Source organism: Robiginitalea aestuariiviva, from assembly GCF_029537735.1.
Classification (GTDB): domain Bacteria; phylum Bacteroidota; class Bacteroidia; order Flavobacteriales; family Flavobacteriaceae; genus Robiginitalea; species Robiginitalea aestuariiviva.
The window spans coordinates 15389-73059 of sequence record NZ_JARPUQ010000002.1; the positions used below are offsets into that span (position 1 = coordinate 15389).

Genomic DNA, 57671 nt, shown 5'->3' on the forward strand with positions numbered 1-57671 from the left:
AGGCCAGCGCACCATCTGGCTCCTCACTGCCAAAGGTCCACCGGACCTTTGGGCGGTCGTTCGGTCCCTATTTGCAGAAGTGGTTTCCCGGTTTGGATCACAGGTGAAGCCTGTAATCCTTTCCCTGGATCACATGCACAGCGCGTAATCCTGCACAAGAAGGCCAGCGCACCATCTGGCTCCTCACTGCCAAAGGTCCACCGGACCTTTGGGCGGTCGTTCGGTCCCTATTTGCAGGCGTGGTATCCCGGTTTGGATCACACGCGCAGCGTGTAATCCGTCTTACTCGAGCTTTCGGATGAAACTTAGAACCCATTGCATATCCCCCCTGCTGTTAGTCACCCGTTTTCGCCTCCCAGATCGCCTGTAAGAGACTGCCATCCATACGGTCGTCCGTAAGCTGCCAGAACATGATTCCCCCCAGGTTAAATTCGAGGGCGTAGCGCGTTTTTTCAGCAAGGGATTGGGCATCGTCGAAGGTGGCAAACTCACGCCGGCTGGCACTATAGGCATAAGGGGCCCTGGAAATGGAATCCCTATAGTATACAAAACCATTTTCGGAAGTAAGCACCGCATCAAAACGGTGGTGTGGGATAAACGACTTAAAAGCCCCCGTTTGGTATAAGCCATTTTGATCCGGGGCCACCTTCTCCCAACTCCTGGCGTAAAAGGCAGCCCCCAGCACAATCTTCCGGGCCGGGACGCCTAAATTCAATAAATACCGTACCCCAAAATTCGCCGAACCTTCTTGCTGGTCATTGGAATAGAGCGGGGTGTGATGGCCGGTAACGGTACTGTACCCGCCCACCAGGTCGTAACTCATCAGGTTCACAAAATCGATATACGGCAAAACGGCCACCCAGTCTACGGAATGGTCAAAGTAGTCCTGAAACCCTCCGGCTGCAAAGCTGACCACGGCTTCAGGCCCCAGCACCTGTCTTAATTCCTGCACCAGGCGTGTAAAATGCGCCCGGTCTGTTGGGGCAAACAGGTGGCCCGGGTAACCCGCAATGGCCGGGTATTCCCAGTCCAGGTCTAAACCATCTGTGCCATACTGGTCGGTAAGCCGTTTCACGGAACGCGCAAACTGCGCGATCCCGCTGGCCCGGGAGAATACCTCAGAACAGGTTTCGCAACCGCCCCAACCCCCCAGCGACAACAATACTTTCAGGTGGGGAAATGTTTCTTTCAGGTGCACCAGGTTGCGGATAGCCGTGCTGTCGCGGGCGTTGTCTACCGCCAGTTCATCCCCTTTAAGGTGACAAAAGCTGAAAATCACATGGGTGATCTGCTCCCAGCGGTACCGGTCAAGGTCTTGCCCGTCTCCTGCATAATAGGCAATGACCGCCAAATCCGTTTGGGCCTGGGCCGGGAGCTCAGCAGCCAAAGCCAGGGATATCAGGGGCAGGATCAGGACTTTGCTTCGCAGTTGCCTGAAAAGGCGGGAACAGATTGGTCGCATCAGTTGGATTTATTTCCTAAAAGTACGGGAAATAATGGGTGTTAAGGGGTATAGCGTAGTGCAGCTGCTGTGGTGATCGGTGTAACGCCCTCCGGCAGGAAGAAGCAGCAACTTTTACGGGGGTTGGGCTAGAATTACTTGTAAAGGATAATCCAGCTCCGTTTAAGGGCCAGGCAGATCCAGCCTTTTCTCCCTGGTTTTGGTAACCTGTATTCACGTTTTTTAAGGCAGTCGTCGGATGCTTTGGGGTAATGTCAAAACGTTTTCGGCAAGACGTGACATTCAACGGTTTCGAGGTATATTCTGACAGAAACTTTTGGCGAATATTTCGTTTTGGCGTATGTTAACGACAAGAACATACCGCATGATAAAAAATTACGGGCTTGCCTTACTGTGCATTCTTCCCACCCTACTGAGCGCCCAGAACCCCTTTGTTTCCACTTGGAAAACCGATAATCCAGGGGCTTCGGCAGACAACCAAATTACCATTCCCACCTTTCCGGATGAAACCTATAACTACGATATCGACTGGGGCGATGGCTCGAGCGATAGCGGGGTTACCGGTTCTATAACCCATACCTATGCCACCCCAGGAACCTACCAGGTGTCAATATCGGGAGCTTTTCCCCGGATATACTTCAACTATGACGGGATAGAAGCCAATATTGGGGATAAGGATAAAATCCTGTCTGTGGATCAATGGGGGGACATCGCATGGACCTCCATGGAAAGCGCTTTTAACGGGTGTTCCAATCTGGATGTGCTTGCTGCGGATTCCCCCGATTTATCTCAGGTAACATCGCTGTTCGGCATGTTTTACCTCTGTTCTTCCCTGCAGGGTACAACGGCCTTTGCGTCCTGGGACGTCAGTAATGTATCCCGATTTGAGGCGATGTTTCGAGGGGCTACCCTTTTTAATCAAAATATAGGTAGTTGGAACATGTCCGGGGCGCAAAACCTGGTTTGTATGTTCTGCGATGCCATCAATTTCAATCAGCCTATCGGGAGCTGGGATGTTTCCGGGGTAACCAATATGAATAGCCTTTTCCAGGGAGCTACTAATTTCAACCAGCCGATTGGCGGGTGGAATACTGCCCAGGTGACCCGAATGAGCAATGTGTTTGCAAGGGCCACCTTTTTTAACCAGCCCATCGGGGGCTGGGATGTAAGTCAGGTTACCGATATGCAGGGGATGTTCCTAGGAGCCATCAGCTTTGATCAGCCTCTTGGCACGTGGAATACGGGCCAGGTGACCAATATGGCCGAGATGTTCTTCGATGCGCTCATCTTTAATCAGGATATCGGGAACTGGGACGTGTCCCAGGTTACCCAGATGTTCTCCATGTTTGAAGGGGCAATGGATTTTGATCAGAGCCTTGGCAACTGGGATATTTCCCAGGTAACCACCATGGAGCGGATGTTTTTTAACAATGCGATTTCGGGTGCAGAATACGATCAAACCTTAATCGGCTGGTATCAGCTCCCGAACGCACCACAGGGGATTGTTTTTGACGGGGGCTTTAGTCAGTATTGTGCAAGTTATCTGGAACGGGCCAAACTGAAATACGAAAAGGGATGGACGATTACGGACGAGGGGCCTACAGCAGGCCCATGCCCGGAACGGCCCTTTGTGACCAATTGGAAGACCGATAACATCGGAGGCTCAGCCGATAATCAGATTACCATCCCAACTGCTGCTGGGGAAACCTATAATTATACCGTGGATTGGGGCGATGGTAGCAGTGATACTAACGTAACGGGGAATATCACCCACACCTATGCTACCCCTGGCACCTATAAGGTAGAAATTACCGGCCAGTTCCCCAGAATATCTTTCCTGGGGTCCAGTTATGCGGACGACACTACCATGGATAACAAAAAGCTCCTGAGTGTGGAGCAGTGGGGCTCGCAACAGTGGACTTCTATGGATTTTGCCTTCGCCAACTGCACCGAAATGCAGGTGACTGCCCTGGACGTTCCCATACTCAATAATGCTACCAGTCTGGAGTCTATGTTCAACAGTTGCTATGCCATGCAGGGGACACCTTCCTTTGGGGCCTGGGAACTACAGCACATCAACTCTATTGTCGGCATTTTTGCGGATTGCCAACAGTTTAACCAGGATCTGTCTGCCTGGGATGTCCGGAATGTAACGGATATGTCCTTTGCTTTTTCAGGCGCGTCCCAGTTCAACGGTGATATTAGTGGGTGGGATGTCTCCTCCGCCACCGATATGCGCGTCATGTTTCAGGATGCCAGAGCCTTCAATCAGGACATCAGCGGTTGGGACGTAAGCCAGGTAACCAATATGATGAATATGTTCTTTGGCACCGAGGCATTTAACCAGGATATCGGAGGTTGGGATGTAAGCCTCGTAAACAATATGAACGGCATGTTCGCCGAAACTACCGCCTTTAACCAGGATCTCAGTAACTGGGACGTCTCCCTGGTAACGGATATGGCGTATATGTTTTACAATACTTCAAGCTTTGACCAGGATTTGGGCAATTGGAACATCGGGGTAGTCTTGGACCTCACCGGAATGTTTCAGCTGGCAGCGCTTTCCACCGAGAATTACGATGCAACTTTAACGGGCTGGGCTGGTAAAACGGTTAATAACGGCCTTGTTTTTGACGCGGGCAACAGTACTTTTTGTGGGGCCTACAAGGCGCGGCAAACCCTTATAGATAACTTTGGCTGGACCATTAATGACGGCGGAGTTGCCCCGGGTTGTGCCTTTGTAACAACCTGGAAAACGGATAATCCCGGCGTATCCGGATCAGACCAGGTAGCCCTGCCTACGGCGCCGGGTGCCCTATACGATTACCGCGTAGACTGGGGAGATGGTACCATAAGCAATAGTGTGACAGGTAGTATTACCCATACTTATGCCAGCCCCGGCACCTACCAGATTTCCATTATCGGAGATTTTCCCAGGACTGTTTTTGAGGCAAATATTGTATCCGACGGAGCTTCTGAAACCATTACCCCTTTAGGAGATAACCTGAAACTTTTAAGCATTGATCAATGGGGTTTGGGGAACTGGACATCCATGGCAGATGCCTTCCTGGGGTGTGCCAATGTAGATATTCTGGCTGCGGACCTGCCGGACTTATCCAATGTTACCGATATGAGTAATATGTTCGGGTGGTGCACTTCGTTTACCGGCAATGCCACAATGGCGGACTGGGACGTAAGCGGGGTGACCGCTATGAGCGGGATGTTCGCGCATGCCGAAGTGTTTGACCAGGCTATAGGTAATTGGGATGTTTCTGCTGTAGTGTCCATGGCGGAGATGTTTCGTGAAGCCATTCTATTTAATCAGAATGTGGGTAACTGGAATACTTCCCTGGTTACGGATACCCGAAATATGTTCCGTGGTGCTACCGCCTTTAACCAGAATCTTTCGGGGTGGAACACGGGTAGCATTCAGGATATGAGTGGGATGTTTCAGGAGGCGGCCTCTTTTAACCAACCCATCGGTGGCTGGAATGTGAGCAGTGTATCTTCCATGGAGCAGATGTTTCGTGGGGCAATAGCATTTAACCAGGACGTCGGCGGTTGGAACGTCGGCAGTGTAACGTCCATGCAAGGCATGTTTCAGGGGGCCTCAGCATTTAACCAGGACCTGAGTACCTGGGATGTCACCCAGGTCAGTACTATGAACAGTATGTTCCGGGAGGCTGTCTCCTTTGCCGGGGCCATTGAAGGGTGGGATGTTTCCGGCGTAACCGATATGGGATATATGTTTGAACAGGCAACTTCCTTTAACGGCTCTATCGGCAGTTGGAATGTTGACGCTGTTACCGGAATGCCTTTTATGTTTGCAGGTGCCGTTGGTTTTGATCAGGACCTTGGGGATTGGAACATCGGGCAGGTCGCCGACATGTCTTCCATGTTTTCCGGTGCCGGCCTTTCTCGAGAAAACTACGACTGGACCCTATTGGGATGGTCGCAATTACCTGTCTTGCAATCGGCCGTGGTATTTGATGCCGGCAGTTCCCAATATTGTGAGGGACGGGATGCCCGACAGGCCCTGATAGACACCTATGGTTGGGTCATTACGGACGGCGGAGAGATTCCACTTTGCCGCACCGACGACGATGCAGATGGCGTTTTTGACTACAAGGATGTCTGTTTGACGACCGCTCCCGGGCAGGTGGTCAACGCCAACGGTTGTGACCTGATTGCCGCGGACGCGTTTTCTGTTTATGCCCTTACCCCAAGTTGTGTGGGCAGTTCCGACGGGTCTATTGAAGTTAGCAGCAACCTGACCGGCTACTTGCTGGATATCCGCATGGAAGGCACTGGGGCCCCTCAGGAAGTACTGGACCGTCCATCCGAATCTGGCCATCGATTTGAAAATCTGCCCACCGGCCTGTACCAGCTAACCGTTACCATCCCGGAAATTCTTTTTGAACGGTCCTTCGGAGTTACCATCAGTGAAATCGGAACCCTTTCCGGGAAGCGGACGGATTTGGATCCCGGTAAAGGAACGGCCACGTATTCCGTTTCGGGTAGTACCGCTTACCGGGTTGAGGTCAATGGACAAACCCGTGAATTTACCTTCGGGGATAATGGCCCACAGACCTTAACCGTGGATAATCTTTTTGGCCCGACGGAGATCCGGATTCTGGGGATCAGTGATTGCCAGGGTCAGGTCGCAGATAACTTTTATATAGGCAATGGCCTGGAAGTCTTCCCGACGGTTGCTGAGTCCCAAGTCCAGGTTTATTCCATGGGAGGTGAAATTCTTATCCGGTTATATACCCCGAATGGACAAGCCATAAAGGAAATGCGAGTGAGCCATTTGGAGAATGAAGTAGACCTGTCCGGGTTATCGGCTGGCATGTATATCCTGCAGTTAGAACGGGAAGGGAAGTTGGAATCCGTTAAAATCATCAAGAAATGAAATTAGGTTATCAATTTACATCCGCCCTGATCCTATTGACAGCCCTTTTGCAGACAGCTTGCGGGGGTTCAGAATCCACCGGCGGAGAAGACCCGTTTATCGACGGACCGGTCCTTCCCGGAAAAGCTGTCGGTACGCTTCCGGCAAACGGGGAGCCTTGTGTGGATTATCAACCAGTTGCCGGTTCTGACACCAGGGTAGAAGTATCCTTCCAATGGAATAGCGCCCTGAACGCGGACAGCTACCTGCTGATTGTCCTGGATGGGCTTAGTGAGGTATTTCGCAGTAGCTATACGACGCGTCAGGCTTCCGTGGAATTGGATCGGGGCAAGACGTATAGCTGGTCTGTGGTTGCCGTGAATACAGATGGACAGACCCTGGGTGACACCTATTCGTTTACCACCCCGGGAATCCCGGAAGGAAACTTCGCACCCTATGCCGCAGAGATATCCATGGATTTCAACACTGTGGATGGAACTTTGTCGGTAACCTGGACTGGCTCCGATCCCGACGGGGACCCTATAACTTTTGATGTCCGTGTTCTGGAGGACGGATTGATCCTTGCTGAGGAATTTGACCTTTCCACTGGAGCCCTTACACCATTGCCCTTTAAGGGCAGGACAGCGTATACGGTTGAGGTGTATTCCAGGGACAACAAAGGAAGCTTTTCTGTATCCGTACGGGAAGAAACGGCTCCGGACCTCTAGCGCACCTTGTCGCATTTACAGGCCTTTATTATTCTATGATCATACCACATATGCCTTCAACCCACACCACCCCCATCAGCCCGGGAAAATGGCTGCAAACCCAACGCCTGGTCCACATGGGCCTGGTACTGGGTTTGGGCGCCAGTATTGTATTCCTGAATATGGACAACATTCCGGACGTAGACTTTCAAAGCCTGGACTACCTTTTTCCCTATGGCGTGCCTGTCCTGGCCGCAGCGGGGATCCTGCTGGGGGCTTTCCTGTTCCGCCGGCAAATGGTGCCCTTGCGGAAGGCCGGGGAGTTGGACAATAAGCTAAACGGTTATGGCACTGCCAGCTTAATCCGGTGGGGGTTGGTGGAAGGCCCTGCGTTTCTGGCCAATATTGCCGCCGGCAACGAAGGCAATGCCGCATACCTGATCCTGGCGGTGGTGTTGCTGCTGTATATAGTGACTCTGGCGCCCACCCGCCAGCGGGTACTCAATGACCTGCAGTTAAACCCGGAGCAGCAACGGGCTTTTGAGGCCGATTTCAAGAATTGAATGACTTCCTCGCTTAACCAAATACTTCCCTATCGCAAACGCCACCTTTGGGTAAACCTGACGGCAGGGGTGCTGTGGCTAACCTGGGGGATACTGCAAGTGGTATTCGGGGATCCCGTAAACTGGATTGACTATGGATGGTTTGTGATCTCGGCGGCTTACCTGCTCACCTTTGCCTATTACTGGAAGTACGGTTACCTTACCCTAAGCCCTACAACCCTGAAGATAAATGGGCCATTTGGTAAAACCATAGCCCTGAACGAGGTTACTCAGGTGCGGAAATTCGCCGGGGATTACACCTTACATGCCTCAGCCAGAAAACTGAAAATCAATACAGGGTTGCTGGAAGCAGAAGGCCGGGCTGCCCTGGATCGATTTCTAGACTCATGGGAACAATTAAATTAACCTAAGCCTGCAACTATATAAGGCCATACGGGCAAACAGGCCGGGCAGGTAATCAGGATTTTTCCAGGAATATGTTTACATCTCTTTTCTCATTTTCGGGCCGCATCCGCAGATTGGAATTTGGCCTGTCCTATATTCTGTACTGGTTCCTAACCATGACCCTGTCCGTGCTGATGGATTATCTGGAAATGGGCGCCGTCCTGGTCGTAGTGCCGCTCCTGCTGAATATCTATGTGTTGCTGGCACAGGGCAGCAAACGTTGCCATGACCTGGGGAATAGTGGATTTTACCAGTTGATACCCTTTTACATCTTTGTGATGTTGTTCCAGGAAGGTCAAAAAGGTAAAAATCGTTATGGCGCGGACCCTAAGGCGAATCAGGAGTCCATGACGGAGGCCGAAACCAACAACATTCCATACAAAAATGTGTTGTTCTATACCTTGCCGGCAGCGCTTCTAAGTGGTTTTTGCTTACTGCTACTGGGTTGGATGGGAGATGAGGACGACGGGCTTATGATGTTCTTCGGGATTGTGATATGCAATACGGTATGCGTATTCCTTATGTTACTTTTGAATGGCTTTCGAAGCGGTTCCTTCCGCGACCGGAAGATCATTATTGCCCAGTTCCTGGTCTCAGGGATTTTACTGGTCTTACTCATTGTTGTTTTTTCCTATTTCGTACGTGGGGTCAGTTATGGTTTGGATGATTTCTGGAGCCTGCTGGCACTGCAGATCGTTTTGCTGGGCTCTGCCCTGGTGGCCTATGTAACCTATGTGGTGATCTTTCAGGATCGCAGGCCGGGAGTACAACGGCCCAAATATCACCTTTTTGCCTCCGGGCTATTGTTATTTGGGATTTTGATCCTGGGGTTTGTGGAGGCAGGCGAACCTGCTGCCCTTAGTGAGGTCAAATGGTCCGAACGCCCTATCACCTGGGACGATTTTCAAACCCGGGAAGCCCTTTCAGAAGAATTCGTAGCCACCATTTACTCCGGGATTTCAACCCCGGATCAAATTTCGGATACGAGTGCTTGGGTTTATGCCTTTATGAGCCCTCAACTCAGTCAAAAATTGAAGGGGGAATACGACTCCTTTAATGTGCTCCAACACGAACAATTCCATTTCCATATCACGGAATACATGGCCAGGAATATGCGTAAAACTTTTTTAGGGTTAGGCCCTGGTAAGGTTACTCCTGACCGTATAGACTCCCTGGAGTTGCTGTTTCATGCCCGGTTAGACAGCCTTCAGGATGTGTATGACAGTATTACGGACCACAATGCGGATTATGAGCAACAACGTAAATGGGAATTGCGTATAGAGGACTGGCTGCGCCAGACCCATGCCTATCGGGCGGAAAAATTGACGGACTATATCGAATTTTCGCAGGATTCCTCCGGGTATTACAAGTACGTCCTTCTAACCCTGGACCACCGGTTGTTGTTTTCCCTGCCGGCTTCTGCTGCGGAAAGAGCACAAGGCAGCTCCTACCGGATTACCCATATCGATAGCAGTCTAACGGAGGTCGAACATTACCAGCAAGGCGTATTGGCCAACGGGGGATATTTCAAAACCGCTGTTGCACGCATCTTCAGGTCCCAAAAGAATATTATCGAGACGCATTATCGGGATGTTGACGGCTCCTACAACGACGGTTTGCAGGCCGCTATTCTACGAACCGAAATCAAATCTTCCGGGGATCTTAGAGAAACTTATATGGACAGCCTCCAACAGCCGGTAGGCCTGGATGGGATTTTTGAGCAATATTGGAAATATGAACCGGGCAAGGATTCTTTCCTGGCAACCTACCTGGATGCGGAGGGTAGGGCTATCCCGAATAATGATGGGGCATTTCACCAGCGGCGCTATCTGGATGCCCTGGGGAGGTCTACACAGATAGATCAATTAAGCCTTGAGGGGCAGTTGCAGAATGACCGGGACGGTATTGCCCGGTATTCGTATACCTATGGGGAAGATCACCTGAAAGGTTCGTATCGCCTTTTTGACCAGACCGGGAAACCCGCCTACCACAAGAATGATTATCACCTTTCCTATGACTACGACCGATTAGGACAGATTATCCGCGTGCGTTCCCTCGATATGGATGGCCAACCCATTTACGACAACAACGGGGCTTCCATTTACGAATATACCTATGACAGTTCGGGGCGGGAAACCAGTGAAAAACGATTCAATAAATTCCATGAGCCGGTTGTAGCCAATGATGATTACTTTTTAAGGGTTACCGAATACGATTCCTTAGGAAGGACATCTTTTCAGGCGTTTTACTACCCGGACTACGTGTTGAAATTCGATCAGAACCTCTGGGGGGCTACCAGGTATGAATACCCCAATGACACCACCCGCCTGGAATACAATATAGATGCCTACGGCGATGTCATTGAAAATGATAAGGGCATTTCTGTCATTGAAAGGACCTATGACCAAAAGGAGAACCTCAGGATGGAACGTTATCTGGATGCGGAAGGGAATTTAATCAATGCCGGAGATGGAGTGGCCAAATATGATTATGAATACAATGAGGAAGGCAACCTTGTTGTTCAGCAAGCCCGGGACTCCCTTGGGAATCTCATAGCCTTTAATGGCAGTGCCACGACCATAGTAAGGGCATACAATGGCCAGGGCCAGGTGGTGCGTGTCCAATACCTGGACGGTCAAAACCAACCGGCATCCGGGTTAGGGGGGTATTCAGAGGTCCGTTATTCCTACGAATCTCAAACCGGGTTGACTGAAACCACCTATTATGACGGGCAAGGCATCCCAATGGAAGTGGATGGGGTGTTTGCGGAGCAGACCTACCAGGACAGCCGGGGGAATACGACTTCAATACGCAGATTTGACACAGACCGCGAGCCTATAGGAGGTGTTTTTGAGACCCGTTATACGTACGACAGATTCGGGTATGAGACCCGGCGCAATTTCCTGAACCGGAATGCACGCCCCGTTGCCGATGAGAATGGGGCCTATGCCGTTGAAACACTATATGATCGGCGACACTATTTGGCAGGATATCGGTTTCTGGGTTCTAACGGCCGCCTGGCCACAAACCTGGAAGGCTATGCAGCCGAATACTATGTCCGGGACGAATTGGGCCACGCTATTTCCCACCGCTATGTGGATCACCGGGAGAGGCCCGTAGTCGGGCCTGGTGGGTATTATCTGCTGGAGTATGAGTGGGCCCCAATGGGAGAGATTCAGAAAAGCAGCACCTTTGGCACAGATGGCAAGCTTATGGAGGACGAACAGGGAACGGCTATGTACGAATATGATCTTGCGCCTTGCGGGTTGCGAACGGAAGTCCGCAGGTATAATGCTGCAGGGAAGCTTTCCAACAATGTAGACGGGATCGCCATTACGCGATATGCGCCGGATTTGAATGGCCTGTACTATCTCTTGGAGGAGGTGGATGCCTTGGGGAAAGTGCTTTCGGAAGAATGGGTAGCAGAGGAAAACCAGTAACCTTCAGTAAGGCGTAATATTCCTGAGTCGGATTTCTATTCTTTATGCATCTACCATCATAAAACGAATTTCAGGAATACCTCTCCGTAACAGGCCAACATGGCAGCCGGAACTCAAACCGGGTTGCCAGCCTGGCTACGCCTGGGGTCCGTAAGGGCCCAGAAAATGCTTTTTACATCCTTTACCCATCCCGGGTACATATAGATAAGCGCGATCTCTTCTGCGGTTTCGATGACCCCAAGGACAATGACGGTCCAGAACAGCCCGGTTACGGGTCCGAAAAACAAGGCCCACAAGACAAAAATGCCCTGTGCCAAAGCTGAGGTTTTGGCCAGGTAGGTGTGGAAGGCCGTGGTTTTTCCATATTTGATGAAGGCGATTACCATCTGAAGGAGATAAAGGGAGAGGGCCAGGCCAATGGGCCACAGGTGATCCAATACGAACCGGGTTTCATAAACGCCCAACCCAATCAGGCCGGCCCCCAGGGTAAGCTGGTCGCCTATGGAATCCAGCTGGGCGCCCCGGGCACTGCAGAGGTTTAACCTGCGGGCCAGCTGCCCGTCAATGGCATCGGTGGTGTAACTAATGAGCAATAACCAGGTAAAAAGCCCCTGGGTACCCCAAAGCAGTGCTGCGGCCAGCAGGGGGATGGCCAATATCCGGTATACGGAAAACCAGTCGGCAATATTGAATTCCTTGAACGAAATCATGGCATCGCGATCTGGGGGTAAGGTAAGCGCCCCGGCCCAGGACTCAAATGATGGAGGTCAGGGGAGGATTTCAGGGGGCATGGGGATCGTAGTGGCCGGTGGGGGTGGGATGAGCCAATAGGGACCCACCCGCCCACCCGTCAACAAGATAGGCGGCAACCCTGCAAACTCCCTTCAGGAAAATGGAAAGGGAACCCCGTCAATCCCCATTAAAAGTGATCATCACCCCAATTACAATTGCCACGATAATGATGGAAACCACAATATCCTTCCAGTTGTAGCTGTTTTTGTTGCGCTGTTTTTCTTCCGCAGTAATGGTCCCGTAGGTCAGGTTGCGTATCTGGGCCTCGGAAGGCGCAGGGGTTAGCAGGCTTACCGTGACCAGCAGGCCAATACAGAACAGGAAAAACCAGGAGGCAAAAATCAGGAAATTGGTAGCCCCCAGGGTATGCCACAGGCTGCCCGGGGCAAAGGAATCCTTGGCGAGTTCCAGGCCAATGCGCAGGGCAGCAATCACAAACCCCGTAATCAGAGTAATATAGGCTCCCTGGGCGTTAATACGCTTGTGGAAGATCCCCAGCAGGAACACAGCCGCAATGGGCGGCGCAATATAAGACTGCACGCTCTGCAGGTATTCGTAAAGCACCCCGGAGATATTCGACATGATCGGGATCCAGATAATCCCGATCACCACCACAATGGCCGTGGCCACCTGCCCGGTGCGTACCAGTTTTTTCTCCGGCGTATTGGGCTTTAGCTTCTTGTAAATGTCCACGGTAAACAGGGTAGAACAGGAGTTAAAAACCGAAGCCAGGGAGCTCATCAGGGCGGCCAGGAGGCCAGCGGCTACCAGGCCGCGCAGACCGGAAGGCAAGAGGTTGCTCATGAGCATCGGAAAAGCCTGGTCCGGCGAATCCCAGTGCAATTCGCCCCGCATTTTCAGGGTCAGGGCAATCACCCCGGGAATCAGGAAAAGGAATACCGGCATCAGTTTGAGCAGGGCCCCGAAAATGGTCCCGCGGCGGGCTTCTTTCAGGTTCTTGGCCGTTAGCGCCCGCTGCACGATATACTGGTCCGTACACCAGTACCATATCCCTACAATGGTGCTGGAAATCACCAGCCAGGGCCAGGGGAAATCGGGGTCTGAGGCGCTGCGCCACATGTTGAGGTATTCCGGGGTTACGGTCTCCTTCATGCTTTCCCAACCGCCCACGTGGTCCAGGCCAATAAAGGTAAGGGCAGCAGCCCCCAGCACCAGGACAATGGCCTGCAGGGTCTCGGTATAAACCACGGCACGCATCCCGCCCAGTACGGTATAAATCCCGGTCAGCACAACCGTGGCGATAGCGCCGGTCCAGAAGTCGATGCCCAGCAGGGCAGAGACTACCACCCCGCCCGCGTAAATGGTCACTGAAATTTTGGTGAGTACATAGGCCACAATCGAGAAGACAGACAGGATCCAGCGGGAACGCGCGTCAAAACGCTTCTCCAGGAACTCCGGCATGGTAAAGACACCGGCCCGGGAGTAGAAGGGCAGGAATACCCACCCCAGCAGGAGTACAATCCAGGCGTGAATTTCGTAGATGAGCATGGGCAGCTTGTTGCTGGCCCCGGTGCCCGCAAGACCCACCACGTGTTCGGACCCGATGTTGGAGGCAAAGATGGAAGCCCCTACCACAAACCAGCCCACGTTCCGGCCCGCCAGGAAATAGTCTTCGGTATTGTCCCGTTTCTTCCGGATCACCCAGACGGCAATACCCAGGAGGATCAGAAAATAAAGGGAGATGGTAATCCAGTCAAAAGTGTCCAGCATTTGCATAACGGTCGGGGTTAGCGGGTGGTGAATTTAAAGCGGGTTTGCGTGTGGTAGGTCTGTCCTGGGTCTAGCCGGGTGCTCGGGAATTCCGGACGGTTGGGGGAATCCGGTAAATGCTGGGTCTCCAGGCAAAGCCCTCCGCGGAAGGGGTAATACCCGCCGCCTTTGGCCGGTTGATCCCCATTGAGGAAATTGGAGGTGTACACCTGTATGCCGGGTTCTTCTGTAAAGACTTCCAGTTGCCTGCCGCTCCCCGGATGGTACGTTTTGGCAGCGGGGGTTTCGGAATCCCGCCCTTCGTCCAGTACCCAGCAGTGGTCATAACCGCCTGCCACCTGCAGCTGGGGATCCGGGGCGTCTATTTCGGCCCCGATGGCCTTAGGTTGGGTGAAGTCGAAAGGCGTCCCGGCCACAGGCTGGAAGTCTCCCGTGGGAATCAGGCCCTGGTCTACCGGCAGGTAGGCGGGGGCATCCAATTGCAGTTCGTGGTCGGTAATGGGCTGCTGGAAATTGCCTGAGAGGTTGAAATAGGTATGCTGGGTTAGGTTCACCACCGTAGGGGCATCCGTGCTGGCCTGGTAATCCACGATCAGTTCATTGTCAGGCGTCAGGGAGTAGGTCACTTCCACCTGGAGGTTCCCCGGATAGCCCTCCTCCCCATCCGGGCTCAGGTAGCCCAGGCTCAGGGAAAGGGTGTCCCCTTCGCTTTGGCCGGTAACTTCCCAGAGGACCCGGTCGAAACCGTATTCCCCCCCATGCAGGTGGTTTTCCCCGTTGTTTTTGGCCAGGGTATAGGTCTTGCCGTCCAGCTGGAAGCTCCCCTGGGCAATACGGTTGCCGTAGCGCCCGATCAGGGCTCCGAAATACGGGTGGCGCTCCAGATAGGGCGCCAGGCGGTCAAAGCCCAAAACCACATCCTGGTAGTTTCCATCCCGGTCCGGGGCCGTCCAGCGGGTGATGATTCCCCCGTAGTTCAGGATGTCCACTTCCATACCCCGGGCATTGCGGAGCGTATACCGGGTTACCTGGCCCCCGGCCGGGAAGGGGCCGAAAAAGTGGGATTCAATTCCGGGCTTCTGGGCTTGCTGGGTCATGGTATGTTGTTTTTGGTCCGCTTTGCCCTTGTCTTTACACCCGGTGGATAGCGCGCCAAGGAGGAGCAGGAGCAGGATCGTGGTTATGGAATTTCGGTGCTTCATGGTACTGCTTGTTGGTTCAGTGAGCGGGAATTACCTCCGGGCTTGCGCCCCTAATCGGGATTTGAAATCCCGCAGGCGGGTGTCCGCATCAATGAGCAGGAGTTCAATATCGAAAAATTCGGCAAAATCTTCCAAAAATTCAGGAGAAAGCGCCTGGGTAAATACCGTATGGTGGGATCCGCCGCCGGCCATCCAGCAGGCTGCAGAGGTTTTCAGGTCCGGGTGGGGCTCCCAGTATGCGCGGGCTGTAGGCAACTTGGGGAGGGTAGCCGGTGGGGGCAGGGTGTTGACGGTGTTCACCAGCAGGCGAAAATGGTCGCCCAGGTCTACCAGGCTGGCATTCAGGCCCGGGCCTGCTGCAGCGGTAAAGACCAGCCGAACCGGGTCTTCCCGGTTGCCGATCCCCAGGGGATGTACCTCGCACGTAGGCTGATCTGCGGCAATACTGGGGCAGATTTCCAGCATGTGGGAGCCCAGTACGTAACCCCGGTTGTTTTCAAAATGATAGGTATAGTCTTCCATAAAGGAGGTGCCTTGTGCCATGCCATTCCCCATCACTTTACAGGCCCGCAGCATGGCGGCTGCCATCCAGTCCCCCTCGGCCCCAAAACCGTATCCGTCCGCCATCAGCCGTTGCACGGCCAGCCCGGGCAATTGCTTTAGGGAACCCAGGTTTTCAAAGGTATCCGTGAAGGCATGGAACCCCCCGCTGCTTAAAAAGTTGCGCAGACCCAGTTCAATACGGGCAGCTTCCACCAGGGAGTCCCGGCGGTCACCCCCGGCCATAAGACCGGGCTGCAGCCGGTACATATTTTCATATTCCGCCAACAGAGTGGCTACTTCCGGGGCATCGGCCCCCGGCATTGCCCGGGCAATGACATCGGGTTCATACCCGTGTACCGAAACCCCGAAGGTTATTTCGGCAGCCACCTTGTCGCCCTCGGTTACGGAAACCTGCCGCATGTTGTCCCCAAAGCGGGCCACCTTTAATTCCTGTATGGCCCGGCAACCCAAGGCTACCCGGCTCCAGACAGCAATTCGCTCCAGGACTTCCGGGTCCTGCCAGTGGCCCACAACCGTTTTTCGGGCTTTCCCCAGGCGCGTAAGCAGGTGGGCAAATTCCCGGTCGCCGTGGGCGCTTTGGTTCAGGTTCATAAAGTCCATGTCGATTTCCCCCCAGGGGATTTCCGCATTGAACTGGGTGTGCAGGTGGCAGAGGGGTTTGTCCAGCAACTGCATCCCCCGTATCCACATCTTGGCGGGGGAGAAGGTATGCATCCAGGTAATCAGGCCCACGCAGGCCTGATCCTGGTTGGCCTCCCGGCAAAGGGAGGTAATTTCCTCCGGGGTAGTCAGTACGGATTTAACGTTAAGGCGAACGGGAAGCCTGCCGCTGGCATTCCAGGCGCTGCCAATAGCCTGTGCATGCTGAGCTACCTGCCGGAGGGTGTCCGGGCCGTAGAGGTGCTGGCTTCCCGTAGCCAGCCATATTTCGTAGGTATCAAAATTCATGGGGTGTGTTTTATTGTCCGTAATAGGCGTCTTTCCCGTGTTTGCGGGTATAGTGTTTTTGGATTAACGCCTCCTTTAACCGGGGTGCCCCCGGGTTGATCTGCAAGGTCAGGTAGGCCATCTGGGCCACGGTTTCCAGGACCAGGCTATGGTGTACGGCCTGAGCCGCATCCTTGCCCCAGCAAAACGGCCCGTGGTTGCCTACCAGCACCATAGGCACCTCCTGGGGCTCCAGGTTTCTCTCCCGGAAGCATTCGGTAATCTGAACCCCGGTATTGTGTTCGTAATTTCCCTGGATCAGCTCGTCTGCCATGGGGGGCGCACAGGGGATGTCGTGGGTCAGGTGGTCTGCATGGGTAGTCCCCAAGATGGGGATGTCTTGCTGGGCCTGTGCCCAGGCTACCGAATATAAGGCATGGCAATGGGCAATGCCGCCAAGGCCTTCCCATTCCCGGTACAGGTAACTGTGGGTCCGGGTATCGGATGAAGGGCGCAGCTTGCCTTCCACCACCTCGTTGTTATAGTCCAGGACCACCATGTCTTCCGGGCGCAGCTTTGCATAGGGTACCCCGCTGGGTTTGATGGCAAACACCCCCCGGGAAGTATCGGCGGCACTCACGTTCCCAAAGGTATGGATCACCAGCCCCAGGGCGTGTAACTCCATATTGGCCGCATAGGCCTCCGCTTTCAGGGTGGTGTAGGGAGAGGTGCTCATGGGTACTGGGTTTGGGTTTCTACAAAATGGCCCAACCGTTCGTAGGCGGCCATGCGGGCATCGTAATGGGCTTTGCGTTCGGGCCGGGGTTCGTAGGTAGCCTCTGCAGGGCTACCCATCTTTTGCGCGGCGGAAGCCACATCCGGATATAAGCCCGCTGCCACTGCCGCATAGATGGCAGCCCCCAGGGCAGGGGTCTGATCGGAGGCGGCCACCCGCACCCTCCTGCCCAGCACATCGGCCAGGGTCTGCATAATGTAGGGCGATTTCCGGGCGACCCCACCAATACCCAATACCTCCCGGATGGGGACGCCTTCTTGCTCAAAGCGTTCCACAATTTTCCGTGATCCCAGGCATATGGCTTCCACCAGGGCGCGGAAAACTTCAGGGGCGCCGCTGCCCAGGCTTAGCCCGGTAATGGCGCTTTTCAGTTGTTGGTTTGCATCCGGGGTACGGCGTCCGTTAATCCAGTCCAGGGCCAGGGGGTAAGGGGCCTCTGACGGCAGGGCTGCTGCTGCCCGGCTAAGCTCGGGTAAGAGCTGTTCTTCCCAGGTTTCCCTGAGGCGCTCAGGGGCGCCTTCCAGGTGCTTTAATGGCCACAGCAAGAGATCCCGGTACCAGGCCAGCAAATCCCCGAAGGCAGACTGTCCGGCCTCCAGGCCTGTAAGCCCCGGGAGTACGGATCCATCTACCTGTCCGCAAATACCCCGCACGGCTTTTTGATCCCATTTAGGGTCTTCTGAGACCAGGATGTCGCAGGTGGAGGTCCCCATGACGCGAACCAGGGTCTGGGGCGCTATAGCCGCCCCAACCGCGCCGGCATGGGCATCGAAGGTGCCAGTGGCTACGGCAATGCCGGGTTCCAGCCCCAACTGCTCCGCCCACTTTTGGCAGAGGGTGCCTGCAGGCTGGTCCGAGGTATAGGTGTCTTCATAGAGCCGGCCGCGCAGCTCCCCCAGGTAGGGGTGTAACCCGGCCAGGAAGTTGGCAGGGGGCAGCCCGCCCCAGGAAGCATGCCACATGGCCTTGTGGCCCGCGGCACAGCGGCTGTGCCGGAAGGCCCCGGGATCCTTCCCGCCGGTAAGCAAAAAGGTGAGCCAGTCGCAATGCTCCATCCAGGTCCAGGCGGCTTCCCGTACTGCGGGGTCGGAGGCGGCCACATGCCAGACCTTCGCCCAGAACCATTCGGAGGAATAAATTCCTCCCACAAAGCGCGTGTAATCGGGCCCGCCCCAGGTGCGGGCATGTTGGTTCAGGGCTTCGGCTTCGGCAATGGCGGTGTGGTCTTTCCAGAGCACCACCATGGCGTTGGGGTTCTCGGCAAATGCCGGGGTAAGGGCCAGGGGGGTGCCGTCTGCCTGCAGGGGCAGGGGGGAAGAACCGGTGGTGTCCACACAGAGCCCCCGTACCTGGGCCGGCTCCAATCCGCTTTCGGAAAGGGCAGCGCGTACGGCATGGACCATGCACTCCTGGTGGTCCAGGGGGTGCTGGCGAAACCGGTTTTTGGCCGGGTCGCAAAATTGTCCTTCCGCCCACCTGGGGTAGTAGGCTACGGCCGAGGCGTGCTCGGCCCCATCCGCAGTGCCTACCAGGACCGCCCGAACGGAGTCCGTTCCAAAATCAAGGCCAAGGGTAAAGGTGGCTGCGCGGGTACTCATCTTTTTAATCGGTTTTCGGGATCCAGACTTTCATCTTTCCTATACCGCGGTTGGACCAGGCATAGTAGGGAATAGCCACCAGGCTGTCGCTTTCCAGGGTAACGACCCCACCCAGGAGTTCTTGCCGGGGCACGGCCTGGAAATGTTGGGCATCCTTAAGGCGCAGGTGGTCCATTTGCCCGGGGTTGTCTGCGGCCTCTGCGGCATACACCAGGGGGCCGCGCTCCAGGGCCCTTTTTCCCAGATCTTCGGCTACCTTCGGGCTGGCCGAAACGGTGCGGGGCTCCATGGGGAATTCCCATTCCAGGACATCCCCCGGGTTCCATTGGCGTCTCAGGGTTACATACCCGTCTTCGGTGCGGGTACGGAGTTCCTGCCCATTCAGGGTAATCCGGAGTTCGGGGAGGAATTCGGTATCATAGGCATAGAGTTCCCCGGGCAGGACTTCCCCTCTTACCCAGCCGGGGATCCGCAGGCGCAGGGTAAACTCCGCGGGGCTTTCGGGTTCCACCTTCAGGCTAACTTTGCCATCCCAGGGGTATTCGGTGGCCTGTTCCACCTGGAGTGTGGTCCCATTCAGTTCCAGTTGGGCAGTGTTGGCTGCATAGAGGTTTACCAGCAGGGTATCTGCGGTTTTGGAGTATACCAGCCCGGGTACTGAGGGTAAAAAACGGATCAGGTTGGTGGGGCAACAGGAACAATCGAACCAGTCCTTGCGGGTACAGGCCCCCTGGTTAAAGGTGTAGACCCCGTCCGATTCCAGGGCATTGGGATAAAAAAATTGCGTTCCGCTCAGGGAAAGGCCCGAAATAAGCCCATTATACAGGGTGCGCTCAATGATGTCAAAATAGCGCACGTCGCCCGTCAGGTGGAACAGGCGATGGTTCCAGTATACATTGCCAATGGCCGCGCAGGTTTCGTTGTATGCGGTCAGGTTGGGCAGTTCATACGCCTCCCCGAAGGCTTCCCCTTGCCGGCTGGAACCGATACCCCCGGTGAGGTACATTTTCTTGTTCACTACATTTTCCCATAGGTTATGTACGGCCCGCAGGTAGGCCGTATCCTTTTTCATGGCGGCCAGGTCCGTCATGGCGGCGTACATATATACGGCCCTAACGGCATGCCCTACGGCTTCGTCCTGCTCGGTTACGGGCAGGTGGTCCTGGGAATAGGGCCCGAAAAGCTCGTGGTGTTCCGGGTTGCCGCGGTTTTCCAGAAAGTAGGTAGCCAGGTCCAGGTAGGCCTGTTTACCGGTAATCTGGTACAGGCGAATCAGGCCGGTTTCTATAATCTGGTGGCCGGGTACCGCCTGGATCTGGTTTTCCCCGGGTCCGAAGGTCTTTACCATCAGGTCCGCATTTTTCAGGGCGATGTCCAGGAAATTTCGCTTGCCCGTGGCCCGATAGTGTACGGCTGCCGCCTCGTAGAGGTGCCCGGCGTTGTAGAGTTCATGGCTGGCTTCCAGGGATTCCCAGCGCTTGCCTTCTTTGACCTTTACCCATGTAGCCGGGGGGGCGGCGGGGTCGATGGTGCGCCAGGTGGTCAGGTACCCGTCGGCTTCCTGCCCGGTGGCAATAATGGCTATCAGGGAATCCAGCTGCGCCGATAATGCAGGGTCCGGGGCACTGATCAACGAATTGGAGGCCCCTTCAATAATTTTGTACACATCCGTGTCGTCAAAGGGCATGGCCCCGCGAACCGTACCCTGTTTAAGGCCGCCGGCAATCAGGAAGTTGTCGAAACGCCCTTCTTCCAGGCACTTCTCCAGGGCAAACCCTATGGTTTTCTCCTGCACCCTCGAGATCATCGGAAGCCAGAAGTTGTCGGTCAGGTGCACCTGGCGGATATCCACCGCAGCTATGGGGTAGCCATCAGCCCCTGCGGCAGGCGCCGTTTCCTTTTTCTCATGGGCACAACCCAGGATTCCCAGGGCAAATATGCCCAGCCAGAAATTGCGGCTGGGGGAAGGAAACTTCATATCGGGCTGTTTTTGGGTTAGGATTTTTCAGAAAGCACCAGCACGGAGAAGGGAGGCAATTCCAGGGAAACTTCCCCCTTGCGCAAGGAGAAGGCCTTAAAGGGGACAGGTTTGATTCGCTCCGGAGCGTCGAAGGTGTTGTGGTCCTGAAGGCTTTTGGACGTCAGGATGCGTCCTTCCAGGCCGGACACCTCCAGGCCGGAAAGGTCCAGGGTAATCTTATGGGCCTGGCTGGCATCGATGTTGACCAGGGAAACGTTTACCTGCCCCTGGGCATTGCGGGAGGCCGAAACGGAAAGGGCCGGGAGCTCCTCCCCGTCCTGGCGGTACACCGGGGAGTCAAAGGCCACGTCCAGCAATTGGGCATCCTGATGCACCTTGTACATATGCATCACATGGTAGGTGGGGGTCAGCAGCATTTTTTCCTCGTCGGTGAGGATTACCGCCTGCAGCACATTGACGGTCTGGGCCAGGTTGGCCATTTTGACCCTGCGGGCGTGGTTGTTGAAGACGTTCAGGACCATACCGGCCACCATGGCGTCCCGCATGGTGTTCTGCTGGAACAAAAAGCCCGGGTTGGTGTCCGGCATCACATCGTACCAGCCCCCCCATTCATCTACAATCAGGTCTACCTTCCCATCCGGGTCGTACTTATCCATAATATCGGAATGCTTCCGGATCAGTTCGTCCATAAGCCAGGATTTCTGCATGGTTTTGAAGTATTGTCCTTCCGTGAAATCCGTGGATGAACTCTTGTTGGACCAGTCAATTACGGAATAGTGGTGCAGGGCCACGGCCTGCAACATCCGGTGGGGGATGTCCCGCATCAGGACTTCGGTCCAGTGGTAATCGGCATCGCTGGCGCCGGAGGCAATTTTGTAGATCCCGCCTTCCACCCCGGCATTGCTCATAAAGGTGGCATACTTCCGGTACACATCCACATAGTGCTCCGGGCGCATATTGCCCCCGCAGCCCCAGGCTTCGTTCCCGATCCCCCAGTAGCGGACGCTCCAGGGCTTTTCCCGGCCGTTGGCGCGGCGCAGGTCGGACATGGGGCTTACCCCGTCAAAATTGGTGTACTGCACCCAGTCTGCCAGTTCCTGCACGGTGCCGCTGCCCACATTGCCGGATACATAGGGTTCGGTTTCCAGCATCTCACACAGGTTCAGGAATTCGTGGGTGCCAAAGGAGTTGTCTTCGGTGACCCCGCCCCACCAGGTGTTTACTATGGTGGGCCGTTCGGTCTTGGGCCCGACCCCGTCCTTCCAGTGGTAGGTGTCTGCGAAACAGCCCCCGGGCCACCGCAGGTTCGGGATTTCCAGGTCCTTCAGGGCGGCAATGATGTCGTTGCGGACCCCGGCGGAGTTCGGGATGGGGCTGTCTTCCCCTACATAGAAGCCTCCATAAATACAGCGGCCCAGGTGTTCTGCAAAATGCCCGTAAATATGCCGGCTTATTTGGGGGTTATCCGCCTTGGCAGATACGGAAATCCGGGTGTTTTGTGCCTGCGCACTCAGGGTGAGGCAGCAGGATAGAAGGATAAAGACGATGGCAATGGCCCTGGGTATCCGTTTCATAAACAAAGGGTTTTTGTAAGGTAGAGGCCGGGGTAAATACCACGGCCTCCGATAGTTAACTAAACTAAAAAAACTAATTCAAACGGGGCTTGTGGATGGGGGTCCGGGCAGGCCACCGGTTAAGTGTGAAAAACACACGATCAATGTAGGAAAAGAATTCTGCTTCACCAAATTTCGGCTGGGAAAAGTCTGGTGCAGTCCTGCAAATTTTTTGGCTATCTTGCCCGTGCCGCGCCCGGGGTGCGGCCGCAATTAACCAACCATTACAATATGGCGCTAACCTATTACAAGACGGAGGACCAGGTCCTGCTCGCGGTAGACTGCATCATTTTCGGGTTCGACGAAGAAGAACTGAAGCTTGTCCTCGTAAAGCGGAGCATGGAGCCGGAGCGCGGTAAATGGTCCCTGATTGGCGGCTTTATGAAAAAGGACGAGGACCTGGACCAGGCTGCCGCCCGCGTCCTGGAGACCCTTACCGGCCTGAGCGACATCTATATGGAGCAGTTGTATGCCTACAGCAAGGTAGACCGGGACCCGGGCCAGCGCACGGTTTCCGTGGCCTACTTTGCCCTGATTGACGTGGCTTCCCACCAGTTTGAAGGGGTACAGTTGGAAACGGCCCAGTGGTTCCCGCTAAGCCAGGCCCCCCACCTGATCTTTGACCACAACGCCATGGTTGAAAAGGCGGTGGCCCGCCTCAGGCGCAGGGCCATGACCATGCCTATCGGGTTTGAACTCCTGCCTGAAAAATTTACCATGCGCCAGTTGCAGGCCCTGTACGAAAGCATCCTGGACAAAAAGCTGGACAAGCGCAACTTCATCAACAAATTCAAATCCCTGGATGTCCTGATCCGCCTGGATGAAAAGGACATGACGGTGGCCCGCAAGGGCGCCTACCTCTACCGGTTCGACAAGGAAAAATACGACCGAAAGGTCGAGGAAGGCTTTAGTTTTAAACTCTAAAACCGGATTACTTATGAGACGAGTACTCATACGGCTCCTACTGATTTGCTGGGGAGGGCTCGTAGCCGGATATGGGCAGGACATCCCGCTCCCGGAACACCCCCGTCCGGATTTTAGGCGCCCGGATTGGATAAATCTGAACGGTGCCTGGGAATTTCGCTTCGACCCTTCAGCGGAAGGAATGAAGGCCGGGTGGGAACGCCCAGGCGTGCCCTTTGACCGTTCTATCCAGGTGCCATTTCCCTGGGGGTCTTCCCTGTCCGGGGTGCCGGATGAAGCGGATATTGGCTGGTACCGCAGGCAGATTGTGATTCCCGAGGCCTGGAAGGGCAAACGCGTATTCCTGGTAATCGGCGCTTCGGACTGGCAAACGGATGCCTGGTTGAACGGCACTCCCCTGGGGAGCCACCAGGGGGGCTATGTCCCGATTGAATTTGAACTTACGGGTTCCATGGCCCCGGGAACCACCCAGGAGCTGGTAATCCGTGCGGACGATGCGCGACGCGATTTTACCCTGTACGGCAAGCAAGGGTACGGGAATGCCCGCGGCATCTGGCAAACGGTGTATCTGGAAGCCCGGGGCCCATCCTACCTGTCGGCCCTCCACCTGACCCCGGATACGGACCGGGAAGTTGTAACCGCCACGGCCTATCTGGACGCCCCTGCTGCCCGGCCGGTGCCCCTTACCGTAACCGTACACCGGCAATCCGGTCCGGTGTCGCGCGATACACTGGTCCCTGCCGGGACCGAGAAGGTCCATCTGGAAATCCCTATGGAAAACCCGCAGCTCTGGGACCTGGAAAACCCCCATTTGTACGAGGTTAGCGCCAGTCTGGGGTCGGATAAGGTGGCTTCCTATTTCGGAATGCGTAAGATTTCGGTGGTAAACCTGCCTGGAACGGACTACCCGTACATAGCCCTGAACGGAAAACCGGTGTATTTGCAGCTGGCCCTGGATCAGTCCTATCACCCGGAGGGCTTTTATACCTTCCCGACCGATGCCTTTATGCGGGAAGAAATTGAACGCTCCAAGGCCATTGGCCTTAATGGGATCCGGGTGCACATTAAGGTAGAAGTCCCGCGCAAACTATACTGGGCGGATAAACTGGGCCTGTTGGTGATGTCCGATCTGCCCAACAGTTGGGGGGCTCCCGATGCCGATATGCAGCGGGAATCGGAAACCACCCTGCGCCGGATGATCCGTCGCGACTATAACCATCCATCGGTTTTTTCCTGGATTGTGTTTAACGAAACCTGGGGTTTAACCCGCAACGGATCCTATACGCGCGAAACCCAGAATTGGGTAGCTTCCATGTATTACCTGGCCAAGTCCCTCGATACCACCCGTTTGGTGGAGGACAATTCCATTTGCTGCGGCCGGGGGCATACCGAAACGGATATCAATTCCTGGCATGCTTACCTGCCGGGCTACCAATGGGAGTCCCTTCTGGCCCAGATTTCGGACAGCACCTACGCCGGGAGTCCCCATCATTTTGAAAAGGGGTTTCTGCAGGGGAGCCAGCCGAACATCAATTCGGAATGCGGAAATGTCTGGGGGTACCAGGGGAGTACTGGCGATGTGGATTGGAGCTGGGACTACCATAAAATGATGAACGCCTTCCGGATGTATCCCAAAATTGCCGGGTGGCTCTATACGGAACATCACGACGTTATTAACGAATGGAACGGATATTGGCGGTTCGACAGGAGCGAGAAATATACGGGGGTGGAACAACTTGTTCCCGGAATGACCCTGAAGGACTGGCATTCCGAGGTATACCTTTCCAACGGCAGTGAGATTTCCCGGGAAGTAACCGGGGGGAGTACCCAACAGGTCCCGATGCACCTTTCGGTGATGACGGGTGCTGCCCTGGGGGAGTCCCTGGAAATCTATTATCGCTATACGACTACGGATGTGCTCGGAGCATTACAACCAGGCCCCGAAGGGCGGATTATGGTCCCCTATTCCCCCTGGATGCAACAAACCCTGGCCCCGTTGCAAATCCAAATCCCCGACATGGAAGGGCTGGGGTTGCTGGCTTTTGAAGTCCGGCGGGCCGGGGGAGAAGTGCTTCACAGGAACTTCGTGCATTTTGTGGTTTCGGGTAGGAACCCCGGGCACAAGTATACCCGAATTGCGGCCCGGCCCTTGGAATATACCCAGAGCCAATGGAGCGGCAAGCAGTGGGATGTGCTGGAGGGTAAGAAGCTAAACGGGGCCGGGAGCGGGTACTTTGAATATACCTTTTCACTGCCCGAGGGTTTTAACCCGGACCAGGCGGACCAGGCGTATTTCCTTGCGGAACTTGGCGCCAAGGAACTTTTTGTAAAGGACCGGGAGTCCTATGAGTCCGACCAGGATTTTATGAAAGGCTCCCGGGTGGCCCCATCCGGGAACCCGAATGCCTATCCCATGACCGATACGGTTTATTACCCCTCTGAAATACAGGTTTCGATCCAGGACGGCCCGGCCACGGTGGTAGTCCTCCCGGACGACCCGGCAGACCACAGGGGGGTACTTTCCTGGCATTTTCAGTTGCGGGACGGGAAGTTGCGGGAAGCTGGCTCGTACGGCTAACTGGTGAAGATTCCCATATCCGCCAACGTGCTGCGGGAAGCCGAAAACCAATCCGGGAAGGTCCGCGTTCGGCTTGCCACGGATTCAGGCCACGGGATTGCCGTGTACGGCCGGCAATTTGGCCGGTATCCTACTGACCCCAGTCTGGTTATTGAGCTGAAATAAACTTCGTGCCTTCTGTTTTTTGCCCCCAGGAATTTACTCGTTTCCCGCCTGGAGATGGTGCTCCTCAATCTCCTCCGGACTTAGGCCCAGGAATGCTGCCGCATTGTTGTAGAAGATATCCGCTTTTTGTTCCATCGATAGAAATGACGCGCTGTTGATATTGCCAATGGCCTGATCAAAAGCGCCCTGAAACACCATTTGGTCCGTCCCGTACATGATGCGCTTGCCAAACCCCGCATCCACCAGGCCTTTCAGGAAGTGGTGGAATTCTGCCCGGGGCAGGGCCCAGCTAATGACCCCAAGATCTACATACAACTGCGGATGGGCATACATCAGGGCTTTCATGTCTTCCAGGTACGGCCAGCCGGCATGCATGATATAGATCTTCAGTTTCGGGTGCGCCACCAGAACCCTTTCAATTTGCATGGGGTGGGCATTTTCGGCCCGTACCCCCGGATATCCGGCATACATGGCACCGGGCGGGCCTCCCGGGTAAATATGGTAGCCTACCGGCACTTCCAGGGATTCAGCCAGTTCAAAATAAGGGTCCATGGCGGCGTCATCGGCCTGTACCCCATTGTAGTACGGGGCCATCTCGGCCATAATCTGCAATTCCCCGGACATAAACCCCTGCCGTAAGGTTTCCAGGTTGCCGCCTCCTTTGGCGGGAATTACCCGATCCGGGTCTTCCGCCTCCCAGGCCGGGTTGTAATCTACCACCGCCTTTACAATACGGTGGGCTTTCATCCTGTCGAAGGTCCAGGCCTTATGGGCTTCCAGGTCCGCAGTAGTGGTATAGGAAATCCCGGTAAGGGGGTTGGTAAACTGGATGCCGAACAGGGGGGATACCTGCTGGTAGGCGTGAACATGCATGTCGATGATTGGGCCCTGATAGGCCTCTTGTGCGGTAGTGGTGGCCTGTAGCATCAAAGCGAAGATTGCAGCCGCAGCCGCGCGATAGTGTATCATAGTACTGGCTTTAAGTCATCCCAAAGGTAACCGGGCCGGGGTGTTCAAAATTGTAAAAATCGGAACCTTTATGCGGCAATTCCTGAAATCTGCCAGGGGTAATGCCCCCAAACGCACGGAACTCCTTGATGAAGTGCGCCTGGTCAAAATACCCCTGGTCTGCCGCTATGGCCGTCAGTGAGGTTGCGGGCTGTTGGGCGATTTGCAGGGCGGCCCGGTTAAAGCGGGCCAGGCGGGCATAATACTTAGGGGATATCCCCACCTGTTGGGCAAAGCGTTTGCGCAGCCCCCTGGAACTGAGGTTCAGCATCCGGCTGAGGTCGTCCATCCGCAGGCCCGGCACTTCGCGGATCCCCAGTACCCCGCGGCGGATTCTGGGGTCTGCTGCATCAGGGTCCAGACGTTGCCAGAGAAACTGCTCAATAGTCTTGCGGATATCCGTCTCGTTTTTCGCGTCTGCAATCTGGTTGTACAGGGCTTCCAGGGCGGAGGCCCGAAATAACTGGTCCAGGCTGCTCAGGCGGTTGCGCAACTGCTGCATGGGGATGCCCAGCAATGCAAACAATCCAAAGGGCTCAAATTGTATGTTGATCATACGGATCCTGACGCTCCGGTCAAAGGCTACGGGGCTCAGGCAGGAAGTGGAGGCAAAATTCTGCAGCGCTTTATAGGGCCCGATCCGCACCGGCTCATCCAGGTTAATGCTGAGGTTGGTGGTGCAATTGGGAAAGAGACACAAATAGGTGTCTTCAGTTCCCGCCGGCACTTCTATAAAGGCGATAAAACGCACGCAGGCCTGCAAGCCGGGGTGGGAGGGACGATAGATGCGGAATTCCACGTCTGCCTACTTCAGGTGCGCATCAAAAAAGGCTATCGTGCGCTCCCAGGCCAGCTGGGCGGCCTTTTGGTCGTAACGGGGGGTGGTGTCGTTGTGGAACCCGTGGTTTACCTCCGGGTATACATGGGCCGTATAGGATTTCCCCCGGGCTTTGAGGGCGGCCTCGTAGGCGGGCCACCCGGCATTTACGCGCTGGTCCAGCCCGGCGTAGTGCAGCAACAGGGGCGCCTGTATGTCCGCTACCATTTCCTCCGGGGGCTGCCCCCCGTAAAAGGGTACGGCGGCGTCCAGTTCGGGCAGGCGCGCGGCCATCATGTTGGAGATCCATCCGCCAAAGCAAAAGCCCACTACCCCTACCTTGCCCGTGCTGTCCGGGTGTGTATCCAGGTAGCGGAAGGCCGCAATAAAGTCTTCGAGCATTTCATTGCGGTCGCGCTGGCGCTGCAGGGTCCGGCCGTCGTCGTCGTTACCGGGATAGCCACCCAGGGGGGTCAGGGCATCCGGCGCCAGGGCCAGGTAACCGGCCAGGGCTGCACGCCGGCAAACGTCTTCAATATGCGGGTTGAGCCCGCGGTTTTCATGAACTACCACTATCCCGGGGAGAGGGCCTTGTGCCTTGGCGGGTTTGGCCAGCAGGCCTTTGATACTTCCCCCGCCCTGGGGGGAATCGTAAGTGATGTAATCCGTGCTCAGGCGCGGGTCGTCCTGTGGCACCTGCAGCCGGGTCACGTAGTCCGGCATAATGAAGCTCATCAAAGACATCACGGTTATCCCTCCAACGGCGTAGGTAGACAACTTGTCCATAAACTGGCGGCGGTTAATCTGGTTGTGGGCATAGGCGTCGTACAGGTCAAAGACTTCCTGGCTGATGTCTTCCTTCCGGAGTTTTTTCATGGCGGGTAGCATTTAAGGTTGCGGATGCTACCTAAGGTATGGAATTCCAGCCGGCCTGGCAAGGTGCTGCATTTCAGGGGGAAACAAAAGCGGCCCCCCGAAAGGAGGGCCGTAAAGGTTGGCGTCAAAGGCGGTTAAACCATTTCAGCTTCTTTTTCTTTCCGGCGGGTTTCCACCAGTTTTTCGATCAGGTCCGGAACTTTTTCAAAAGCTGCGGACAGGCCGTGTGCTTTACCCGCTTCCAGGAAGGAGATGTTGTCTTTGTAGGTAACCAGGAAGCCAACAGGCTCAACACCTACACCGCCACCAGCGCCAAGGCCCTGGCCGATGCCTTTTTTAGGGGCGTTGCCTTCTCCGCCTCCGGATCCAAATCCAAGTCCTACTTTGATCACCGGTACACAGGTAAATTCCCCCAGTTTAAAGGGTTCACCCACTACCGTTTCAGTTTTGGCCTCTGATTTTAAAAAATCAGTGACTCTGCCGAGGAGTTCTTCATAATGCATTTCCATGATTAAGGGTTTATGGGTTAACAAATGATTTTAAGAGTCTGACGGGCCGGTTGGTAACCCGGAAGGCCAGCCGGTTCTGATTCCAGAAATTTACCCGGAAGGCCGTGCCCCGTTGTTGCAGCATAAAGGCCAGGGGATAGAGTTGGGCATTCCAGACGGGGTCTCCCGTATCCAGGTCCCAACTGAATTGCCGCACCCTGAAGCTGCGGAATACCTGTATCCAATTGACCTGCCGATGGTTCCCGGATTTTTTGGGCCGGGATTTTATCCTTTTTTTACGTTTGTCGTGCATCCGCACCAGGTCCGTGGGTTTCCAGCAATAGGTGGCAAAAGGGACATGCAGGCGCAGGTGGATGAGCTCTTCCCGGTCGTCTTCCAGGCGGGCCCAGGCCAGGTGCCCGGCCCGGAGCTCCAGTTTCCTGGAGGCGGTGTCTGCCACCAGTTCCAGGGGCATCCAAAGCAGGTAGGCCAGCAGTCCCAGCAAAATTCCGATGCCGATGATCCAGACCATACCGAATTCGTTTGTGGCAAAGAAAATAAAGGAAAGGCGCCTGTACCATGATCTGGGTCAGGCAGATGGGAAATCTTAGGGGTCTTTCGGCAGGGCTCATAAACCTGTAGCTCCTGGTGGTAAAGGCCATTGAAAAATTAATGTACATTTAAGGGATACCTGTACACCATGCTACACCTGTTCCGTCGCCTGCGCAGCAAATTTCTGGCCAAGAACCAGATCAGCCGTTACCTGGTATATGCCCTGGGCGAGATAATTTTGATAGTAGTGGGAATCCTGATCGCTCTGTACATCAATAACAGCCAGGAAACTGTCAGGGATTTAAAAATGGAGGAGTCCTATTTACTTCGGCTGGAAGACGACCTTAACCAGAATCTTAAGGAATTGGATCGTGTTATTGCCGAAACAGCTAGGAATCTGAATGCAGTTGATTCGGTGGTGGCCCTAGGGAGAGGGCATTTACCATCCATGGAGCCTCAGGACTTTTGGCATCTGTCCGGGGGCCTGCTGGAATATACTATTTTCCAGGCAGCGGAGGCTACCGTAGACGATATTATGGGTTCCGGCAGGCTGGACATTATCAAAAACCGGGAGATCCGCGAGGCTATTGCAGGTTGGAAGACTGATTTAATTTCCATCCGATCGCTGGAAGAAGATTATAAGGCAACCTTCAACATGCTACTGGCTTATTACCGCAAATCCCTTCCTATTTACAAATACTATGGTTCGCAAACCTCCGAAAAGATCTCGAAGGATGAAATGGAACAAATTCTTGCGGATTTTGAATTTTTGAATCTGGTAAGCCATATTGGGTTTCCGGCGGGGGCATTGCATCAGGAGTATGTCAGGCAGAAGATTCAGGTCATGGAGCTTCAGAAAAAGGTGCATGTCGAATTAAAGCGATTCCCCAAAAGGGATGAATGACTTAAAGCCTAATAGCTGATGAAAAGTACAAAGGGTAGTAGTTAAATGCGTCTTGCTTCCGTTCAAGCATTCTGGGTACTTTACCTTAGCACATTAGGATTTTTCATACATTTAACCGTATGGGGATCAAGCGATTTAGGGGATTCAGCCGTTCCGGACCGGGATTATTTTTAGGCCTAATGCTTGCTATAGCCCTGCTGGGCACCCAAAAAAGCAGGGCGGAAGCGCCCCAGGAACCCACCCAGACCGATACCACCCAGCTGCGTTTGCTCCTGCAGCGGTTTGACGCTCTTCGTTTTTCCGAGCCGGATTCCGCCCTGCAAATATCCCTGGAAGCCATTGCCCTTTCCCAGGCGGTTGGCGAGCCGCGCAGCCGGGCCCGTGCCCTGAAAAATGCAGGGACCATCCATTTTGACCGGGGGGATTACAACGATGCCCTGGACTATTATACCCGTTCCCTGGAGGCTTTCGAACGGGAACAGGACACCCTGGGGATCAGCAACCTTCAGAGTAACATCGGCTCGGTGTACCAGACTATAGGGGACAATCCACGCGCCCTTGAGTATTTTATCAATTCCCTGAAAAATGCAGAGGCAGTCCAAAACACCATGCGCATTGGCACGGCCTACCTGAATATCGGCACGGCCTATTCCAATGATGAACTCACCTATGACCAGGCTATTTTCAACTACGGTAAATCCCTGGAATATTTTACCAGGGACGGGTATGACCTGGGAATGGCGGTGGCGAATATCAATATAGGGGAACTGTATCTGCTGCAGGAACGCCCCATAGAAGCCATGCCCCACCTGATGGAAGCCCTGGAGCAGTTTCGTGAACTGCAGATGGACCCGGCCACCCCCCTGAATTATATGGGGCAGGCCTATGCCATTATGGGGCAGAACAGCCGGGCCATTGAATTCTATCAGCAGGCCCTGGAATCGGCACGGGAAAAGGGCAGCCGGATGGAGGAAACCAAGGCCTACCTGGGCCTGGGCGAAACCTACCTGAAGCTGCAGCAGGCCACGCCTGCGCTGCGGTACCTCGAAAATGCCCTGGAGGTGGCTAAGGAAACGGGTCTGAAATACGAACAAAGCCGCGCCTATGAAGGGTTTTCCCAAGCTTATGAACTACTGGGCGATTTCCGGAAGGCCCTGGAGGCGCAGCAACAATACACCGAGGTGCAGGATGCACTAAGGAAGGATGACTATGAGGACCAGATGTCGCGGCTTCGGGCAACCTTCGACCTGGAGCGCAAGGAGCAGGAAATCGAGTTGCTGAACGCCGAAAACAGCCTCAATACCCTGCAGATCGAAAAAGATGCGCGGGCCAAGTTGTTGCTTACCATTATCCTGGGGTTGTTCCTGGCCATCATTGCCGGCTTTGTCTTCCAGTTTTTCTATATCCGCCGGTCCAACCGCCGCCTGGCCTTTGAGCAAAACCGGTCGGAACAGATCCTGTTGAATATCCTGCCCAAGGAAACGGCGGACGAACTCAAGGAACACGGTTTTATTAAAGCCAAGGAGTTTGAACAGATTACCGTCTTGTTTACCGATTTTAAGGCCTTTAGTGTGATTGCCGAACGCATTTCCGCCGATAAGCTGGTCAAAAGCGTGGACTACTACTTCAAGAATTTTGACGAGATTACCGAAAGGCACAACCTGGAGAAGGTCAAGACCATTGGCGATGCCTATATGTGTGCCGGGGGCATCCCTACCCCCAATACCACGCATGCGCAGGATGCCATGGGAGCCGCCCTGGAAATCCTGCAGTTTGTGAAGGATACCGAGATCGATCCGCCCAAGGGAATTTATCCCTTCAAAATAAGGATTGGATTGAATTCGGGCCCGGTAGTGGCCGGGGTGGTAGGTACCCGGAAATTCGCTTACGATATCTGGGGCAGTACCGTAAATATTGCCGCGCGTATGGAATCCGGATCTGTACCTGGGCGGATCAATGTTTCCGAAAACACCTATCAGCTGCTACGGGATCAGTACACATTTACCTACAGGGGGGAAATGGAAGTCAAGAACAAGCAGGTGCTGCGCATGTACTTCGTGGAGGTGCCTGAAACAGATCCGTCATGGAGCAGTTAACAGGCGCTTTGCAGTCAGGTCGCTTAGAAATTCAAAATCTCATAGGACACCCGGGGATTTGCCGGGACCTTTATGCAATATTTACTGTGCGGGGCAGTTACCAATTAGGAACCTTCCCGTATTTGGATTGAATCTATGGAATTAGAAAACAGTAGTTTATATCCCGATATCTGCCACCGTATCCTGGAGGACCTGGCTCAAAAACTGCCATCCTACCTCACCTATCATTGCCTGGAGCATACCCTGGATGTGGCCAACGTCTGCAACCGCTATATCGATTACTATATGGTGGCCGAGCCTGTCGCCCGGCTCATTCGGATTGCGGCTGTGGCCCATGATTACGGATATATCTACGGCCCGAAGGATCACGAGGAGCGGAGTATTACCGAGGTGCGCCCCATGCTAACAGACTACTCGGAAAAGGAGATTGCCCTGGTTGAAGGCCTGATCCGGGCCACCAAAGTGCCCCAGTATCCCCGGAATCTCTACGAGGAAATCCTGGCCGATGCAGACCTGGATTATCTGGGACGGGGAGATTATGAGCCGCTGAGTGATCTGCTCTACAAGGAATTCCTCCATTTTGGGGTGGTAAAAAACCCAGAGGAATGGGTGCAGGTGCAGATTCGGTTCCTGGAGGGGCATGCCTACCATACGGACTGGGCCATCCGCCATCGGGTAGCGGAAAAAAAGAAGGTATTGGAAGCCCTGCGGGCACAGGTGGTAACCCCGCCTGAAAAAGGCTAGAGGAAGAGCGCTGCCACCACCGTAAGTACCCCAATCAGCATAGGGACAAAACTGTACACCAGGTTCCGGACGGAATTGTTTACATCGCTGAATTTTTTGTCTGCAATCAGCGAATTCACATAAATCTGCTCGCCAAGCTGGGCGTAAAGGCGCTGGTCGTCTTCCAGCAACTCGTGAAACCGTTCGGCAAACTTGTGGATATCCCCGTATTTGGTAATCACATCGTGGAAGAAGAACATATTCTGGTCGAACTTGGTCTCGATCTGCGGTAGGAAACAGCGAAAGCTGTAGTAGATGGAACGGCAGACAAAGAAGGTGAAAATGAGTAAAACCCCAATCAAGAAAGCACTGAGTTTAAAGGAGGTCTCTATACTGGTCACGATCTGCAGCACTACCCCCAGCAATAATCCATAGAAAGAAATAATAAGCCCGGCCTTGATTTCAGAAGAACGGTTCAGGCCGTTGATATAGGAAATGGTTTCCCAGTAAACGCTCAGTTTTTCCTCGGCCTGTAATTTTTTTCCGGACATAAGGTTTGGGTTGCTTTGCCTTAAAGGTAGTAATAAAACTTAACGCCAAAAGGGGGTGAAATGGAAAACCACAAACGGAACCCCTTAATATTTAGCAACTTAAGATATTGGCCGTAATGCAATTGATACGTGATTCGGAACCATTCAGGCACCATTTCCGGGCATTGGTGAATCTTTGGGGCTGCGCGTCTAATTATTTCATACTTTCAATGGTCTTCGGAAACATTGAGGCCATTCCCCCGGGGCCCCTGAAAAGGTGGTGTTTCAGAGGTAGCTCCAAATTCTTTCCTTCCCGGGCCTTTATGGTCCGGACCTATGGCGCTTTGGCCAAACAACCGCCATATGAAAACATCTCGCCCCGGGTTTCTGCGTGAAACCCCCTCCCGTCTTTTGGTACTCATGGCCTGTCTCTTTTTGGGATGGGCATCCCATGCCCAGAATTATTCCACTACAGGAGCTTCTGATAACTGGGAGGATCCCGCGGCATGGACCTGCCAGGGAGGGCCCTGCCAGAAAAACCCTTATCCGGATACCGATGTCACGGGTACGGTTACCATCAACCATACCCTGAACTACTACGGCAACCCGCCCATCAATGTGCATAACGGGGGGGTCTTACTGCTGCAAGGCGCTACATTGATCAACTACAGCAACCTTAATATTTTTACCGGCGGGCTGGTAACCCTTACCGGCTCTTCGCTTACCGTAGGCCCGGGGGTCCTAAATGTAGATGGGCGCATGGAACTGACTCAGAGTGTAATTGAAAAGGATGGGAATGTGGTCAATAATTCCGAAGTGGCCCTGGAGAATGCCTGTTTCACCCTGTTGAGCGGCAATTTCAACAATTATGGTGCCCTTTCAGGCTCGGGCGGGGTGAAAGTCCTAAGTGGCAACCTGAACAATACGGGAACCTGGGATGCGGATATACAGTACTATTATGCCAATAACAGCAGCGGGTTGCCCGGGGTTCCGGGTACCCTCGAGGATCTGGAGGCCCTTTGTCGGTGCGCCCAGGTCAATTGCGATATTGAATACGCCTACGATTTCCAGTTTAAGACCGAAGGGAAACTAAGCCCGGCCCTGCTCTCCCTGGCCCTTACCTACCTGGACGCCCCGGAAACGGACCCCCTGATTTATACGATTGATACCCGCAATACCCCGGCAGACCTTACCGACGACCGGGTGCTGGTGGAAATTGTGGTCACGGACAACCAGATCGACGCCCTTTTTACCGTGTTGCAGGGGTTTGGGATCAATACCACCCTGCAATCGGCCTCCAATCCTGCGGGGGACCTGCTTTCCGAATACGACCTGTCCGCAGGCGTGCGGGTGGTTACCCTCTATGTACAGATAGACCAGGACCTCTTGGACCTGGACGACGAGCCTTCCCTGAACCGGGTGTACGAACCGGCCCGGCTTACCAACCGGATTACCAGCCAGGGCGATTTTGCCCAGGGGTCCCTGGCCGGGCGCCTGGGGTGGGATGTTAGTGGAGCCGGTGTGGGGGTAGCCGTGATTTCGGATAGTTATAACAACAGGGGCGGGGCAGCCCTGGACATCGAGAACGAAGACCTGCCCGGGCCGGGCAATGCGGCCGGGTATACCAGCCCGGTATCGGTGTTGCAGGACCTGCCCGCGGGGGGCTCCGATGAAGGTCGTGCCATGTTGCAGCTGGTGCACGACGTTGCCCCGGATGCCGACCTGTATTTCCGCACCGGCTTTATTTCCGAATACAATATGGCTGCCGGTATTACCGAAGCGGCAGCCCTGCCCGGGGTCCATATTCTGGTGGACGACCTGACCTACCTGAAGGAACCCTACTACAAGGATGGGATCATAGCCCAGGCCATAGCGGGGGTGGTGGCCTCCGGCAAGCACTATTTTACCTCGGCGGGAAATTTCGGAAACCGCTCCTACGAAGCCGGGTTTACGCCCATGCCAGGGGATGGTCCTGCCCTGTACCGCCACCGCTTTGACGAGGACTTCCTGCAGGAACTGACCCTGAACCCGGGCCTCTATGTGATTGGCCTGCAATGGGACGACCATTATTATTCCCTGGGGGAAGGCGGGGCCCAGGCAGACCTGGACATCTACCTGACCGATGGTTCCGGAAACAAGGAATTTGGGTACAACTGGAACAATACCGGGGCAGACCCCATAGAGCTCATGTACTTCCGGGTGCTGCAGCCCACCACTACCTACCTGATGATCGAGCAGGCCGGAGGCAGCAGCCCCGTTCCCTTTAAATATGTGGTTTTCCGGGCCGGGGACGACGGGGCATTCCTGGCACAACCCGCCCTGAATGCCTCCACCATTGTAGGGCATGCCAATGCCCAGAGCAGTACCACCATCGGGGCTGTGCGCTACGACAACAGCCCGAATTTTGGCGGGAGCCTGCTGGCCCAGCAGTCCTCCTCCCTGGGTGGCACCTATACCGAAGGGGGCGTAAGGAACCAACCGGCCCTGATGGGGCCAACCGGGGGCGACACCTCTGTAGACCTGGGCGCCCCGGATTTTGACAACAACAACCTTCCGAACTTTTTCGGGACTTCCGCAGCGGCGCCCCATGTAGCCGCCGGCGCAGCCCTGTTGCAGGAAGCCGTGGGCAAATACCTGAAGGACCCGCAGACCGAGAGTTTCCTGCCTACGGTAGGTGATCCGGCCAACTTTGCCCCACCCCGGCTGCTGAAGGACCACGCCCTTCCTATGCCCAATGCCTATGGGGCATACGATTATAAGCACGGGTACGGGTTTGCCGCTGTAGACGCAGCCCTGGCTTCCTTTGCCAACCCCGTTCCGAATTTCACCCGCTTTAATTACGACGACGTGCTGGCGGCCAACCCGGATTTTGTGCCGGGAACCGAACCGTTTTACCTGACCCTGGAGGGCGCGTATTTTACAGATGCCTCTGTGGTGTATTTCCGGGGGGAGGCCCTGCCCGAAGACACCGAAGGAGACCTGGATGCCCTGAACAGCTACCAGGTAACCAGCAGTTCGCAAATCCAGGTGTACCTCGATACCTTTGTGGGTGATCCGGCTTTTTTCATCTACACCCCGCCCAATGACGCCCTGACCAACGGCTCGGATGGAGGCTCTTCCGATACCCTGAATATCCTGGACCTGCCCCGTACGGCCGTGCTGGTCCGCCCCAGGGATACCGTACGCCTGTTCGGACAGCCCAACCCGACATTCACTTTTGAAGTACTCCGGCAGCTGGATGCCAGTACTACCGAAGTCCTGCCCGAAGCCGAGATGGCCCTCTTTCTCAATCCCGCCCTTTTTCAACCGGAATTCACCACCAATGCCCTGCCGGGTTCGGATGTGGGGATTTATGCGATAACCATGGCCCCAACCGTGCTGGATCCAGGCCTTACGGAACTCTACGAGATCACCTACGACAGCGGGAACCTTTTTGTGGACCCCATGCCGGTAACCATACAGGCCGTATTTGCGGATGGGGTGGAGTCCATTACCTACGGCGATCCTGTGCCGGACATCGTTTTTATCTACAACTACGGGGAGGCAGGCGATGCGGACGACCCGGTTGCATCGGTCCAATCCGAATTTGCAGCGGCGCATACCAATGGCTTTAACCTGGTGAACGGGTTTAGCCTGGTGAACGGGTTCAGGCTGGTAAACGGACAGCCGGAAATCAATGGGTTTTCCCTGGTGAACCGTTCATTTTGGGTTTCCGAATCCACAGAACTGGCCACCCGTACCGTACAGGAAAACGGCTTTAGTCTGGTCAATGGGTTTAGCCTGGTCAACAGTGCTACGGCCTCGGACCCTGTTAAGCTGATCCCTCTGGAGGCCGACCTCTTTACCCAGGTTGTGGCCGATGAAGCTGCCAACGGGCAGGATATCCAATCCCCCTTTACCTATACGCCCCAGGAGGCAGACCCCAACGGGTTTTCCCTGGTGAATGGATTCTCGCTGGTGAATGGCGTAAGCCTGGTGAACAATGACGGGCAGGTGAACGGTTTTTCCCTGGTGAACGGCTTTAACCTGGTGAACGGCTTTTCCCTGGTGAACGGCACTCCGGCAACCAACGGGTTTTCTCTGGTGAATGGCTTTAGCCTGGTCAACGGCTTTAGTCTGGTCAATGGGTTTAGCCTGGTCAATGGCTTCTCCCTGGTCAATGGGTTTAACCTGGTCAATGCACAGCCGCCCTCCGGGCCGGACAATGCCCCGCCCGCTGCCGTGGAACAACCTTTACTGCTGGTTAATAGCGTAGACAGCCGGCTTAGCGTGGATTATGAAAGCCCGGTACTCTTCAAGGCGGTTACCGTGCTTACGGGACTGGACCGCGGCCCCCAGTTCATAGTGCCGCCCGCCCTGATCAATACCAATTATCGGGTTTACCTGGAACTCTTCCCCTTCCAGGTAACGCCTGCCGCCCTTACCCTGACCACCCTGGATTTTCCCGCAAGTGGGGAAGCCCCTGTGGAATACGGGGATTATACCGCAGAACAGGCACCGCCATTGGGCTATGAGGTGAGTGGTTTGCAAAACGGGGACCTGGCTGCGGACCTATTTAATGGCTTGCCCGTGTTTGCGGATTGCGAGAGCTGTCTTCAGGGGAAATACCCTGCGGGCCAGCATCCGGTGGTGGTGGACACCACAGGCCTGGGTGTCCGGAATTACGAAGTGACCCTGGACCTTGCCGGTCGCTTCACGGTTTCCCCGTATGCGCTCACCCTTACCGTGCAGGATTTTACCGGTACCTATGGAGACCCGGGGCCACTGGACATCTCTACCGCCCTTTCACGGCCCGGGAACCCGGGGTGGACCGAGGCTGACCTGCCCTATGGGGAAACGGCCCAGGATATTCTGGGCTCCCTGGCCTTTAATCCTGAAGCCCTGTGTGCTGTGCCCGAAGACGGCTTGATCCGGGTAAATCCGGAACCTGTACCGGAAAATTATGCCCTCACCTTTCTGCCGGGGCAGCTTACCCTGTTGCCGGCTCCGCTCCATTTGCAGGTGGGTGACGCCTACATAAACCTTGGCGACCCTATCCCGGATACCTTTGGCGTCCTGGCCAGCGGCCTGGTGTGTTCCGATACAGAACCGGCCGGCTTTGGGTTTGCCATCTATGATGCCCTGGAGACAACCCCGGTACAGGCGCCGCTGGCCGAAGGGGTATACCAGGTTCGTATCGATGAAGATACCCTCCCGCCTGGATATGAAACCTATAGCATTACCCAGGGTTACGGGAGCCTCTATGTAAACCCCTCGGTGGGCTGCGACGACCGCATAAAAGCAGTGGATTTATGTAAGGCCCCGGCTTCACTGCCGGAAGACCCCAGGATGACCACCCTGTTGACCTTTACCTTCGAGAACCGGACCAGTACGCCCATCTATGTACCCTTTGGTACACCGGAAAACCGGTTTAAGGGTAATGCCGTTTATATCGGGGAGGCCCCGTCGTTGTTTGCGCCCGGAGTTCATGAATTCCAGGTATATACGGATGGGGGAAATATACAGTGGGAGATCATTACACCGGGGTGCAGTAGTGCCTTTAAATCTGCCAATGGCTCCAAAGCCAATGATTGCAAGGGAGGGCTCAACCTGACGGCCAAGACCTCTGGGGAGGTGTTTGAGGTGAATGTGCAGGTGCGGGAGAACCCCCCGGCTGCCTATCCCAACCCCGTAACCGACTACCTGACCCTGTTTGTGGGGCAGATGCGGGGGCCGGTACGCGTAACCGTTTTTGATAGTGTTGGGCGTATGCTGCTCCAAAAGGACTATGAAGCCACCGGGCAGGCCGAGGTTTCCCTGGACGTGGCCGGCCTCAAACCCGGGATCCTCACCCTGGTTACCGAAAACCAGGGAAGCCGGTCCGCTTTCCGGATTGTAAAACGTTAGGATGGGAAAAGATTTTTGGGTTTTGCCTATCTTGGGAGGATGGTGAAGAAAAGGATATTTGTGTTTGGCCTTACCGGGGTGGGCCTGCTTATTGGGGTGTTTATGGCTTGCAGGCCGGGTGGCACACCCAGACCGGAAACGGGGGCGTCTGGCCCGGAGCCGCACCGGCCCCGGTTTCATTTTACCCCTCCGGCCCATTGGATGAATGATCCCAACGGGATGTTTTATCTGAATGGGGAGTACCACCTACATTACCAGTACTACCCGGATAGCACCGTCTGGGGCCCCATGCACTGGGGGCACGCTGTTTCCCGGGACCTGGTGCGCTGGGAGCACCTGCCTGTTTCCCTGGCTCCGGATTCCCTGGGGTATATATTTTCCGGCAGTGCCGTGGTGGATGCGGACAACCGTTCCGGCTTTGGTACCCCGGACCAACCCCCTGTGGTGGCTGCGTTTACCTATCACGATCCCGTGGCCCTGGAGGCCGGGCGGAAGGATTTTCAGAGCCAGGGCATAGCCTACAGTCTGGACGACGGGCGGAACTGGACCAAGTATGAGAACAACCCGGTGTTGCCCAATACCACGGAAAACCAGGATTTCAGGGATCCCAAACTGATCTGGCACCCGGGAAGTGAACAATGGGTTATGGCCCTGGCCGTGTACGACCGGGTACAGTTCTATGGATCCTCTGACCTGAAGAACTGGGCTTTCCTTTCGGAGTTTGGCCTCCCCGGCGATACGCGCCTGTGGGAGTGTCCGGATTTGTTTCCTTTGCGGATGCCCGGGTCCCGGGAGGAAAAGTGGGTGCTCCTGGTAAGCATACAACAGGAAGGCCCGAATGGCGGCACGGGGACTTCATATTTTCTGGGCGATTTTGATGGCGCCAATTTTTCGGCCGATGCCGGCGGGCAGCACTGGCTGGATTACGGGCCGGACAATTACGCCTTTGTAACCTGGGATAATGCTCCTGTGGGCTGGGGGAGCCGGCTGGGGATCGGGTGGATGTCCAACTGGCAATACGCTCAGGAAGTACCCACGCAAAGTTGGCGCTCCGCCATGACCTTACCCCGGGTGTTAAGCCTGAAAACACTGGGAGACAGCCTGGTACTGGCCGCTCTTCCCGTTCCTTCCGTAAGCGGTCTTCGGGGGGAAGCCACAGCCCTGCCCGAAAAAATTACCGGGCGAAAGGCCATCTCTGGAAACTTCAGCCCTTCGGCCTGTGACCTGGTCCTGCAAACGGACCTTTCCCGTACCACGGCTACCCGCTTTGGCTTTACCCTGACCAATGCAGCGGGAAACAAACTGGAAGTGTCATTCGACCGGGAAGCGATGCAAATGCGGGTAGACCGGACCCGGAGCGGTCCCGGGGGCTTCTCCGATACCTTCTTTAAAGGCCCGCATACGGCCCCAATGCTTATGGAAGGCAATGTTTGGGATGTGCGGGCCCTGCTGGATGTGGCATCTATGGAATTGTTTGCAGGTGAGGGCGCCCTGAATTTCACGGAAATCTTCTTTCCGGAAACCCCGTTTGCCACGTTGGAACTCTGGGCAGAGGGGGATTGGTACCTGAATGAAGGTACCGTTTATGCTTTGGGAGCTGCCACACGGAAGGAACCCTGAAAAAGGAAGCCCTGGCCAACAGGCCAGGGCATTCCGGTAACCCCGGGGAGCCTCCCGAAGCCTGGCTCCCCTTACCTATGCGTTACGTGCGCAAGGCAACTACAGGAAGTTTCCGCGATCATCAATCTTCACGCGAAGTCTTTTATCCCCGTTTTCAAGGGTCAGTTTGTAGGTTTTTACCGCACCTTTGTTTTGGTGGTAATTCACCCGGTATACATCCTTGGTGATTTCCCAACCCGGGAAGCGATCTACAACGGCCAGCCGAACGGAATTCGGGAGGGCAATGTTGTCGAAGCGCTCAATAGTGCGAATAATGTTTCCGTCTTTATCGTAGGCGGCCAGGATACTGCCTTCCGGGATATAGAACCGGATTTGGTAGTAATTGTAGTCGTCTTCGTAAAATTCGGAGTTTTCCAGGTCGAATGCTGCCACTTTGCGTTCCAGCATTTTAACCGGGATGGCAGCGGGTTCTTCATTGGCCACGCTGCTCAGGTACTTGTAATTAGTGGCATAAACGGTTACTTCGGATAGTTTTTCCGTTTTCACAATCTGGGCCAGTGCCGGGGTAGTCAGCCCAATACACAACAGGCCTAACAACAGTTTTTTCATGGCGGTATTTTTTAGGTTTCCATCGCAGCCCGAAACGGTTCCGGGTCTGATATGAAGGTAGGGGGAAGCCCTGCTTCCCGCAATGACCTGAATCATAGGGGGCTGTCCCCGGCCTCAGGGCAGTTTTTAGGTAAATAGCCGGGAGGGCCGGATTACCGGGGTGGGAGCTGACGCAGGTCAGTGGCCAGCCAGCCATTACATTGTACCTTCTTGCGGAAACCCCCTGGCTATGAAGAATCCTATCCCAAAGGGTTTTGAAGCCCTGGATACCCGCACCCCGGTATGGTCGCGCTTTTTTATGGTAGCCCCGCTGGTGGTCATCGGTACGCGTGAAGGGCATGATTATGACCTGGCCCCCAAACACATGGTAACCCCCATGGGTTTTGGGAATTATTTTGGTTTTGTCTGTACCCCCCGCCATGCCACCTACCAGAATATTGCACGGCATGGGGCCTTTACCGTAAGTTTTCCCCTCCCGGACCAGACCCTGGTTGCCGCCCTGAGCGCCTCGCCCCGATGCGGGGAGCAGGAAAAGTCCAAACGGGTTCTGGAGTGGCTTCCTACCTTGCCTGCCCCGGGCATGGATGCCCCCTTTTTGCAGGATGCCTATCTGCTTATGGAATGCTCCCATTTTAAAACCGTGGATGGTTTTGGGGAAAACAGCCTGATCACAGGAAAGATTGAACGGGCGTATGTGAAGCGGGAATACCTTCGTATTTCCGAGGATGATCCCCAACTCAAGCTCGCCCGAAACCCGTTGCTGGCCTACATAGCAGAAGGCCGGTTTGCAGTAGTGGGGGAGACCTTTGCTTTTCCATTTCCCAAAGATTTTCAGCGATGACTATCCGGCAGGAAACGGCAGCACGGGTCACCGCCTGGCTAGAGGCTCACCAGCAGGAGCAACTGGAATTCCTGGAAACGCTGGCGTGCATGGAATCTCCTTCTTCCCAAAAATCGGCCCAGCACCGCCTGCTGGAGTGGCTGGCAGCCGCCTTCCGGGAACTGGGATTCCAGACGGTTAGAGTGCCCGGGAAGGAAACCGGCGGTTTCCTTTACGCCCGCCCGTCGCGCAGCCAAAAGGGCAAGCCCCTCCAACTCATGTTGGGGCATTGCGATACGGTATGGCCTGAGGGTACCCTGGACCAGATGCCCGTATCCCGGCAGGAGACCATCCTGTCCGGCCCGGGGGTGTACGATATGAAAGCGGGGATTGCCCAGGTCATTTTTGCACTGCGCTGCCTCCGGGAACTGGAACTGACAACCCCGGTAACGCCTTTGGTCCTTTTTAACTCCGACGAGGAAATCGGGAGCCGGGAATCCACACGTACCATTGCCCGCCTGGCCCGCCTGGCAGACCGGGCATGGGTGCTGGAACCGCCCCTGGGGCCCGAAGGCCAACTAAAGACCCGGCGCAAAGGCCTGGCCCGTTTTACCCTGACTACCCATGGCAAGGCGGCCCACGCCGGGCTGGACCCGCAAAAGGGCGTCAATGCCATAGTGGAAATGGCGCACCTGGTACAACGCCTGTACGACCTCAATGATTTTGAAGGCGGCACCACGGTAAACGTCGGTCTCATTGAAGGCGGGATTGCCCCCAATACCGTGGCCCCCATGAGCAGGGTAGTGGTGGATGTCCGGGCGCCCAATGCCGAGGCAGCCGAACACGTAGAATGGGTGATTCGGAACCTGGAGGCCCGCTCCCCGGGCATCCGGTTGGAGATTGAGGGTGGTTTTGGCCGCCCCCCCATGGAATTCACGCCCCGTAACCGCAGGTTGTGGCAGGCGGCAAAAGGAGTAGGTCATACTTTGGGCATCCGACTGGAACAGGCCGCCGCCGGGGGTGGATCCGACGCCAATACCGCCAGCCAGTATACGGCAACCCTGGATGGATTGGGTACTCCCGGGGATGGCGCCCATGCCGTCCATGAACACATACGCATTCCGGCCCTGAGGGAACGGACTGCCTTGCTGGCCTTGTTGCTATTGCTTGAACCCTTCAATCCCTGATCCATGGAACGCACCGCAGACATCTACACTTCCCTGACCCGAATCTCGGACCTTCCGCTGATCCCGTATGTGACTGAAAAGCTGCCCCGGAACCAATGGGAACGGGGGGATTATGTGGTCTGCGAGATCCGGGACGCAGGGGGAAATGCCCTGCTCCTCGAATTGCCCAACGGCCGGATGCGAGGAGTCATTGGAGGGGAATGGGTGATGGGCGCCCTGGGCGATCGCTTTGCTACCCTCGAGGCTACAGGTAGCTGGGAAGCCATAGCGGAAGATGGGGAAATGCATGTTCTTACCGGTGCGGGTCTATTGGGCAAGCTCACTTCAAAATCAGTATTCCTTCCGCCTATGATGCAGTGCGTCTACCAGGGGCATGCCCTGCGCAATGGTAAAAAAGTTACCATGGACGATTTTGTGGCCACGGCAGAACCGCGGGTCTTCAATACCCCGGTCATCCTTTTTTACGGCACCTCCATGTCTGCAGGTAAAACCACGTCGGCACGTATCGTTACCCACCTGTTCCGGCAGGCCGGGTACCGTGTGCTCGGTGCCAAAGTAACAGGAGCCGGGAGGTTCAAAGACATTCTGGCCATGAAAGACGTGGGCGCTGTGGCTATTTTTGATTTTGTGGACGTGGGCCTGCCTTCGTCCATTTGTCCGGAAGCGCTCTACAGGGAAAAACTGGAACAGTTGCTCAGCCGGATGGCTTCCGTACCCGCCGATGTGGCGGTGGTGGAAATTGGCGCCTCCCCCTTGGAACCCTATAACGGTACCCTGGCTTTCGAAGCCCTGAAGGATACCATTGTCTTTTCTGTCTTAAGCGCTTCTGACCCCTATGCCGTCCTCGGGGTGATCGAGGCCTTTGGCCTGCGTCCGGACCTGGTAACCGGGGTGGCCTCCAATACCCTGGCCGGAGTGGCCCTGGTGGAGCGCCTTTGCGGGGTGCGGGCCCTGAACCTTATCGACCCGGACAATACCCCCAAGTTGCGGGAACTCCTCTCCCGGGCAACCGGCCTTGATTTGGGCGCATAAAAAAATACACCCGGAAAAATCCGGGTGTATCTCTCGGGCCACTGCCGCATCTTTAAAGGTCCAGCTTTCGGATTTCCCATCGTTGCTTTGCTGATTTCACGGCCACCAGGTGGGGCTGGAGGATTCGCGTGTGCAACTCCGGGGTTTCGTACCGGCGGGGGTCCATCATGATATTGATCCGCTCGGTCAGCGGCCAGATCATTTCGCCTTCCGGGTTCAAAATTACCTCGGTAAAGGCGTAATCGAAAATATTCAACTGGAAGTTGTTTTTTCCCCTGAATGTCTTCTTGAAATAAATACCCACAGCCATGCCGCCGTTGAATTCGGACAAGTTCAGGTATTCGGGATTAATCAATGTTTTGCCGGTTGGTCCGATGTACCCGTAAAACGGAATGCCATCTTCCTTCAAGACCCGGATCGGGCAGCGCCCGTCCCGGAACCTGGGGTAGGGAATAGAAGCCACGCCCTGGGATTCGGGGTCCGGGTGTTCATTCCATACCAGGTCGTCCCGGAAGGGAATCACCAGTTCTCCATCGCTGTTGATAAAGCCCCAGCGATTGCCCTGGCGTACGGCTGCCAGGCCTTCGTGGAAGGGGGTAACCTCATCCAGTTGGGTCAGGACCGGTTTGTTGATGTCGGCAACAGATTGGGCGGCCCCTGCCATGGGCAGGGCCAGAAGAGCGGTTAGCAGTAAGAAAACGCGTTTCATGATTGAAGGGTTTTAAAGGTGGTACAAGTTCGCACCAATTCACTGGTCCTGAAATGATATCGATCAGCCTTTTTTAGAACATCAGTTGGGAGTATACCATATGTTTCAGGTCCCGCGGAAGGGTGTTGCGAACGTCTTCCATTTCGCCCAGGGAAACGTATCTGCGGAGGAACATAAAGGTGAGCTCAATGTACCGTTCCACCAATTCGTTTTCCTCACCCAGGTCGCCCGGGGCACTAACTCCGCAGCGGTGGCGTACCAGGGCTATAAAGTCTTCCATGGTCCGGATATCGTCCGGGGTTTTCCGGGTAGACCAGGCGTTTACGTAAACGGCTTTCAGGAACATGGGAAACTGGGCAAATAACTGAATGGATTCGTTAATCGGGATAATGTCCCGTAGGGCGTGCAGGATGGCGGAAAGGATCCGTCCGGCTTTGTCCGTGTCCCGGCCAAAGCCCATATGCTTGGCATAGTCTTTTAAAAAGGCGTTGCCTTCGCTGGCGTATTGGTTGAAGTGTAAGGCCATTTTTCCGGATTTATGGGGTTATACCCGGAAGATGGAGGTTTTTGGGAAATTACCCAATGACCTGGGTCAGGCCCGAAGTTGAACTATTACCCGGGAAAATGGGCGCGGGCTTCCCCCAGGATACCTACAGCCGAGGAGGTGCCAATTCGGGTAGCCCCGGCACGGATATAAGCCAGGGCCGTTTCCAGGTTGCGTATACCCCCGGAGGCCTTTACCCCGAGTTTTCCGGACACGGCAAGGCGCATCAGCGCTACGTCTTCCAGGGTTGCCCCTGCCGGACCAAAACCCGTGGAGGTTTTTACGAAATCCCAATCTGCATCCAGCGCCAGGGCACAGAGCCTCTTTTTTTGGGATTCATCCAGATAACAAGTTTCCAGGATGAGCTTCAGGCAGGTGGCCGGGGCAGCCTTGCGCAGGGTTTTCAATTCGGCCTCCAGGTATGCCCAATCCCCGGACTTTACCCGCCCCAGGTTTACCACCATATCCAGTTCAGTAGCCCCGGCTTCCAGGCAGGCTTCGGCCTCACAGCGCTTGGCAGGGGTGGAGGTGGCCCCCAGTGGAAAGCCCACCACGGCTGCCAGGCCTACCCCGGTCCCGGCAAGGACTTCCCGGGCCAGGCTCAGATAGCTGCCGTTTACACAAACCGTTTTGAAATGGTGTTCGGCTGCTTCGGCACAAAGGGTGCGGATCTGGGATTCCGTTGCGGTTGGGGCAAGCAGGGTATGGTCCATATAGGCGGCCAGTGCCCTTAGGTTCTCAGGCGTTTCCATAGGGTTAAAGGTAGGCATTCCCCGGGGGAAATCCGCGGGATCAAACCCGCGTTGCCGGACTGATGGAAATCATGGAATCCCGTGCTTCCAAAAGGTATCTTTAAGAGCATAAAGCCGCAGCCGCCATGAAAAACGTCCTGATCCCCACCGACTTTTCCGATAATGCCAGGCATGCCCTGAACTATGCCCAGCACCTGTTCAAGGCCGAAGCCTGTACCTTCCATATCCTGCATTGCTACACCCCGGCCTTTTACCGTATGGATTATGTAATGGGCGGCCCCGAGGTGAGCGCCATCCCGGATACCGGGGTTGACCTTTCCCTGGCCGGGCTGGAGCAAACCCTGGAGGACGCAAAGCGGGATTTTCCCAACCCGCTGCACCGCTTTGAGATGCGCTCTGAATTCAATACCCTGACGGATGCCATACAGGAGGTGTCCCAAGCGGTCCCCCTGGACCTTATTGTCATGGGGACCCGGGGGGCAAGCGGCGCCAAGCAATTCTTCCTGGGGTCCAATACCGTTTTTGCCATCCGCAAGGCGCAGGTACCCTTACTGGCTGTACCGGAAAGGGCGCGCTTCCACCCCTTGCGCACCATCCTGTTCCCGCACGATTATCTGTATCCGGTTGGCCGGGAGGACCTGCAACCCCTGTTGCAGCTGGCCACAGCCCAGGACGCCAGGGTCATGCTGTTGCACATCGATGCGCCCGGCGGGCTTACCGATAGCCAAAAGGACCACAAAGCCGGCCTGGAGCGCGGGCTGGGTTACCTGGACTATGAGACCGTTGCAGTGGAAGCCGAAAACATCCCCCAGGCCATCCTGGAGTTTACCGAGACCCACCCCATAGACCTGTTGGCCATGATGAACCGCAAGCATACGGTACTGGAGCGGTTGCTGCAACGCCAGAAGGTAGACCAGATCGGATTCCACATACAAATCCCCTTTCTGGTCATTCCGGATCATTCGGCTCAGTAAGCCTCTTTCGCATGTTCAGAAAGGGGAAGCCCTGTGGTTTTTCCGATATCAGAAGAACAGGGTTTGCAGGTTTTGTTCGTTAAAACTCAAAAGCGGGATGTGGCTTGCGGAAGCCATTTGTTTTACCAGGTCCTTGCGGAACCAGCGTTTTACGCGGTCCCTGTGGTTGCGCTCCAGCATCCCGATCAGGCCGGCATGCAGGTGTTCCGAATAGTCCTTAAGCGTATGGGCTACATCTTTGGATTCCAGGAGTTCGAAGTACAGGTTTTCATAATCCGTACGCTCCTGCAGCATGGATTTGAACCAGGCCATTTGGGAATCCCCAATATGCTCACGGTCCGCGGTTACATGCACCACCCGCACTTCGGCATCAAATGCCCTGGCCAGGGCAATTACCTTTTCGAGGGCCTTGAGGTCTTCCACTTCAAAGTCTGTGGCGTAAACCATACTGGCCGGTTCTTCAAACCGGTATCCGGCGGGTACGGCCAATACGGGGCAGGGGGCTTTGTCGATAAGTTTCTTGGTGGTACTGCCCATAATGGTCTCCATCAGGCGGGTTTCGCCCTTCATTCCCACCACGATCAGCCGGGCATGCCATTCGGAGGCTTTGGAAATAATCCCGGAGAGTACGGACATATTTTCAACGGGTTCTATCTGAAGCTGCGGCAGGGTTTCTTCGGGCTTGCCCGCGTTCTCATAGAAGCGCTCCAGGCGCCTGCGCTCCGAAGCGATAGCGTCTGTATGCAGGCGGGGGTAGGGCGCCTGTAATTCCGTGCCCAGCACAGAGGGCACATCGAAGACATGGGTCAGCACCAGGCGCATTCCCAGCATCCGACTCAGGGTCTGGGCGCATTGGAGGGCAGATACCGATGCTTCGGAGTAGTCTGTGGCGTATAGGATGGATTTCATGGTTGAATACTTTAGGGTTCCATAAAGATAGGTCCGGAATGCCGGGGCGTAAATGACTTGCATCAGGGAGTAAAAAGCGTTCGGACACCTTTGAATTATGGGGAAATCCCTTTCGCCGGGATGGGTTAATCCCCTACCTTTGCGGTGGCAATTGAAACCTGTTTTCTCCCATGAATAAAGCCATTTACATAGCTACCATCGAGGCCTTCAGCGGCAAATCCATCATCTCCCTGGGCCTGATGCAACTCCTCCTGGGTAAAATGGCCCGGGTGGGATATTTCCGTCCCGTTATAGACGATTATCCGGAGGGGACCCGGGACAACCACATCGAAACTATCCTGGAACACTTTAACCTCCCTATGGCTTATGAAGAAACCTATGCCTGCACACGCAGCCAGGTGGTGCTTAAGCTAAGCCGGGATCAGGAAGACGAGGTGGTAGACAGCATCATCGAAAAATACAAGCGCATCGAAAGCCGTTTCGACTTTGTGCTGGTAGAGGGCACGGATTTTACAGGGGAGGGAGCCATCATAGAGTGGGATTTCAATGTCCTGATCGCCAAAAACCTGGGGTTGCCTACCATTGTCCTTTCCACCGGGGTGGGCAAGGGCCTGGAAGAATTTGTCAATGCCCTGGCCCTGGCCTGTGATTCCTTTAAGGACAAGGGGGTGGAGGTCCTGATGGCGGTTGCCAATAAGATACAACCCGAAAACCGGGAGCTGGTCCTGCAGCGGCTCGGGGAACAACTGCCCGAAGGGGTTCTTACGGCGGCTATCCCGCTGAACCCGACCCTGGGGAACCCCAGCATGCGCGAAATTGTGGAAGCAGTACAGGGAGAAGTCCTGTTCGGGAAGGAAAACCTGGAGCGGCAGGTAGGTCATTACGGGGTAGGGGCCATGCAGTTGCGGAATTACCTCACCCATATAGGGGAAGATACTTTGGTGGTCACCCCGGGGGACCGGGCGGATATCATCCTGGGGGCGCTGCAGGCGCACCTGTCTGCCAATTACCCGTCTATCTCCGGGATTATCCTGACGGGAGGATTACTGCCGGAAGCGCCCATTATCAAGCTTATTGAAGGCTTGTCCGAGGTGGTACCCATTGTTTCCGCCCAGGGGGGCACGTTTTCCGTAGCCAATACCGTAGGTTCCATACAGCCCCGGATCTACGCCGGCAACGCCCTGAAGATTGAAACCTCCCTGAAGGACTTTTCTACCTATGTGCCCGAGGACGAATTAACCGAGCGGCTGGTTACCTTCCAGCCCAACGGGATTACCCCCAGGATGTTTCAGTACAACCTGTTGAAGAAGGCACAAACAACCCCCAAACACATCGTATTGCCGGAGGGGACAGATTCGCGTATCCTCCGGGCCACCCGGGACCTGATCCACCACGGGGCGGCCCGCCTGACCCTGCTGGGCGACCCGGAGCTGATCCGCGCCCGGGTTAAGGACCTGAAACTGGACCTGGACCTGAATACCGTAACTGTGCTGGACCCGCGTTCCGCTCCCCGTTTTGAGGAGTATGCGGAAACCCTCTATGAACTCCGCAAACACAAAAACATGGACATGACCATGGCCCGGGACCTGATGACGGATGTTTCATATTTCGGGACCATGATGGTCTACAAAGGCCATGCAGATGGGATGGTTTCAGGCGCCGCCCACACCACGCAACACACCATTCGCCCGGCCCTGCAGTTTGTGAAAACACGCCCAGGGGTTTCCCTGGTATCCTCAATTTTCTTTATGTGTCTGCCCGACCGTGTTGTGGTCTTCGGAGACTGTGCCATCAACCCCAATCCCACGGCAGCCGAACTGGCAGCCATTGCCATTTCTTCCGCAGATACCTCCATGGCCTTTGGTATCGAACCCCGGATTGCCATGCTGTCCTATTCCTCCGGAAGCTCCGGGAAGGGAGCCGATGTGGAACGCGTACGGGAGGCGACCGCCCTGGTGCGGGCCCAGCGCCCGGATCTGAAGATAGAGGGCCCCATTCAATACGATGCTGCAGTAAGCCCGGAAGTAGGCCGGAGCAAACTCCCGGACTCTGAGGTGGCAGGTCGCGCCACTGTTTTTATCTTTCCGGACCTCAATACCGGGAACAACACCTATAAGGCCGTTCAGCGGGAAACCGGCGCCCTGGCAATAGGGCCTATGCTGCAAGGGCTCAATAAACCGGTAAATGACCTGAGCCGCGGCTGTACTGAAGAGGATATCTTCAACACCGTTGTCATTACGGCTATCCAGGCCCAGGAAGTATAATCGCGAAACCTATTCCCTACGATGCAAACCAAAATCCTAGTCCTGAACAGCGGGAGCTCTTCCCTTAAATTCCAGCTTTTAAAAATGCCTTCGGAGCAACGCCTCTGCCAGGGCCTGGTGGAACGAATCGGAGGGGAAGGTCCGCGGATGCGCGTAAAGGCAGGTGGCAGGGAATGGGAATCCGAACTGGATGCCCCAGACCACGGAAGTGCGCTGGAGGCCATTGTACAGGTACTTACGGATCCTCAGTACCAGCTATTGGAAGATGCCGGGCAACTGGCGGCAGTGGGGCACCGGGTGGTGCATGGCGGTCCCCGCTACAACCAAACCGTGGCGATCACGGAAGACGTTAAACAAACCATTGAAGAACTGTCCCGCCTGGCCCCCCTGCACAACCCGCCCAATCTGGAAGGGATCCGGGTGGCCGAAGCCTGTTTCCCCCGGGCCGTGCAGGTTGCCGTTTTCGATACGGCTTACCACAGAAGTATCCCCGAACACGCTCGCAGATACGCCCTGCCCGAGGAACTTTACCAGGAACACGACATCCAGGTTTTTGGCTTCCACGGTACTTCTCACCAGTATGTGGCCGGGGAAATGGCTGCCGAGTTGCCTGCCGATGGCAAGATGGTAAGCCTCCACCTTGGGAATGGTTGCAGCGCCACAGCCATTCGCGGCGGAAAGAGTGTAGACCACAGCCTGGGCTTTACCCCGGGTAACGGACTCATTATGGGGTCGCGCAGTGGCGACATCGACCATGGTATAGTCCTCTATCTGGCCGAAGCGCTGGGCTACAAGCCCGGGGAGCTTCGCCAGCTCTTCAATGCGGAAAGCGGGCTTAAAGGCCTCACCGGGTATAGCGACCTGAGGGATGTGGAAGCCGGGGAAGCCCGGGGCGATGCCGCCTGCCGTCTGGCGCTGGAAATGACGGCCTACCGGATCCGGAAATACATCGGGGCGTACGCCGCAGCCATGGACGGGCTGGATGCCCTGGTCTTCACAGCCGGGATCGGGGAGCATTCCAGTCGGATGCGGGAACTGGTATGCCGCGGCCTGACCTATCTGGGCCTGCACCTGGATGCAGGGCGTAACCAGAACCCCGGTGAGGGAAAACAAGCCATCCACACCCCGGATTCCCGGGTGTCTATCTGGATTGTCCCTACCGATGAGGAACTGGAAATTGCCCGCCAGACCTATGCGGTACTGGGGGCATAACCCTATGAATAGAGAGGCTTACCAGTTACGGGCGTAGCCAAACACCATTTTTTTGAATTCGCGGAAATCCGCGCCAAACACTTCCATTTTACCGGCCAGGCGACGGTGTTCGTCCCGATAGTCCGCGTCGGCCAGCCCGGCTTCTGCCCGTTGGATGCGGCTTAGCAGCTGTTCATGAGCCAGGAGTTCCTCGGCCAGGTACTCAAAGAGCATCTGATGAAGCCGGTCCAGGTTCGCGAGCATGCCGGTATAAGCAGCCTGGTCCTGTACTTGCTCCCGGCGCTGGCGAAGCAGGGAGTCAAAAAATCGCGTTTCATCTTTCCAGAAGGCAACGGTTTCCAGCCACTCCTGGCTTTGCCGGTGCAGTTCTTCCAGCCCTTCTGCCAGCAGGTAGTCACTGCGGGAGATGAGTTTTTTGGTGGGGTTCATGGGGGTATCTTTAAAATTCTTCTAATTTTTCCTTCAGGGATAATTGCAGGATTTCCCGGGTGCGCTCCAGGGTGCGGGATACTTCAGCCACGGATTGCATCTTGATGGCGGCAATTTCCTCCAGGCTGAAGAGCTGCTCGTGAGCCAGTTCAAAGACGCTGCGCATCTGGGCCGGCATACTGAAGAGCAGGCGCTCCAGGTGTTCTGCAGCATCCGGAGCCGGCCGGTTGGCGTCGGTCAGGGCCATCATGTCCTCGTGCGCATCGTCCAGGAAGATGTTCTGCAAGAGGTGGCGGTGGTCCTGATAGGAGATATCGTCCAGTTCTTCCAGCATCACCAGGTCCCCGTCCCCGTCCGTGCTGAAGTTTTCCAGCATTTCGGAGTATTCGGCCCGGAGGTAGTCGTCCAGGTTGTCGTAAAATACGGCATCAAAGACCTCCTCTACCTCCATGTCTTCCAGGAGTTTTTCGGCCCGGTTAAATAACCAGCTGTGGAAGGCTTCCGCAGAAGGAACTTCGTCAAGGTGGTCCAACACCTCCAGGAACAACTGGTCAAAAAAATCGTCAGGCTTGTATTTGTTATGGGAAATCACCCCCTTGGCCAGGGCCAGCCTCAGGCCACGGGTAATGTAACGTTTTACGTCGGGCAGGACTTTCAGCAATACTTCGTTGAAGGCCTTGCGGTTGTCTTCGGCTTGCAGGGCTACCAGCCTCGGGTAACTCTCGGCGACAAACCGGTTAAATTCGGCCTGCCGTTTGTCGTAGTGCACCTTATTTTTCATGACGCCTACCTATTTTGGGATTACACCTGAAGTTCCGTAATGCCCTGCCCAAAACAAATGATCTTTATCAGCCCGCCGGCTGATAGTCTGCCATTCGTGCCAGGCGTTCGGGGTCCGTAATAAAGATCTCACGGGCTCGCCCCATACGGATTATCCCTTCTGCCCGGAGTTCGGAGAGGGCCCGGATGGCGGTTTCGGTGGCTGTGCCCACCATCCCGGCCAGGTCCTCCCGGGCAATTTCAAGGGCTTCGGTATCCCGGTGCCGGGCCACCCCAAGATCCTGAAGTTTTAAAAGGGTCCGGGCCACGCGGTGTTTTACCGGCCAGTAGGCCATTTGCATGAGCTGTTCTTTCAGGTCAATCAGGTCGCCGGAGATCAGTTCCATAAAGCGGTGGGCCACTTCCGGGCTGCGATCCAGCAAATGGACAAAGTCCGATTTGGGAATGGCGTAAATTTCCGAAGGCTCCATTACCCAGGCAGATTCCAGATAGGTGCCCCCGGGGTTCAACAAGTCAAGCTGCCCCACAAATTGTCCGGGTCCGAACAGGCCGCTAACCAGTTCTTTCCCGGATTCTGCGGTTTTGTAGCATTTCACCAGCCCCGTATGCATATAATACAGGAAATGCGCCCCGTCTCCCTCCCGGAAAAGGTAGTCCCGGGGGGCATACTCCCGGGCGTAATACTTCCTTTCAATGTGGTCCAGATTCAGGTAGGCTGCCGCCTCCTCTACAAAGGCAGTCACCCCGTGTAAATCCTTGCTGAACTCCCGCTGCAGGAAATCGTGTTTTTTCAGACGGGAGTTTACGGCCCCCAGCAATTCGGCCTCCTCAAACGGCTTGGTGAGGTAGTCATCCGCTCCCATATCCATGCCCTTGCGCACATCGGTTTTTTCCGTTTTTGCCGTCAGGAATATAAAGGGGATGCGTGCCGTGGCGGGGTTGCGCTGCAGCCGTTCCAGCAGTTGGTATCCGTCCATGCCGGGCATCATGATGTCGCACAGAATCAGGTCTGGTTCAAAACGGTTTGCCTTTTCCAGACCGCTGCGGCCATCCGGGGCCGTACGCACGTTAAAACCCGCCAGTTCCAATAGGTCTGCGGTGTTCTCACGAACATCGTCGTGGTCCTCAATAATCAGAATCCGTTTCATGGTTTCCCGGTTTATAGGTTTTTGGCAGGGTAATGCGGAAGGTGCTGCCCCGGCCTTCAGCACTCTCAAAATCTATGGTACCGCCCATCAGGTCGGTATATTGTTTCACAATATGGAGCCCCAGCCCGGTCCCCGGGATGTTTATGGCGTTGCGGGCGCGGAAGAACCGGTGGAAGAGTTGGTCCTGTTCGCTTCGGGGGATGCCCATGCCGCGGTCGGTCACCGAGAGTTGGATCTGGCTCGAAGCCGGTTGCAGCGCAATGTATATGGGGCTGTTTTCCGGCGAATACTTGATGGCGTTGGAAAGGAGGTTAATGAGGATATGGCGGGTGAGTTTTGGGTCTAAACGCACCTCGGCGTCTGGGAGGCTGTAACGTTCTACAAAATACTGCCCCACTTTCAGGCTGGTTTCCAGTTCTTCCAGCACCGAACCGAGAAGGGACAGGAGGTCAAAATCCGAAGCTTTGCACCGGATTTCGCCTTCCTCGAGGCGGGAAAGCGACAGGAAATCGTCCAGGATCACCACCAGGTTGCGCACATTGTTCTTGATCTGTTTGGTGTAGCGCTGGCGCTTGCCTTCCTGGGAAGCATGGTTCTGTTTTTCGATCAGGATGGCCGAGGAGAGAATGGCGCTTAGCGGGGTCCGGAATTCATGGGATGCCATGGAGATAAACCGCGACTTCAGGTCGTTGAGTTCCTGTTCGGTCCGCAGGGCGCGAAGCAATTCTTGCTGGGTGCGTTTCTGGCGGGTGGTATTGCTCCACACCAGCAGGGCCCATTGGATTTGGCCATCTACCGTAAGGGGAGTGGTGTGCACGGCATAGGTGTTTCCGGCCCGCTCCAACTCAAAGCTCAGGTGTTTGCCCTCCAATGTGGCGCGAACCTTGGAATTCAGGGTCTTGAGCTGATGGGCCGAAAACCCCGGCAGGTCCGAAACGTTGGCGCCGTAATGGTTCCATTCCTCCAGGTCAAGGGATTCGAGTTCTTCTCCTTCTAGGTGTACCAGTTGCATGGAGGGGTCGGCCACCAGGATAATCCCTTTCGGAAAATTGCGCGCCATGGCGGTAAAGAGGACATGACTGGCCAGGGCCCGGCGTTCCGCTTCCTGTGTGGTGGTAATTTGTTGTTCCAGGTTCCGGTTCGACTCCTGCAGGCGTTCCACTGTTTCTTCCAGTTCGTGTGTGCGAATGGCTACGCGCTGTTCCAGCTTCCGGGCATAGGATTCCAATTGCTGATGGCTTTGTTGCAGCCGCTGGCGGGTCTGGTGACGTTCAATGGCTACCCGCGCCAGTTGCAACACTTCCCGTATAGCTTCGCGCTGGGGGGTATCCGGCTTTACGCGCCCGGGGATTAAAAAGGTGCAACTCCCCAATACCTCCTGGTGGGAGGAACGGATCGGAAAGGCCCAGACGGAAGCTTCACCCCTTTGCGGTGGCGTTTTGCTTGTGGGAAAAGAAGGGCTTTGGGCAGCGGGGATCACCCGGATAATCTCACGGTTGGCACGCACGGCATCTGCGATATCCCCGAAGCCGTCTTTTTTCAGTGAAATACAGGGGGGTGGTATGGCCCTCGCCCGATGCGGACCCCGGGTGGCCAGGGTTTCCAGGCAATGCCGCCCGGGATGCAGCAGGTGCATATGTACCGTGGCAGCGGCCAGGGGCAGGCGCAAGAGATCGCAAAGGGAGCTCGATATGCGTTGCAGGGGCGCATCGCCGGTGATTTCCTCCAGGATTTTGTGGATGCGGTCCTTCCTGCGGGCTTCGGTTACCTGCAGGCTTACATCCCGGACCACCCCGATAAAGTGATGAGGTTCCCCCTCTGGCCCCACGATGGGGGTCAGGGTAAGTTCGTTCCAGAACAAGCTGCCGTCCTTCCGGTAATTGCGCAATATCTCCGAGCAGGGTTCCCGGGCTTCCAGGCATTGTTTAATACGCCGGATTCCAGGTTGTTTCCGGTCATTTCCCTGCAGGAAACGGCAATTTCGCCCCAGGACTTCTTCCGGTTGGTACCCCGTAATTTCGGTGAAGGCGGAATTGATATAGATCACCGGTTGGTCCGGCAGGCGGGCATCGGAAATAACAAACCCGTTCCCCGCGGCTTCCAGGGCGCGGTTGCGCAGGTTCAGCACGTTCTGCACGGTCTTTGCCTGGGTGACCTCCCGTACTATGGAGAGGATTTTGTGATTGTTCATGGGCACCAGGCGGGCTTCGTAGTGCGCTTTGGCCTGGGGGCCCAGGCTAAATTCCAGGTGCCTGGGGTTACGGTCTTTTCGGATCGCATCAAAGGCTTCAAGAAAACGGTTGGTAAGCTTTTGCGGAAAGAAGGCCTCCATATTGTGCCCTCGAATTTCCGTGCCGGGTTCAAAAAGCGGGCCGCTTATAGGGGGGTAATATTCCAGGAAATTACCCTGGAAATCCTGGATGA

43 protein-coding genes (1 of these 43 cut by a window edge) are annotated in these 57671 nt (G+C 55.4%); 19 read left to right on the forward strand and 24 right to left on the reverse strand.

Going from position 1 to position 57671, the window contains the following annotated elements; translation table 11 throughout:
* Positions 1 to 334: 334 nt before the first annotated feature.
* Positions 335 to 1462 carry a glycoside hydrolase family 18 protein gene (locus OZ410_RS06730; RefSeq protein WP_277707185.1) on the reverse strand — a complete coding sequence of 376 codons (1128 nt, stop codon included), beginning with the start codon at positions 1460 to 1462 and terminating at the stop codon, positions 335 to 337.
* A 364-nt stretch (positions 1463 to 1826) separates the two neighbouring features.
* On the opposite strand from OZ410_RS06730, the gene OZ410_RS06735 reads away from it, so the two are divergent.
* From OZ410_RS06735 to OZ410_RS06755, 5 genes are all read left to right on the forward strand, one after another.
* The gene (locus OZ410_RS06735) at positions 1827 to 6374 is read left to right on the forward strand and encodes a BspA family leucine-rich repeat surface protein (RefSeq protein ID WP_277707186.1); all 4548 of its coding nucleotides are present in this window, start codon (positions 1827 to 1829) and stop codon (positions 6372 to 6374) included.
* Positions 6371 to 7081 (forward strand): hypothetical protein, encoded by a 711-nt coding sequence (locus OZ410_RS06740; protein WP_277707187.1) that lies wholly within the window; start codon positions 6371 to 6373, stop codon positions 7079 to 7081. The genes OZ410_RS06735 and OZ410_RS06740 overlap by 4 nt, the downstream gene beginning before the upstream one ends.
* A 50-nt stretch (positions 7082 to 7131) precedes the next feature.
* The gene (locus tag OZ410_RS06745; RefSeq protein WP_277707188.1) at positions 7132 to 7623 is read left to right on the forward strand and encodes a hypothetical protein; all 492 of its coding nucleotides are present in this window, start codon (positions 7132 to 7134) and stop codon (positions 7621 to 7623) included.
* Positions 7624 to 8028: a hypothetical protein gene (locus OZ410_RS06750; protein WP_277707189.1), complete on the forward strand. Its 405-nt coding sequence runs from the start codon at positions 7624 to 7626 to the stop codon at positions 8026 to 8028. It abuts the gene before it with no gap.
* A gap of 71 nt (positions 8029 to 8099) precedes the next feature.
* Positions 8100 to 11507: a DUF805 domain-containing protein gene (locus tag OZ410_RS06755; protein WP_277707190.1), complete on the forward strand. Its 3408-nt coding sequence runs from the start codon at positions 8100 to 8102 to the stop codon at positions 11505 to 11507.
* Positions 11508 to 11620: 113 nt separating this feature from the next.
* Here the strand turns inward: OZ410_RS06755 and OZ410_RS06760 are convergent, their stop codons facing one another.
* From OZ410_RS06760 to OZ410_RS06795, 8 genes are all read right to left on the reverse strand, one after another.
* Entirely contained in the window at positions 11621 to 12217 is a 597-nt protein-coding gene (locus OZ410_RS06760) for a CDP-alcohol phosphatidyltransferase family protein (RefSeq protein WP_277707191.1), read from the reverse strand.
* A gap of 199 nt (positions 12218 to 12416) precedes the next feature.
* Complete coding sequence (locus OZ410_RS06765) at positions 12417 to 14036, reverse strand: sodium:solute symporter (protein ID WP_277707192.1); 1620 nt, start codon at positions 14034 to 14036, stop codon at positions 12417 to 12419.
* A gap of 11 nt (positions 14037 to 14047) precedes the next feature.
* Positions 14048 to 15232, reverse strand: a complete 1185-nt coding sequence (locus OZ410_RS06770) for an aldose epimerase family protein (RefSeq protein WP_277707193.1) — start codon at positions 15230 to 15232, stop codon at positions 14048 to 14050.
* 30 nt (positions 15233 to 15262) lie between these two features.
* On the reverse strand, positions 15263 to 16744 hold the full coding sequence (araA, locus tag OZ410_RS06775) for an L-arabinose isomerase (protein ID WP_277707194.1): 1482 nt from the start codon (positions 16742 to 16744) through the stop codon (positions 15263 to 15265).
* Between the two features lie 10 nt (positions 16745 to 16754).
* Entirely contained in the window at positions 16755 to 17459 is a 705-nt protein-coding gene (locus OZ410_RS06780; RefSeq protein ID WP_277707195.1) for an L-ribulose-5-phosphate 4-epimerase, read from the reverse strand.
* On the reverse strand, positions 17456 to 19117 hold the full coding sequence (locus OZ410_RS06785) for a ribulokinase (RefSeq protein WP_277707196.1): 1662 nt from the start codon (positions 19115 to 19117) through the stop codon (positions 17456 to 17458). The genes OZ410_RS06780 and OZ410_RS06785 overlap by 4 nt, the downstream gene beginning before the upstream one ends.
* A gap of 4 nt (positions 19118 to 19121) precedes the next feature.
* Positions 19122 to 21095, reverse strand: a complete 1974-nt coding sequence (locus OZ410_RS06790) for a glycoside hydrolase family 127 protein (RefSeq protein ID WP_277707197.1) — start codon at positions 21093 to 21095, stop codon at positions 19122 to 19124.
* A 17-nt stretch (positions 21096 to 21112) separates the two neighbouring features.
* Entirely contained in the window at positions 21113 to 22672 is a 1560-nt protein-coding gene (locus OZ410_RS06795; protein WP_277707198.1) for an alpha-N-arabinofuranosidase, read from the reverse strand.
* 270 nt (positions 22673 to 22942) lie between these two features.
* Between OZ410_RS06795 and OZ410_RS06800 the strand changes: the two genes are divergently transcribed.
* The 3 genes from OZ410_RS06800 to OZ410_RS06810 are packed head-to-tail and all read left to right on the forward strand — an operon-like array spanning position 22943 to position 26378.
* Positions 22943 to 23635 carry an NUDIX hydrolase gene (locus tag OZ410_RS06800; RefSeq protein ID WP_277707199.1) on the forward strand — a complete coding sequence of 231 codons (693 nt, stop codon included), beginning with the start codon at positions 22943 to 22945 and terminating at the stop codon, positions 23633 to 23635.
* Positions 23636 to 23648: 13 nt separating this feature from the next.
* Positions 23649 to 26213 carry a glycoside hydrolase family 2 protein gene (locus tag OZ410_RS06805; protein WP_277707200.1) on the forward strand — a complete coding sequence of 855 codons (2565 nt, stop codon included), beginning with the start codon at positions 23649 to 23651 and terminating at the stop codon, positions 26211 to 26213.
* Between the two features lie 3 nt (positions 26214 to 26216).
* The gene (locus OZ410_RS06810) at positions 26217 to 26378 is read left to right on the forward strand and encodes a hypothetical protein (protein WP_277707201.1); all 162 of its coding nucleotides are present in this window, start codon (positions 26217 to 26219) and stop codon (positions 26376 to 26378) included.
* A gap of 33 nt (positions 26379 to 26411) precedes the next feature.
* Here OZ410_RS06810 and OZ410_RS06815 read toward each other — a convergent pair whose 3' ends face one another.
* From OZ410_RS06815 to OZ410_RS06835, 5 genes are all read right to left on the reverse strand, one after another.
* A complete protein-coding gene (locus tag OZ410_RS06815; protein ID WP_277707202.1) occupies positions 26412 to 27347 on the reverse strand; it encodes an amidohydrolase family protein in 936 nt (311 codons plus the stop codon).
* A 10-nt stretch (positions 27348 to 27357) separates the two neighbouring features.
* A complete protein-coding gene (locus tag OZ410_RS06820; RefSeq protein ID WP_277707203.1) occupies positions 27358 to 28185 on the reverse strand; it encodes a helix-turn-helix domain-containing protein in 828 nt (275 codons plus the stop codon).
* Between the two features lie 6 nt (positions 28186 to 28191).
* Positions 28192 to 29079, reverse strand: coding sequence for a dienelactone hydrolase family protein (locus OZ410_RS06825; protein ID WP_277707204.1), 888 nt, complete (start codon positions 29077 to 29079; stop codon positions 28192 to 28194).
* Positions 29080 to 29213: 134 nt separating this feature from the next.
* Positions 29214 to 29588 carry a GerW family sporulation protein gene (locus tag OZ410_RS06830; protein ID WP_277707205.1) on the reverse strand — a complete coding sequence of 125 codons (375 nt, stop codon included), beginning with the start codon at positions 29586 to 29588 and terminating at the stop codon, positions 29214 to 29216.
* A 10-nt stretch (positions 29589 to 29598) separates the two neighbouring features.
* A complete protein-coding gene (locus OZ410_RS06835) occupies positions 29599 to 30099 on the reverse strand; it encodes a hypothetical protein (RefSeq protein WP_277707206.1) in 501 nt (166 codons plus the stop codon).
* A 168-nt stretch (positions 30100 to 30267) separates the two neighbouring features.
* Between OZ410_RS06835 and OZ410_RS06840 the strand changes: the two genes are divergently transcribed.
* From OZ410_RS06840 to OZ410_RS06850, 3 genes are all read left to right on the forward strand, one after another.
* Positions 30268 to 31023 carry a DUF6090 family protein gene (locus tag OZ410_RS06840; protein WP_277707207.1) on the forward strand — a complete coding sequence of 252 codons (756 nt, stop codon included), beginning with the start codon at positions 30268 to 30270 and terminating at the stop codon, positions 31021 to 31023.
* A gap of 179 nt (positions 31024 to 31202) precedes the next feature.
* A complete protein-coding gene (locus OZ410_RS06845) occupies positions 31203 to 33119 on the forward strand; it encodes an adenylate/guanylate cyclase domain-containing protein (protein WP_277707208.1) in 1917 nt (638 codons plus the stop codon).
* A gap of 135 nt (positions 33120 to 33254) precedes the next feature.
* Positions 33255 to 33863, forward strand: coding sequence for an HD domain-containing protein (locus OZ410_RS06850; RefSeq protein WP_277707209.1), 609 nt, complete (start codon positions 33255 to 33257; stop codon positions 33861 to 33863).
* Here OZ410_RS06850 and OZ410_RS06855 read toward each other — a convergent pair.
* The gene (locus OZ410_RS06855) at positions 33860 to 34393 is read right to left on the reverse strand and encodes a Pycsar system effector family protein (RefSeq protein ID WP_277707210.1); all 534 of its coding nucleotides are present in this window, start codon (positions 34391 to 34393) and stop codon (positions 33860 to 33862) included. The genes OZ410_RS06850 and OZ410_RS06855 overlap by 4 nt on opposite strands.
* A gap of 342 nt (positions 34394 to 34735) precedes the next feature.
* On the opposite strand from OZ410_RS06855, the gene OZ410_RS06860 reads away from it, so the two are divergent.
* The gene (locus tag OZ410_RS06860) at positions 34736 to 40258 is read left to right on the forward strand and encodes a S8 family serine peptidase (protein ID WP_277707211.1); all 5523 of its coding nucleotides are present in this window, start codon (positions 34736 to 34738) and stop codon (positions 40256 to 40258) included.
* Between the two features lie 102 nt (positions 40259 to 40360).
* Positions 40361 to 41878, forward strand: coding sequence for a glycoside hydrolase family 32 protein (locus tag OZ410_RS06865; RefSeq protein ID WP_277708346.1), 1518 nt, complete (start codon positions 40361 to 40363; stop codon positions 41876 to 41878).
* 99 nt (positions 41879 to 41977) lie between these two features.
* On the opposite strand, the gene OZ410_RS06870 is transcribed toward OZ410_RS06865, so the two are convergent.
* Positions 41978 to 42487, reverse strand: coding sequence for a nicotinate-nucleotide adenylyltransferase (locus OZ410_RS06870; protein WP_277707212.1), 510 nt, complete (start codon positions 42485 to 42487; stop codon positions 41978 to 41980).
* A gap of 229 nt (positions 42488 to 42716) precedes the next feature.
* On the opposite strand from OZ410_RS06870, the gene OZ410_RS06875 reads away from it, so the two are divergent.
* Genes OZ410_RS06875 through OZ410_RS06885 form a run of 3 tightly spaced genes read left to right on the forward strand, consistent with a single transcriptional unit; the run spans position 42717 to position 45526 of the window.
* On the forward strand, positions 42717 to 43328 hold the full coding sequence (locus tag OZ410_RS06875; RefSeq protein WP_277707213.1) for a flavin reductase: 612 nt from the start codon (positions 42717 to 42719) through the stop codon (positions 43326 to 43328).
* Entirely contained in the window at positions 43325 to 44494 is a 1170-nt protein-coding gene (locus tag OZ410_RS06880; RefSeq protein ID WP_277707214.1) for a M20 family metallopeptidase, read from the forward strand. The genes OZ410_RS06875 and OZ410_RS06880 overlap by 4 nt, the downstream gene beginning before the upstream one ends.
* Positions 44495 to 44497: 3 nt before the next feature.
* Positions 44498 to 45526 carry a hypothetical protein gene (locus tag OZ410_RS06885; RefSeq protein WP_277707215.1) on the forward strand — a complete coding sequence of 343 codons (1029 nt, stop codon included), beginning with the start codon at positions 44498 to 44500 and terminating at the stop codon, positions 45524 to 45526.
* A 52-nt stretch (positions 45527 to 45578) separates the two neighbouring features.
* Here OZ410_RS06885 and OZ410_RS06890 read toward each other — a convergent pair whose 3' ends face one another.
* The 3 genes from OZ410_RS06890 to deoC form a co-directional block, all read right to left on the reverse strand.
* On the reverse strand, positions 45579 to 46235 hold the full coding sequence (locus OZ410_RS06890) for a WG repeat-containing protein (protein WP_277707216.1): 657 nt from the start codon (positions 46233 to 46235) through the stop codon (positions 45579 to 45581).
* Between the two features lie 73 nt (positions 46236 to 46308).
* Positions 46309 to 46761: a DUF2267 domain-containing protein gene (locus OZ410_RS06895; protein ID WP_277707217.1), complete on the reverse strand. Its 453-nt coding sequence runs from the start codon at positions 46759 to 46761 to the stop codon at positions 46309 to 46311.
* An 86-nt stretch (positions 46762 to 46847) separates the two neighbouring features.
* Positions 46848 to 47531, reverse strand: coding sequence for a deoxyribose-phosphate aldolase (deoC, locus tag OZ410_RS06900; RefSeq protein ID WP_277707218.1), 684 nt, complete (start codon positions 47529 to 47531; stop codon positions 46848 to 46850).
* A gap of 125 nt (positions 47532 to 47656) precedes the next feature.
* On the opposite strand from deoC, the gene OZ410_RS06905 reads away from it, so the two are divergent.
* Entirely contained in the window at positions 47657 to 48505 is an 849-nt protein-coding gene (locus tag OZ410_RS06905; protein WP_277707219.1) for a universal stress protein, read from the forward strand.
* A 48-nt stretch (positions 48506 to 48553) separates the two neighbouring features.
* On the opposite strand, the gene OZ410_RS06910 is transcribed toward OZ410_RS06905, so the two are convergent.
* On the reverse strand, positions 48554 to 49414 hold the full coding sequence (locus OZ410_RS06910) for a universal stress protein (RefSeq protein ID WP_277707220.1): 861 nt from the start codon (positions 49412 to 49414) through the stop codon (positions 48554 to 48556).
* Between the two features lie 170 nt (positions 49415 to 49584).
* On the opposite strand from OZ410_RS06910, the gene pta reads away from it, so the two are divergent.
* Complete coding sequence (pta, locus tag OZ410_RS06915) at positions 49585 to 51678, forward strand: phosphate acetyltransferase (RefSeq protein ID WP_277707221.1); 2094 nt, start codon at positions 49585 to 49587, stop codon at positions 51676 to 51678.
* Between the two features lie 21 nt (positions 51679 to 51699).
* Positions 51700 to 52890 (forward strand): acetate/propionate family kinase, encoded by a 1191-nt coding sequence (locus tag OZ410_RS06920; RefSeq protein ID WP_277707222.1) that lies wholly within the window; start codon positions 51700 to 51702, stop codon positions 52888 to 52890.
* Positions 52891 to 52908: 18 nt separating this feature from the next.
* Here OZ410_RS06920 and OZ410_RS06925 read toward each other — a convergent pair whose 3' ends face one another.
* The 4 genes from OZ410_RS06925 to OZ410_RS06940 form a co-directional block, all read right to left on the reverse strand.
* Positions 52909 to 53319 carry a hypothetical protein gene (locus OZ410_RS06925; protein ID WP_277707223.1) on the reverse strand — a complete coding sequence of 137 codons (411 nt, stop codon included), beginning with the start codon at positions 53317 to 53319 and terminating at the stop codon, positions 52909 to 52911.
* 10 nt (positions 53320 to 53329) lie between these two features.
* Positions 53330 to 54100 carry an RNA polymerase sigma factor gene (locus tag OZ410_RS06930; protein WP_277707224.1) on the reverse strand — a complete coding sequence of 257 codons (771 nt, stop codon included), beginning with the start codon at positions 54098 to 54100 and terminating at the stop codon, positions 53330 to 53332.
* A 67-nt stretch (positions 54101 to 54167) separates the two neighbouring features.
* Positions 54168 to 55247, reverse strand: a complete 1080-nt coding sequence (locus tag OZ410_RS06935; RefSeq protein WP_277707225.1) for a response regulator — start codon at positions 55245 to 55247, stop codon at positions 54168 to 54170.
* A protein-coding gene (locus OZ410_RS06940) for a PAS domain-containing protein (protein WP_277707226.1) crosses the window boundary here: on the reverse strand, positions 55225 to 57671 show its 3' portion. The gene runs 403 nt beyond the window's last position; the window shows 2447 of its 2850 coding nt (coding positions 404-2850); its start codon lies beyond the right edge, outside the window; it ends in the stop codon at positions 55225 to 55227. The genes OZ410_RS06935 and OZ410_RS06940 overlap by 23 nt, the downstream gene beginning before the upstream one ends.

Bases quoted from the DNA above. Each gene is read 5' to 3' on its own strand.
- OZ410_RS06730 (WP_277707185.1), bottom strand. From the start codon at position 1,462: ATGCGACCAATCTGTTCCCGCCTTTTCAGGCAACTGCGAAGCAAAGTC.
- OZ410_RS06735 (WP_277707186.1), top strand. From the start codon at position 1,827: ATGATAAAAAATTACGGGCTTGCCTTACTGTGCATTCTTCCCACCCTA.
- OZ410_RS06740 (WP_277707187.1), top strand. From the start codon at position 6,371: ATGAAATTAGGTTATCAATTTACATCCGCCCTGATCCTATTGACAGCC.
- OZ410_RS06745 (WP_277707188.1), top strand. From the start codon at position 7,132: ATGCCTTCAACCCACACCACCCCCATCAGCCCGGGAAAATGGCTGCAA.
- OZ410_RS06750 (WP_277707189.1), top strand. From the start codon at position 7,624: ATGACTTCCTCGCTTAACCAAATACTTCCCTATCGCAAACGCCACCTT.
- OZ410_RS06755 (WP_277707190.1), top strand. From the start codon at position 8,100: ATGTTTACATCTCTTTTCTCATTTTCGGGCCGCATCCGCAGATTGGAA.
- OZ410_RS06760 (WP_277707191.1), bottom strand. From the start codon at position 12,217: ATGATTTCGTTCAAGGAATTCAATATTGCCGACTGGTTTTCCGTATAC.
- OZ410_RS06765 (WP_277707192.1), bottom strand. From the start codon at position 14,036: ATGCAAATGCTGGACACTTTTGACTGGATTACCATCTCCCTTTATTTT.
- OZ410_RS06770 (WP_277707193.1), bottom strand. From the start codon at position 15,232: ATGAAGCACCGAAATTCCATAACCACGATCCTGCTCCTGCTCCTCCTT.
- araA (WP_277707194.1), bottom strand. From the start codon at position 16,744: ATGAATTTTGATACCTACGAAATATGGCTGGCTACGGGAAGCCAGCAC.
- OZ410_RS06780 (WP_277707195.1), bottom strand. From the start codon at position 17,459: ATGAGCACCTCTCCCTACACCACCCTGAAAGCGGAGGCCTATGCGGCC.
- OZ410_RS06785 (WP_277707196.1), bottom strand. From the start codon at position 19,117: ATGAGTACCCGCGCAGCCACCTTTACCCTTGGCCTTGATTTTGGAACG.
- OZ410_RS06790 (WP_277707197.1), bottom strand. From the start codon at position 21,095: ATGAAGTTTCCTTCCCCCAGCCGCAATTTCTGGCTGGGCATATTTGCC.
- OZ410_RS06795 (WP_277707198.1), bottom strand. From the start codon at position 22,672: ATGAAACGGATACCCAGGGCCATTGCCATCGTCTTTATCCTTCTATCC.
- OZ410_RS06800 (WP_277707199.1), top strand. From the start codon at position 22,943: ATGGCGCTAACCTATTACAAGACGGAGGACCAGGTCCTGCTCGCGGTA.
- OZ410_RS06805 (WP_277707200.1), top strand. From the start codon at position 23,649: ATGAGACGAGTACTCATACGGCTCCTACTGATTTGCTGGGGAGGGCTC.
- OZ410_RS06815 (WP_277707202.1), bottom strand. From the start codon at position 27,347: ATGATACACTATCGCGCGGCTGCGGCTGCAATCTTCGCTTTGATGCTA.
- OZ410_RS06825 (WP_277707204.1), bottom strand. From the start codon at position 29,079: ATGAAAAAACTCCGGAAGGAAGACATCAGCCAGGAAGTCTTTGACCTG.
- OZ410_RS06830 (WP_277707205.1), bottom strand. From the start codon at position 29,588: ATGGAAATGCATTATGAAGAACTCCTCGGCAGAGTCACTGATTTTTTA.
- OZ410_RS06835 (WP_277707206.1), bottom strand. From the start codon at position 30,099: ATGGTCTGGATCATCGGCATCGGAATTTTGCTGGGACTGCTGGCCTAC.
- OZ410_RS06840 (WP_277707207.1), top strand. From the start codon at position 30,268: ATGCTACACCTGTTCCGTCGCCTGCGCAGCAAATTTCTGGCCAAGAAC.
- OZ410_RS06845 (WP_277707208.1), top strand. From the start codon at position 31,203: ATGCTTGCTATAGCCCTGCTGGGCACCCAAAAAAGCAGGGCGGAAGCG.
- OZ410_RS06850 (WP_277707209.1), top strand. From the start codon at position 33,255: ATGGAATTAGAAAACAGTAGTTTATATCCCGATATCTGCCACCGTATC.
- OZ410_RS06855 (WP_277707210.1), bottom strand. From the start codon at position 34,393: ATGTCCGGAAAAAAATTACAGGCCGAGGAAAAACTGAGCGTTTACTGG.
- OZ410_RS06860 (WP_277707211.1), top strand. From the start codon at position 34,736: ATGAAAACATCTCGCCCCGGGTTTCTGCGTGAAACCCCCTCCCGTCTT.
- OZ410_RS06865 (WP_277708346.1), top strand. From the start codon at position 40,361: ATGGCTTGCAGGCCGGGTGGCACACCCAGACCGGAAACGGGGGCGTCT.
- OZ410_RS06870 (WP_277707212.1), bottom strand. From the start codon at position 42,487: ATGAAAAAACTGTTGTTAGGCCTGTTGTGTATTGGGCTGACTACCCCG.
- OZ410_RS06875 (WP_277707213.1), top strand. From the start codon at position 42,717: ATGAAGAATCCTATCCCAAAGGGTTTTGAAGCCCTGGATACCCGCACC.
- OZ410_RS06880 (WP_277707214.1), top strand. From the start codon at position 43,325: ATGACTATCCGGCAGGAAACGGCAGCACGGGTCACCGCCTGGCTAGAG.
- OZ410_RS06885 (WP_277707215.1), top strand. From the start codon at position 44,498: ATGGAACGCACCGCAGACATCTACACTTCCCTGACCCGAATCTCGGAC.
- OZ410_RS06890 (WP_277707216.1), bottom strand. From the start codon at position 46,235: ATGAAACGCGTTTTCTTACTGCTAACCGCTCTTCTGGCCCTGCCCATG.
- OZ410_RS06895 (WP_277707217.1), bottom strand. From the start codon at position 46,761: ATGGCCTTACACTTCAACCAATACGCCAGCGAAGGCAACGCCTTTTTA.
- deoC (WP_277707218.1), bottom strand. From the start codon at position 47,531: ATGGAAACGCCTGAGAACCTAAGGGCACTGGCCGCCTATATGGACCAT.
- OZ410_RS06905 (WP_277707219.1), top strand. From the start codon at position 47,657: ATGAAAAACGTCCTGATCCCCACCGACTTTTCCGATAATGCCAGGCAT.
- OZ410_RS06910 (WP_277707220.1), bottom strand. From the start codon at position 49,414: ATGAAATCCATCCTATACGCCACAGACTACTCCGAAGCATCGGTATCT.
- pta (WP_277707221.1), top strand. From the start codon at position 49,585: ATGAATAAAGCCATTTACATAGCTACCATCGAGGCCTTCAGCGGCAAA.
- OZ410_RS06920 (WP_277707222.1), top strand. From the start codon at position 51,700: ATGCAAACCAAAATCCTAGTCCTGAACAGCGGGAGCTCTTCCCTTAAA.
- OZ410_RS06925 (WP_277707223.1), bottom strand. From the start codon at position 53,319: ATGAACCCCACCAAAAAACTCATCTCCCGCAGTGACTACCTGCTGGCA.
- OZ410_RS06930 (WP_277707224.1), bottom strand. From the start codon at position 54,100: ATGAAAAATAAGGTGCACTACGACAAACGGCAGGCCGAATTTAACCGG.
- OZ410_RS06935 (WP_277707225.1), bottom strand. From the start codon at position 55,247: ATGAAACGGATTCTGATTATTGAGGACCACGACGATGTTCGTGAGAAC.